We start from the raw sequence: 57,671 nt of genomic DNA on the forward strand, positions 1-57,671 counted from the left end.
ATCTATACTCACGTATCTCATTCAAAACAAAAAGAAATACTTAGTTCTTTTAATCCTGTATCAGCGATTCATTCTGAAATCGAATAAGAGAACTTTCCAAAGCCTACAGTTTAGTTCATCTAAAATTAATTTTTGTAGTTCGAATTTAGTTAATAGATTTTATGCTCAACAAAATCAAAAAACATATAAAACTTCACTTTGAATCAGCATTTATAATATATTCTGTATTTAAGAACTTCATAATTGTTTTTCTAAAATATAACTTTCAAGTATCCTTAAATATAGATGAGGAAAAACTCATACTAGCCTAAAATCAAAAAACATATTATAGTAGTTATGAAACTTACAAACGAAGAAATACAAAAAATTGAACAATTCCTAAGAGATTCATCGTACGCCAAATATCACAAACGTCTACAGATTATTTATTTTCGCTCAAAAGAAAAGAGTTATAAGGAAATCATAAATCTGCTAGATTGCAATAAAACAACTGTTTGGAGGAATTTGAAAAATATAAGGAGTTTGGTTTGGATGCTCTTCTTCAAGAGACTCGTGGCGATCGCCATCGCGAATATATGACTTATGAAGAAGAGAAAGCATTTCTAAAACGCCATATAGAAGATGCTCAGACTGGGGAATTTGTAACTATCAATCACTTATTTGAAGCCTATCAAAAAGAAATTGGTCGTACTTCCACACGTGATGGTTTCTATTATCTCCTAAAACGCCATGGTTAGCGAACGATCACTCCTAGACATGAACATCCCAAGAAGGCAGACGCTCAGACAATTGAGACGTCTAAAAATAAAATCTACATTCTATACCTTAAGTAAGCGCTTTAAAGAGGAGGGATCTTATAACAAAGTACGTTTGATGTATCAAGATGAAGCTGGTTTCGTGAGAATCAGTAAGATGAGTTCTTGTTGGGCTCCTAAAGGAATCCGACCTAGCATTCATAGTCATTATATGCGAGAATATCGCTATTGTTATGGAGCGATAAATGCTCATACAGGAGATTCCTTCTTCCTTATTGCTGGAGGATGTAATACTGAGTGGACGAATGAATTTTTACGGCAAGTATCACAAGCTTATCCAGATGACTATATTTTACTTGTAATGGATAATGCTATATGGCATAAATCAAGTACCTTAGAGATTCCAAGTAATATTGAGTTGGCTTTTATCCCACCTTATACACCAGAAATGAACCCTATTGAACAAGTCTGGAAAGAAATTCGAAAACGAGGTTTTAAAAATAAAGATTTCCAAACATTTGAAGCCGTCATTGATAAACTTCAAGAAGTTATTCAAGGACTCGAAAAAATTTAGATTCAGATAAAGTCTTTTGACAATCTAAAAAGTTCACATTTTTTTCTTATTTATGGAGTTAATGAAGCGCCAACTGAATCCTAGAACCAACATCAGATTGATGAAAAGGTACACAGCCGTAAAACTAGTTAAACCATGTTGTCTGATATCATCAAAATATAAACTAGATTCAGTAAAGAACAAATAAATTCCATAGACTTCTACGAAAATAAGAAAACTGACAAAACCAATCAGGAAAAGTCCACTGGCAATAAGAAAGAGTCTCCATAAAAGAATGAGAATTCCTCCTACTGCTAAAAAAATTACTGGGATAAGGAGTAAATCATTCATGACTTTCTCCTTTCTAGTCAATCAACTGACGATAATGGGTGGCAAGAGAGGAATCAAATTCCTCTAGCTTTTGAACTAAGTCCAAATACTCCTCTTTCTCATGTTCTTCAAAGTCCACACCTCGATGATTCTGAAGAGCGATTTCCAATTGGCTAGTGAGCTCTCGTTTAGAAAAACTGTAATCCCCCGTCACATCCTCATAATGTTCCTTTAACTCCTTGTAAGCTTGGTATTCTTCAGGTGTTTGAAATCCCTGTACTAAGGCCTCTTCTAATTGATAATAGGTATCTTCCATCATAATCGTTACCTCGTTTCTTTCTATCTTTATTTTACCGCGCTTTTCTTTTCTTGTCCGCTATTTGTATCTATTTTTTAATCTAATTCAAAAGAAAGTTGTTCTTGCTTTTCTTTTCCTTTTTCATGGAATTGTCTTAAGGCCTGGTCAATAATATCTAAATCCGTTTCTGTTTCAATCAATGGCGCGAGTACATCGTATTCGGCCTTTTTAGTTTGATAATCCTCTTCCTTTGGAAAGTTTTTCTCAATTTCTACCTTAGCAGTAGTCCATTTATCCTTTAATTCATCCAATAAGTTCTGAGTTTTCACTTGGTCCTCTTTAATGTGATCAATCGTATGCTGAAGCCTTTGAATCGTCCCCAAAGGAGAATACAAATCTAAACTGACAGAATACTGATTTTCTCCTACAATCTTAACAGAGAAGGTTTCAGGAAGAGGTTGATTGGTTGAAAGACTAAGCATTTTAATGTCAAATCCTCGATAGCTTGCCAGGGTACGAAATTCTTTGCTGTCAGCTTGATTATGACGAATAAGACGGTGTAGGGATTCCCCTGCTTCAGCTCGTTGATCAAAAGCTTGCTTACCTACCCTCATAGAAAATGCCTGGTCTTTCGATATTTCAGACTGTTGAATATCGCCTTCATACTTGCTTAATCGTTTCTCAAGAATGGGCATATTTTCTTCACAGTAAGAGATTGTATGACGATAGTGATCCTTGCTGCGTTGAAAGGCGCGTCTTTGATTTTCTAATAGAGTTAGATCATTCTCTAGTTCCATCTTATATTTGAGATAAGGATTACCTGTTGCTAGTGCCTTAAAATCAGAAGCTGTCATGGTCTGCTCATCAATGTCTTCTGCAGCACGAATCGGCTCCTTAGAAGTCATAATCTGCTTAATATAACGGAGTTTGTTCTCCTGAGTTGCCCATAGATAATTATCAAATGAACCTTTGGTAATGTAGTGGTAAATATCCACTTCCTTATTTTCATTTCCCTGTCGGATAATACGTCCATTGCGTTGTAGGCTAAGTACCCAGCGCCTTACCATATTACTACGGCAGGTTTCCAAATACTCGCCCCCGAACCGTACGTACACCTTTCAATGTATACGGCTCTCCGTTTATAAACTCAATCTAACTTGCCATGATGTAATTTCTTATGGCAATCTTTACACAGTGCTATTGTTTTCCGTTGTCTAGAAATCATCAAACGTTCCCAAAAAGTCTTTCCCTTTAAATCCTTTAGTTTTCTTACATGATGGATTTCTAGGGAACTGTCGGTCGCTTGACAATACTCACAACGGCTTGCTTTTAATCTATCAATTAAATTTGTTCGACTAAAATATTTCGCCGTATTTGGCAAATTATCATTTTCAAGGAAAGATTTCTTTTGACGTTTAAATCCTCCGTTATAGAAATAACGGGTCATTGTATCCCCTTTACGTCCAATATACTGTACACTAAATTGACCATCCTTTTTATATTTACGGATGATGTGGGATTTAGTCGTACGATATTTAGTCGCATAAGTTTTATACATGCTATATTCCATTATGTACTTAAAGCGATGAAGGATAGAGCTGTTATTAGCGATACAATAATAGTTATAAAAACCTCTTATTTCTGCATTGTAGCGTTCTAAAATCTCTAAATCATCGCAATCTTTCATGAAATAACGGGCCGTTGGTTTCCAAACTTCGTAGCCTCTATGATAAGTCATTTTCATAGCTCCGTAAGACAGTAATCTGTCTCGAATAGTTTCAATAGAAACCTCTAGGACTAATCTACCTGTATAATTTCTTACCAATCGTCCTGCCGAATCACGCTTAGCTAAATTCGATTGGCGAATATACAGATGATATCCCAGAAACTTAGCTTTATCTCTCGCATTGGTAATCAAGGTTTTCTCCACAGAGAGTTCCAATTTGAGAACCGCTTCCAAATAGTCCTTAATATCTGCTTTAATGCGATGAGCGTCCTCTTTACTGCCAATCACACCGCAGATAAAATCATCTGCGTATCGGGTATAGGTTAGACGTTTAAAACTACTATCCATAGGATCACTATGAGGAATTAACACTCTTTCCTTTTCCAATTGACGAATACGCTGGATAACTTCTTGTCGTTGATTTTCCGTTGAAACACATTCTAATGCTCTTCTTGCTTTTCCCAACGCTATCTCATTTTGGCGATATTCTGGGGTACGTTTCCGGTATTTCCCTTGGCAGAAGTTCTTCACATAATCCGTCATATATTTATCAAACTTATCCAAATAGATATTGGCTAGAATGGGACTGATTATCCCTCCTTGTGGAGTTCCTGAGTAGCTTTTGTAGAATTTCCAATCTTCCACGTATCCCGCATTGAGGAATTTACGAATCAAGCGTAAGAACCGCTCATCAGTAATTCTTTCTCGGAGAATGCGAATCATCACATCATGATTGATATTATCAAAGAATGACTTGATATCTCCTTCAATAAACCATTTTGTTCCAGTGTAGGTCTTCTGAATCTGAGTAAGTGCTGTATGGCAGCTTTTATTCGGACGAAAACCATGGGAAGAGGGTTCAAATTGTCCCTCGTAGATAGCTTCCAAAATCATTTTAATAACCTGTTGTAAGAGCTTATCATCAAATGATGGAATACCTAGTGGACGTAGCTTCCCATTCTTTTTAGGAATATAGGTTCGTCTTGATGGGTGTGGCTGATAGGATTCATCTTTCAGGGAATCAATCAATTGGTCAATTCTAGCTATACTCATACCATCAATCGTCAACTCGTCTACTCCAGGTGTCAAGTGTCCTGGGTTAGCGTAAATCGTTTGATAGGCAACTAAGTACATTTCTTTGTTATAAAGCAAACGATACAGTCGCTCAAATTGATAGTTTTTATCTTTACTGTGTTTTGTTAGATTGTTTAACACATTTTGAGGATTTCTCATGGTGTCTCACACACCTTCCTTTCCATAATGTTAATGTTATAAACTGTTCCCCTTCGCCATGTACGTGCCATTAACACGCTCGGACTACTATGGGAACTCCGTTACCTTATCAAATATTCATAAACCTTATGTTTAATAGCTTTTACAAGCGTTTTGACTTAGGTAATCTCCGTTTAGCTGGTATAGTAACATAGCTTGATAATTTCATCGGATAGGACGTTCATCTGTTTTCATTTACTATGAATACGCTATGGAATCCCTTTGCTTCACTATCTTCAACAGTGATAATGAAGTTCCATAGTATGAGGATTTTAGTTATCTTACCTCACAGTCCCGACACAGACCGTTTAGACTATCCTTCAATCAGTTTAGATTTTATCCTTATAATTATCTCAGTAACATCTGTTACATTATCATCTCCTCATTCAGTCGTGATGTGATAACTCATCAACTTATGAGTTTCCCAACGTGCTTTGTTCCCTGATGTTTGGTTTCCCTCACAGGTCAGTTGGGTGATGATAGGCATTAAGGTCACGCCTACTACTTTGCCAAGAGTAGATTTACTATACCGCCTTTACGGACGCACGCTGAATGTCACTTGGTCTCCACGGTACATCTAGGTGGTGGACTGCTTTCATTTTGCTCTGAACATTTAAACCTGTTCCTCCTTTTTCAGTTGAGGCAAGGAGAATCCGCACCTCTCCTGCATTGACCTTTCGAGACAAACTATTCTTCTTTTCATCACTATTGGCATCATGTACAAAGGCAATTTCTTTACTAGGGATTCCTCTATCAACTAATAAAGCCTTAATCTCAGAATAAACATCAAAGCCATTATCTTTTTTCTTAGGTGTGCCAATATCTGAAAAAATCATCTGAGTAGCCTTATTTTCCATTCCCTCACGATAAATTCTTTCAACATTATCCACTACCTGAAGCAGTTTATGATTGTCTGCTAGACTATAGCTAGAGTCCAATAAACGCACATCAATAGCTAGTTTTCGCGCCTCACCTGTTATCTTTAACATGTTATCCTGACTCGGATCAACTGTTCCACATTTGACCATATCTGACCTCATAACTAATTCTTCTAAATAGAGTTTCTGGTTTTCAGTTAACTCACTCTCAATAGGGATAATATGAGCTTCTGGAACAGGTAAATCCAACATATCTTGTGTTTGAATGTCGGCTGTTTCTTTATAAATTTTCATCAACTCAGGTAGATTGACAAACTTTTTAAATCGTTTCTTAGGTTGGTACTTATCCCCTGTAGGAGCTAATTCCATAGAGTTTTGAATTTCTCCAAAAGCACCTACCCAAGAGTCAAAATAATCAACTTGATAGCGTTTTAAGATATCTGGTTGAATATAGTTCATCATAGTATATAACTCACTAATAGAATTGGAAACAGGAGTTCCTGTCGCAAAGACAATATTTTTAAAATCATGTTCTTCCTGAATCTGTCGCACCTTCATTTCCATATCTACATTCTTCTTAGAAGTTGTATTAGTAATCCCTGCTACATTTCCAAGGCCAGTAATCGGACGAATATTTTTAAAGTGATGTGCTTCGTCCACAAAGAGAAAATCAATTCCTAAGTTCTCAAAATCAATAAAACTATCACAATTAAAGCGTTGGAGTTCTTCCAATTGTTTCTCTAAACCACTAATTGATTGTTCTGCTTCTTTAACGGTATACTTATTTTCAGAATGTGTTTTAATCTCTCGTAGTTCATTGAGTTTATCCTCAATATAGTTCATCTGTCTTTCCTTACTAACAGGGATTTTTTCAAATTGAGAATCCCCAATGACAATGGCATCGTAATCTCCTGTAATAATACGAGAAACAAATTGTTTTCTTCTCGCCTTCACAAAATCTTTCTTAGTAGTCACAAAGACTTTTTTAGTAGGGAAAAATTTCATGATTTCTTGGCCAAACTGAGCAGACAAACTAGAGGGCACCACATACAAGGGCTTATGAACCATCCCCAACTCCTTTAATTTAAACCCAGCACCAAGCATGGTCAAGGTCTTTCCTGAACCTACCTCATGAGCTAATAAGGCTCTTTTTTCTTCTACGATTCTTTGAATGGCATTCTCTTGATGAGGACGAAGACTGATGTTTTGTGCCAAGCCATCAATGACTAGATGGCTACCGTCATACTCTCGACTAACCGTTCGATTATAAAGACGATTATAGCTTTCTTCAATGACTTGTTGGACTTCGGGATACCGTGAGACAAAGTCTTGAAAGAGTTCTTGTAAATGCTGCTCTTTTGCTCTTAGAACAGAGGTTTTTTCCAAATCTGTGATGGTCTTTTTCTTTTCTCCTTCCGCAACAGTCATGGTAATCGTCGGTTGGTTCGAATTTAGTAAATTCTCAAAAATCTTTCTTCCTGTATCATAACGTGACCCACTGACTCCAAGACTACTATCTTTGGCACTTGGATAGCGATAAGCAAATGATGTCCTTAAATGAACCTGGCCATCGACAGGATTCACTTCAATGACTTGGTCAACATCAGGCGAAGACAATTCAAATTCACGATTGGTAAAACATTCAAAGGCAAATTTACCATAAACGGATTGAGGAATCCAACGTGACCCTATTTTAAACTCAATATCTGCCAGATGAATCCTTGGAGGGCGAACAGATTCTAACAAATCTAAAGCGTGGTTCCAATCATATTCTTGGTTGTTTTCCTCCACTAATAGTTGAACTACTTCTATCTTGTTGAGAATGTCTCCTGATAAAAACTGGTTCTTAGAAAGATATTTTCTTTCCCCTCTTAAATAGCTTTCTGGATCTATTAAAATCTGGTCACCTAACTCATCTAAAATAGCAGCTTGGCTATGTTCGGGATAAATTGATACCATATAGTCTAAATCAACCTCTCTACCATCCGATAAACTAGAGTTTAAGGCATCTAAAGCCGTTGAAACTCTTGTAATCACTCTCTCCGGCCTAACCAATGCTTTCTCAAAGGCTAAAGATTTTTTATATTTTACTTTCTGATCTTTAGAGTCAATGTATTCATCTTCTAAACTTGCTAGTAAAGAATACTTATCGTCACTATCAAATAAGTTCCTGTTAACGGAGGCATTCAAGTATCCAAATTGACTTACAAAACGGTCATAGTTACGATTGAGTTTACTAAGCAATACCTGAAAATCTGTTCTACTATAATCTTGATGGCGTTGAATTTCAATTAAGGATTGATAGGTCTCTCTCAAATCAACCATGCCCTTAATACGACTAATATCCTTATCCGATAAGGGACTTTCATAAAAGACCGTTTTTTTGAACAATCCCTTATATTTCCCTCTTTTACTCGCTTCTTCTGACTTGTAAACATCTAGTGCTTCCTCATCTGTCAAATGAAGTTGCACGAATCGGTCTATTTTATGTTCAGACAAAGAACTGTCCCATGCTTTAAAATCTCCCTTCTCATTTACATAATAACTAATTTCGTCTACTTTTGAACTTTTCCGAATGCCATGCGTATCTCGGTAATAAATTTGATTTCCCTCATATCCAAAAGAATAGAGCGCTAAGTTCTCACGAATACGACTTGGGATAGAATGATCCACTTCTTCTTGGATAAAAACAGGTTCTTTCAAAGAATTGTCAATTGGTTTAGGTAACTCCACATTCTCTAATGCTTTCATTATGTCAGTAGCTAATGTTTCTGATTCCCCCTTAACATTGAGAGTTCCTCCATTAAAATTGCGTACCTCATATTCACCCAAAACTTGTGTATTGTATTTCCCATCAAAATAAGAATTGATCCAGACACGCTTATCACTCTCAAAGGGAATAGAGCCACTAAAGACAAGCTCCTCTCCATTAAGATTCTTTGCTTGATCCTTTTGAAAAAAGAGGAGATCTGTGGTCACTCGAGTACCTGCAATCTTTTTAAAAGCCGTATCCGGCAAACGAACTCCCCCTAAAAAATGAGTGCTTGATTTAATCTCTTGTAAGACATTATCTGTCCGCTTATCCATTGTGCCAATAGATGAGATAATCGAAACTTGTCCTCCGTCTCTTACTAAATCAAGTGAGTGTTTGACAAAGTAGTCGTGAATCATATAAGGTTTATCATAGTTTTTATCTGCAATGCGAAAATTTCCAAAAGGAACATTCGTTAAGACTAAATCAAAACTATTATTCTGATAGGGAACTTCTTCAAATCCTCGCACTTCAATATGGGTATTGGGATGGAGTTGTTTTGCGATTGCGCCTGTCACACTGTCTAACTCAACCCCGTAGAGTTCTGATTTCTCTCGTATACTTCTAGGCATCGCCGCAAAGAAGTTCCCAGTTCCCATAGAAGGATCTAAAATCCTTCCTCCCTCAAAACCATCATCCAGTAATTTTTGCCAAATCTGGCGAATAATCATTGGGTCTGTATAATAGGCTGTGAGAGAACTTTGTTTCATGGTCGAATATTCTGATTTACTTACTAAGCTCCTAAGAGTTAAACGTTCTATTTCATACTTTGGATTGAGTTCATCGAAAAATTCATTGGCAAGGCCACCCCAGCCAACATACTTGGCTAATAGTTCTTGTTCTTCTGGATTCGCTTGTCGTCTCTCTTTTTCTAATCTTTTAACAAGTTCAATTGCGGCGATATTCGTTTCAATCTTTTCTCGATTTGTCTTTGGATAAAAGTCCTCTAAATCATCTGGAAAAACAAAATCTTGAACAGGGACATCCGTCTCTTCTATATTTGAAATTAAAGGTTTTGTCTCCTTATCCTTTTCTTTATCTTCTTCTAGATAGGAAAACAAATCTATTTCCTGACCTTCACTTGATGAATCAATCTCAATCTCTGATTCTTCTTTCTCAAGTTCTACATGAGACAATACTTGTTCAATCTCTTCCAAACTGTTCAAGTATAAGATAGGATTCTCTTCAAATAATTGATTGGAATCATTGAATAGCTCTAGGCGAACTAAGCCATTTAACTGTGCATTTTCAATCGAAACAAACTGAAATACTTGTCCTTTATAACTTACTTGTGAACCAATCGGATATTCCCTCAAAGCTTCTTCTACAATTTTATCGACATTAGAAAAAGAGTTCGTTTCTTCCGTTTCCTGTTCAATATCACTTGAAGGAGATAAGGATTCCGCTACTTGCTTAGATTTTTCACTTCTAGCCTTTACCTCATCAAAATGAGTAATAATCTTCAGCTTTTGTGTCAGTGGGAGTTGTTGGTAGTTGTCTTCATGATGGACAAGATTTGTAACTGTATCTAAAGTAGCCATCAATTCTGAACCCAAATAGGCTAGAACATCTCCTTCTTTTTCTTCAAAATGAATCTCAAGAACCTCTTTTTTTAGTTCTTTGGAATCAACCATTAGAAGAAACTCCTCTATATCTCTACTAATGCGGTCAGATAGATTATTCGCAACCCGATAGACATTGACTAAATTGACATCCTGTTTCTGATGAAATACAAGCTCACTTAGTTGTTCTAGTTTTTCTTTTTCAGATTGGATGTAAAATCGAGTGGAAAGGTTATAGGTTGCGACTTCTAGCACCAAGTTTTTCTCAAAATTGCTTAATTGAGATAATTTACTTAGACCTGCTTGTCCAAAATTTCTTGTGTAACTTTCTAAATCTTGGTCATTATTTTCAGAACTGGCCTCTAGGAAAGAAATAATATCTTGATGAAACGAATAGACATGAGGTATCTCTTCTATCTTGCCCTCTTCACCCAAAAAACTCTCTACCAAGTCTAGCCATTTCTCATCAAAATGTTGCGCCTGATAGCGAAGAAATAGGTCCATTTTCTCCCTATCTTTTGGAATTGTTCCACGAAACATAGCCAATAATTGCATTGCTTCCATACTAGCTCCTCCTTTCATCTATACGAAAATAGGAGAATCACATGATTCCCCTACAACTCTATCTCCATTTCCACCTCTTGAGGACTGGTTTCTAAATCACTAGACAAAAGAGAAACGGCATCTGTTCTCATGTAGTTAGTATATAAGTCTTCTAGGTCTTGTTGGTTTTCAATCCCTGTTTCAATACTAATCAGAGCCTGTATAAATTCCTTATAGTGATTCTCCATCATATCTGAAATCTTTTGTTTCATTTCCATAAATACTGAGGACGGTTCAGTTATACTTGTTTGGTCTATGTTTTTAAAATCCTTTTCTAAGGGATTGGTTCCTTCTTCTACTTCTACTAAATCTGAACGACCATCACCATCAGAATCTGCGCTAAGAGGATTGGTTCCTAGCGCCAATTCTTGAGCATCAGTCAGTCCATCTTGATCCGAATCACGTTGATAAATGGCTTCCATATACTTCCTTCTTTCCTAGTTAATCTTTTTCACTCCAATCCTACCAAATATTTCTTGAAAGAAGTATCACAACAAAAAAAGAGAACGAGCCAAAACCTCGTTCTCCTTAAAATGATAAAACGTTACTATCAAAGTAAAAAAGATGACTTACAGAACCTGTAAGCCACCTAGTCAGTCGGTTTATTCTGGTGTCCGCCACCGCTTGGCCCTTATGTCCAAGATTAATATCAGATTGAACATGAGCCGACCACTCATCTACACCATTATTCTAACGAATATGAGCTACAAACGCAAGAGAAAAACTTATTTTGGATTTATACACTATAAAAAACATACACTATCTTCAGATTGAACTTTTGTTCAAAATAAGCTATAATGAATTTAAGTAGAAACAGGAGGTAGAACAAATGGCTACAATCAGTTTAACACGTGATATAAAACTAACAAACGAAGATGCTCTAAAAATTCTTAATCATAAACCATCTAAAAAGCTACAAGCCGTCTTGAAATCTATTGAATCACAGGACGCTACCGCTCCAACGAAAAATAAACTCATTTCAAAGTATCTGTAAGATGACAATTCAAGTAACACCACTTAAGCAATATCTTGAAAATATTCAAGTGCTAGCTCCTGATAAAACTGAGAAACAAGTTCAGGATCTATTTAAAACTATCATTTTAGAAAATGTTGATTTCAACGGTAATGAAGAGATGTTGACTTATCTATCTGATAAAGCCCCCAATTTTGAAAAACAACATCGTTCTCGTAATTTTATCGTTGAAGAAACTGAAACAAATAACATCATAGGATTCTTTAGTTTATCTCTCAAAGTTGTTGATATTTCTGATTTAGAGAAATCCTTAAAAAAGAAACTCGTCCTAAAAGGGAAAAGTCCCAAAAATATTGATTATCTTCCTGTGTTACTTATCGGTCAATTCGGCAAAAACACAAAGCTAAATAAACTATCAGGACAAGAGTTATTTGAAATTGTAATTCAAAAAATTGAAGAATTTCGAGCAATTGTAGGAACTCAGATGGTATTTTTAGATAGTATCAATCATCCTAAAGTCATTCAATTTTATGAACAGTTCGGATTTGTTGCTTACAGTCAATTGATTAAAGACGATCATCAAGTAACTTATCAGCCTATGGCATTAAATATGTCACTCTATAAAAAATAAGAATCATGTCACCTAAACTGATGACATGATTCTTTTATTTCACCGTATAGGCAAAACTAATGGCACTATCTGCTTGAGAGATTTTTCTAAAGGTATAGTTAGGATTACCCCCATAGTTTGTCTCAGACACAAGGAAAGAACCATCATCATATACTTTCTCGACAAAAGCCACATGACCATAGTCTGCTGGTGTCCCATGTGTACCTCCTACAAAAGAAACAATGGCACCTGCTCTTGGTATAGAGCCCGTTTCCCCTCCAAGACTTGAAGCTGTCGCAACCCAGTCCTGACCATTTCCCATAGTATTAATGATTGAAATCTTTTCTCCATTTCTACCTTTTAGCTTTAATCCTAACTGGTTCATACGAGCCGCAACACCCCATGTACATTGTCCATAGGCATAGGCCATACCATCTCCACCACCAGGAACAGAATGATCATACAAGTCTCCACGAACCCCTTCAAGGGATTGCGGGTCACTTTTTGCCTGTCCTCCATTTGTTTGGCTGAAGCCTTTTTCAATTTGGTAATACCATTCCGTTGCTCTGGTTTGTCTTTCCAGTAGTTTGTCACCAGAATTTCCCTCCCAATAAGTGAGGAAGAGTTGGGCAAGATTGGCTGCACTGCCTGTATTTCCAAAGAAATCCTTTAACCAACTTTGATAGTAAGGACTATCCCCATGAAGCATAAAATCAAGTTGTAGGTCTAAATCATACCACTTCTTATTTTTGATATGTGCATAATTCAATAAAGCTGTATGACGTGTTGAACCATCTGCAGTATCTGTCCATTGACCTAACCCCAAACCTCTATGAAGAATATTAGGATAAGCACCACTATAAATAGCTGGACCTCCAATCGCTAACCATGCTTCATCATCCCATGAGGAATCGGTAGCGCCAACAGGAGGAGATAAATAATCCCCTTCAGCACGTTTAGGATTAATAGAAGACTCTACCGACCAATTTCCTAAAATTGCCGCAATGGCTTGAGGACTTGCCCCTTGAGATTTCAAAAACTCATAAATATGTTTTGCTCGTTCAAACTCATCCCCACCAAACTGACCAATAGCTGGTAAGATAGTAGTCTGAAGTTGAATGACTTTTGGGAAATAAAATTGCGGATTGACATACACCAATTTTTCTTTCTTGTTCTTATACTTTTGATAGGAAACTTTCAAACCTGTATCATCTGGTGTTTCACCGATAACATCACCCGTTAGAACTCTAGTCCCCTCAATCGCACGGCCATTATGAATGGAATATAAGGTTAAGCGACTCTCATTCTCTCCTTTTCCGTTAGTGAGAATAACATTATCACCGTCTAGAGATACAACACCATCCATTGGTGCGACAATCGTTTGGTGAGCCTTCGCTTCTAATAGAATGTACTCCTGAAGAGTAGGTTTTCCGTCTAAATCATAGTATCCATAACGATAAGTCATGGTTAAACTATCTTCGTTGCTTTGTCCTTCAAACGGATTGTCCAATTCCTGCATGGAAGCATAGACACCTTCTTCTTTTAGTTCCTTCATTTCCTCTTGATCGTCTTTCGAGAGTTTATACTTAGGAGTTTCATAAAGGTCTTGCATGGATTTCAAATCTTCCCCATCGTTTAAATCATGCCACAAAGTAGATAGATAATCCTTGTAAGTTTCTGAACTAAATAAGTGAACTGGTTTGTGTAACTCATAGTCATGGAATTTAAAATTCATATACCCCATCACATCATCAACTTTTGTGTAATAGGTAATGCCTTTGTCATTTGTACGAGTATGTTCTGCGTCTTCCCAAGTTAGGTGGGTATAAGCTTTTGTTAATTCAAATTCATCTTGTTGAATCAAACTAGCAGATGAAAAACCTAAAAAGAAGCTCATCATAAGTAAAAGAAGAAAGACTATTCCTCCAACTATCCATGTTGCAGGATTTCCAGCCGCAAATGTAAAGAAGGAAAAGGCTGCTTTTAGTTTTTGATAGATATTTCGGACACTTGTAAGACCTTGTTTCTTTAATTTTCGATACCGATTTTTAAAGGAGCTTGGATTATCTTTTGCTAGTTTCCATCCTTTTCCATCCTTAAAATGATGGTATCGCTCTTTTGTGTTGGTCAGTCTTTTCTTGGTAAAACGACCTGTTACTTGTCCTGTTTTGACACTAGCTTTCCCAATGTTATAAGAAAGCCGACTGTAGCGTTTCCCTTTTCTAATGGTCTCTTGAAGTGTGCGATAGCCTTCTAAATCTTCATTTTCTGAAGCTAACTCTCCACCTTCACGTCCAAGGACATAAAGGAAAGTTTTGGCTTTCCTACTAACCTTTTTGGATTTATAGGCTTGTTTAGTAGATTTTAAATTTTCTTTGGCGGCCTTGACTTCTTTCTTAGCTTTTAATTCTTCTAAACTCTTCCCTTGAAAGAAAAAATTAGATTTTTGTTTCGATTCCTGACCGTAGAGAAATTTTTGATTGGTTTTTCTTTCTTTACGACTCTCTTTTCTTTCTTCTTTTGCTTCTACCTTGGCTTCTCTAAATTGCTTCTTGGCTATTTTCAATCGTTTCCTAGCATGAGGCAATCGTCTGTCTCTTAATTCTTTGCGATTCAAAAGAGATGGAGGACTATTTTGAAGGATGTGATTGTAATCTTCATTTGCTTGTTTTACTCTAGCCTTTGATGCTTCTCTCATCTCCTCTAGCTTTTCTTTTATCTCTTTTTTCCATGCTTTTTCATCCAGTACAGCGGAATCTTTTTTCTGTTTCCTTACCTCCTTCTTTCCTTTTTTCAAGAATTTCTTCTCATCTTTTAGACTTCTTCTAAATTCCTTTCGGGCACGTATGATTTCTCTTTTATCCTTCATTTACCTTCCCCTTAATTAGAAGCCATTTTATCAGGATCCGTACTCATGATATCAAACAATTGAGTACCTTGAGGAATCTTATTTTTAAAGGGAACGACAACTGAACCAGCTTTTATTAGTCCAGCCCCTTTTTCTGGATTGACTAGGTATTTTTCGAGTTCTTTTGACAAGCCTAAGAGTTGAACCAATTCTTCTCTATCATTTTTTGCTTGCTTGAGGAGAATCATAAATTCACTATTTGCAATAATCCGTCTACCATTTGGATCTAACAATAAGGTTTCGACGTTTTGGGTTATCCCAGTCGGACTAGCTCCATATTTTCTGACACGACTCCACAATTTAAAGAAGAAATCACTGGCATATTTATCTAATAAGAGAAGCTGCATCTCATCGAAATAAATCCAGGTCTTCTTCCCTAATTTTTGATTCCGAACGACACGATTCCATATCTGATCAAAAACAACCATAAGGGAAATTTGTTTCAGCTCATCTCCTAACTTTTTAACATTATAGATTAAGAAATTGGATCCTGTTTGAATATTGGTCTTATGAGAAAAAATATCAAGAGAACCTTCAACATACAGTTCCATATCAAGTGCCAAATTCTGCGCTTCTTCTTCTGGCTGTTGACTCAAGACAAAAACCCATTCTTCCAAAGAAGGCTCTTTAAATGACTGATAGGTGAGTCTCGTAACTCGGTCAATAATCGATTTTTCTCTTCCATCCATTTTTCTATCCAATAACTTGCCGATAAAGGATAAAAGAAATTCTGATTTTACCTTTACAGGATCTTCATCCATATTTTCTTCAGACAAGTCAAGAACATTGAGATAGGTTTGGGAATCAGGCGCAATATCAATCATTTCTCCACCAAAAGCCCGTCCAATAACACTGTACTCTGCTTCTGGATCCACGATGATAATTTCAGTATTTTCACCAGATTCCTTGATTTTGGTCGTGATAATCTCATGCTTGGTTGCCATCCCTTTCCCAGCTCCAGATGTCCCTAAAATCAGACCAGACGGTGTATTTAATAAGCTGCGGTCAATGGTAATAATATTGCTTGAGATTTGATTGATACCGTAATATTTCCCACTACGGTCTTGTAAATCTACTGAAGTCCAAGGAGAGTTCACTGCTATATTGGATGTTAATAAACTCCGTGATACGCCCTCTAAAAAATCACAACCAAATGGCAGCAAACTATTAAAGGCTGCTTCTTGCATATATGGAAGTTTATCAATCATTAGGTCATTTGAGCCGGCCACTTGTTGAATCGTGTCTAGAGCTTGTTTAAGTTCTTCTTCATCCTGACCAAAAACACCAATCAAAAAGACTGTTTGAAATAGTTTATCTCCTGTCTCTGTCATGGTTTTTAAGAGTTCTTCAGCTTCATCGATATTGCTTTCTAATACATGACCTACTTTTTCCAAATAGATACCTGTACGAGCTAGTTTTTGTTGTTCCCCAATCTTTTGGGATTCCATCAAGGTCTTCTTTGTTCGTAGTTTCTTCATAGCATCTGCCTTGGTCGAACTTTGAGCATGAAGGCTCACTATCAATTCCAAATCTCCTTGCATGAGGTCTCGGATAAACTGATCTCCTAATTCCATACCGTAATCTCTGACATAGACAATCTGCAATAAGCGGTCATTGATTTGTAGGTAATTCTTGTTTTTAAAATCCAAGAGATTAGGTGCTATGAAGTGACGAGTTGTCTGACCAGATCTCGTTAAATCACGGTAAGAAAAAGGAAGATGGTGTTCTCCTCTAAGCATATCCGCCAACAAGTTGACACGGTCTTCTCCAGCCAAGGATTCAAAACGTGCATCAATTTCTGAGAAACCACTCTTGAAATATTCTCCTATTTGGGACAAGGAACGATAGGCTTGTTTGGGATTAGAATCCTTTCTACCAAAGCTAATCAGTTTCACAGCTGAAAAGTTATTTTCACCACTGTCTAAATTTTGATTCATCATCCGATTCAATTCTTTACGATAGCTATCATACCCATCTTCTTTTTCTTCATACAAAACACTTTGTCTGAATTTTTCTAGATTCAATCTTTTATTAAAGATGGTCAATTGGAAGTTGGTTTGGTCATCTAAAGAGTTAATCAAATCAGAATACTTCTCAATGATTGCGCCCTTATCTTCTAAACCAACTGTTTGGTAATTGACATCACCAAGTAAATAGCTTTGTGAGAAATAATCTTCTTTCACCTGCATCAGACCATTTTGATAAAGGGCTTGATAGGAAAGGGTATTAGCCGTTGATGGTAACACTTCCTCTTTTTTCCCTTTAACTTCTTTCTGATTAGTCATTGAAGTTTTTTGTTTCTTTAATGTATTTGATTTTCTTTTCATGTTCAGATCCTCTCTTTCCTGTAATTGTGCGTAGGGGAACCGTTAATTCAAAATGAAGACGGTATTTCAAATAATGTTCAAAATATAAATCATTGGGTTTATAGACTCCAAAAAGCATGAGGGGAATGGTAAAAGCAAACACAAAACCGTAAACAAACCAATCTCCAAATTGCCAGAAAAAGAGATTCAAACCCAAAACAATAATTGTGACAATAAAGGCTGGTAAAACAAAGATGATTTGTCTTGTGGTGAAGCCTAACCAAGCCCTGTGTTGGTATTTTGAGATGTCTTTAAAGACACGTGTATTCATGACTTTCCTTTCTAAAAAGGCTAAGAAGCAATCACTTCCTAGCCTTTATCTAATTACATACCTAAAATTGAGCGAGCCGTACGTTGAGAACCAACGAGGGCAATAATCAGTAAGATAGCTTGTATCAAGCTACCAAACATAATCGCAAGTGATTGCAAGACTCCTGCACCATTTGAAACAGCTATTTTCCCAGCAGATTCAAATAAAGGAACAAGAGAAACAATCAGAAAAATAAGAACCCCTTGTACCGCATAGACCATAATATTTTTTAAATAGCCTATACCAATAGACTTCCATTCATCACTTAAAAATGTTGGAATCGTAAGAGGGGCAAATGGGATCATAAGGTAGAGTTGAATAAATCGAATAGATACCAAAAGATTAACCATGGCTGCACTTACTATCCGAACAAGCCAAATGAGGAGGGCGAAAAAGCCCACAATCATCCGGCCAATAAATCCTGAACCTTTTAATCCAGAGATGGTATCATACTTTGCCCCACCGTGAGCCACAATCGAGGCCACTTGTTCAATGGCGTGACTCGCAATCCCGATGATGGCTTCTACAATGACGGTAGTGTTGGTAATTACAACTGCGACCATAATATAACTAATCAACATCGGCGCTAATGCTTCAAAGGTCATCGCTCCTCCTGAGTTAGCAATTTTCTTTGCCATCTTCGAAAATTCTAAGATGAGAACAACTGATAAAATCGCAACTCCGAGAGGCTGCATGACACTTTTAGTAATACTAGACATATAAGTCCAAACTGTTGGATTGTAGCTAGATAGGGATTTAATCAGATCTACCGTAGATTGTAAATCTACATTAAATCCTTCAAATAAATTTTCAGCTGATATTTTTTCAGATGCAAGGTAAACAAAAGGTGAGACTAAACTAAGATTCATGTCATTGTTTATCCTCCTAAATTGAAATCTGGGTTACAAAGGCTCCAGCAGCCCCGACCATAACACCACCGACAATTTCCAGAATGGCATTCCGAACACCTGGTCCACCATCTTTAATATTGGTTGCAAGGTTGACAATCCCCACAACAACGAGAAAGGCACCAACCGCAATCAATCCCTTCTGTAACAAAGACATAGCTTGTGCAAACATAGCACTTGCGTCTACTCCATAAACAAAACCTTTAAAATGCGTAATCATCTATTTCCTCTTTTCTATTTTTATTTTAAACTAGATTCAAAAGTTAAATCACGAATTCTAAGGCCTTCAAGATGATTTTCTTGTCTTTGATTCAAAGGATTGATTTGATAGTTCCACCACCGTTCATCGCTTTCTTGATTGGCTAGGTACTTCCAGTTTGGATGCTTAGTGGAATTGTACTTTTTGCTTTTAAAGACTGGCATATTGGCAATTCGAACCAGGCATTCATGCCGTTTCATATTTCCGACTTCATCAGGTGTCATTAAATCACGAGCAATCTTTTGATGAGAAAGGGATCCTGAACCTGTCTGGCCAAAGGAACGACTAGTATTTCGAACATCAATGGTTTGTTTACCGAGTAACCCACTCATAAATTTAAAGGTATCTTCATCATTACCACCTAAGTAGACTAAGCTATCACAGTTCCCAAGAATGGTTTTCCAAGCTTCTTTTTCTTTATAGAGTCCTTGAAGTTGGGCAATATTTTGTAGAATAGGAACGAGACTCATATTACGAGAGCGGACTGTTGAGGTTTGTTCAGCAAAATCTGGAATTTCTCCGATATTTGCGAACTCATCTAAATAAACTCTCACATGAAGAGGTAATTGTCCCTTAAAATCAATATCTGCTTGTCTTGTTAGGGTTTGAAATACGGTTGAAAAAAAGAGGGCTGAAAGAAAGCGAAAGGTACTGTCGTTATCTGGGATAACTAGGTAAACCATTGATTTTTCCTTGCCCCATGTCTTCATATCAAGGGTATCTCTTTTGGTCAAATCCATGACACTTTGAATATTGAAGAGAGCAAATTTAGCAGTGGTTACAGCTATAACAGAATCCAGAGTCTTATCCTTATAATTTTGAAAATCTGCCCAATTTCGCATAGTAAAATTTTCAGTTCCATACTTTTTAGCATAATTTTCAAATAGAATTTCTAAGACACTTTTTTCTTGGTTTTCACTCTTGGATAAGTGTTTAATGAGTTTTGAGATTTCAGCAAAACTTGGATAACGCCCTCGTTTTTTTCGCTCTTCCACTTCTTTTTTTTGACGTTTCAACAAGTTTTGGTATTCTGTTTGACTCAAACGACTTTCTTCTATGAGCTGTTCTCTTGTTTTGGGTGGGTTATAGAAATCGACCAAGTAGGAGGCTAAAGCTCGTACCAAAGTCATAGAAGCTTCATCCCAAAATGGATCACTACGGGAGCCAGAGCCTTTGGTGTTATTAAAATAAACCGTCAGCATACGATTCAAATCATTTTCTGTCTCTATATAGCGAAAAGGATTGAAGCCATCTGAGTTCTTCATATTGACTAAATCTAACACCTTTACTTGGTAGCCATGTTCTAAAAAGAGTTTGCCTGTTTTCTCGGCCAAGTGATCTTTAGGATCCACTACAATATTAGAACTATTCATCTGAATCAGATTGGGTTTCACAAAGCGAAATGTCTTCCCACTTCCTGAACCTCCGATCACCGCAATATTCTTATTTCTATCATATTGGGGTGGTTTTTTATCTAATAATGTCAGACGAACATCTTGTGCTAAGATCGTATCATGAGAAAATTCTTTACTGTAAAAGAGCTTCTTTTCTTTTAGAGTTCCAAAACGGGCGCTCCCGTATTCTACCCCTTCTCGGTATTGTTTTTTGCCAGTCTCTAAATAGAGATAAACTAGTAACATCATCACAAAACCTAGTAGAAAAAAAGCACTTGATTTTCCAGTAAAGGAAACATTCCATGGCGACTGAATAACTTCATCTTGACCTTCCATCAGGAGATGAGTCCATTTATCTAAGCTATTTCCAGTATAGGAATCATACAAAAGCGTCAAACGATGAAAAAGATAGCCTAGTAAGATACCTAACAGTGAAAATAGTAGGAATTTCTTTCCACTGTACATCATCTCACCATCTCTTTCTGTTTGACGGCACCTTCTTGTCTAAAGGTAATTTGGGATTTAGCCTCATCAATTGCATCGTCTAATGACTTATCCATGGTAAAATCAGCTAATTTCTCCGGATCATTAACAATTTTTTCTAACAGATGGTCTAAATGATTGTCTAGAATCGAACGGTCTTTCGTGTAGAAATGTAGAGAATCCCCTTGCCAAGCGATGGCTAAAGGAATCTCTTCTTTTTCTAAAAAAGCTTTAAATTTCTCTATATCAATTGGTTTGTCTAAAAAATCTTTTTTCAGATTAATTGTATCAATCGAATAAGGAGATTGTAGCAATTCTTCTAATTTCTGTACCCCTATCTTATAGGCGGAATCCTGTGCTAAAGCCTGACGTCTAGACCATTCTAGAATCTTTAAGAGACTTCTTACAGTAAATAACAGACTACGCTCTGCATATTGAACCGCCATTCGTTCCTGTTGTTCAGAGGACATCTGATGCCTCCTTCTTCACAAATAGCAGCTTTCCTTCTTTATAGCGATAAGCTATCAATTTCTGATGTTGCTTAATCGACTTGACAACCTGCAGTAGATCTCTCGAATAAGGTTCTCGAAGAGTAACTTCTACTGCTTTCCCATCAAAAATACCTACACGTTTAAATTCAATGTAGTCTTTTTTGAGATGTCCTAAGCCCATACCAAAAGGAAAGTGATGAATCAATTGGATGGTACAACCACCTTTATTTCCCATTTGTTTCAAATCATACAAGTTTACTACCTTCATGATTAACTCCTTTATCTAGTTTGTCGCATCGTTTCAGTCTGGTAACGATAAACTCCGTGTCTGTTAGAAAATTCTCACACACGTCTTGTGCCAGTTGCCCTTCACAGGGGAATACTCTCAGTCCCTACTTACACAGGCACGCTAATCAAGACGGAGTGGATTTAATTTTCAAAGAACAGGTAGCTTTATTATAGATAAGAGTAGTTGAAATTTTTATCACATTTCTTATTTTTTCTGTCGAGCTAAATTCATACTAAACAAAGATTTTGAAATAAAAGACTAACATTGTTAAATAACGTTAGCATTTCATTTCCCTAAAACAAGCTAATTTGGTCTAAAAAAGCAGCAAACTATAAACTAGTAGGTTCCACACCAAATGTAGACCCATACTGCCCCATAAGTCCGATTTATAGCGCACCATCCCTATAAACACTCCCAATGAAACATATAAACACCAAGCTAGAATGGTTCCTGGATGATGAGCTAAGGCAAATAAAACACTTGTCAAAGCAACTCGAATCTCTAATTTTCTGACCAAGTTCCATAAAATTTCTCTATACAGAAATTCTTCAACCATACTCGCATTGATTAAAAACAATAAAAATGAAAACCAAGGAACTTGATGTTGAAGGCCAATTAAGTTTGCTTGATTCGTGCTTCCTTGAGCATGAATCAGACTAAAACATAGACTTATAATTAGTAGGCTAACGAATCCAATACCAAGCCATTTTATCCTAGATTTCATATTGACCTTGACCACTTGTTTTCGTTGGCCATATATCCATAAAAAAGAAATGAGTGATGCACCATAGAGAATCTGTAGTATAGTTAACTCACCGATACAAAGCAATTTCAGTAAGTATAGAGATACCAATAGGACATTTACTTGTTGGAATATATAAACTGGAATTATTCTTTTCATAGTTACCTCCGAAATAAATCTTCATAATCTAAATCTAATACCTGCACAATCCTTTCTACCCATGGACTTTGAGGCATTCGTTGTTCCATCTTGTAGTGACGAATCTTTTGATACAAACGATTCAATTCACTTGGATAGTGAAACTCTCCCGCAAACATTTTTCTGGTTAACTCAATCCAGCTGATATTTCTTTCAGCCAAAATAATGGACAAGTTCTCCCAAAATCGTTCTGCCATATTGATTCTCCTTTAACTTGATAAATAATGTGTTTGTGCCATGTAAATCAATTGTTTCGTATCTCTTGGCAATAAAGCTCTAGCCTCCTCCAGATTCAGATTTGGATAAACTCGCTTATTTGAAACCGCAAGAGGAAGTCTGATGGTTAGTTCAGGATTTTTTAATATCATTTCGATGAAATCTGTTAATTTTAGGTTATCTCGATTCTTAAAACGTAATAAATTTGGAGATAAAAACTCGAAACAATCTGAAGAATAGCTCATCATCTCAATTAATTTGTCCTTTGTCATTTCAGAAACTGAATGACAAGATACCTCGATGCCGTATTTTTGAAAGAAGTCTAAAAGAAGTTGATTTCTTTGGCTATTTTTACTTAGATAGAGATCAATCATGAGAAACCTCCCAAAGATTCGGTTCCATTTGATATTCTGAGACGATTAAGGAATCTAATAAATTTGCGAAGTTAATCGGTTTCTTGTCTTCATCATAAGCTTTTACAGTTACTTGGGTTGTAAGTATTCCCTCTTTTCCCTCGGCTCGATAGCCTTGCCCATATAAAACAAAAACAAGATTCTGATGATCATCTACAAAGGCATCAGCTCCGTTCTTTATATCCTGACTTTCCAGGAATTCCATAACGTTTTGAAGATAGGATTCATAAAATAGTGGGTAATTATGTTTTTTATGGTAATCATCTAAAAATGTCACCTCAAACTCACATGGATAATTAGGCAGTAAAAATATTTGTTCATCCAGCTGTTTGATTTCTGCATCATGTAATTCTGTTTCTAATTCATCACAATCTAGTATTGATTCTTTATTTAATGCTTTCATCTTTTTTCTCTATTTCTTTTAATTTTTTTGCGATTGCGGCAATCACAGGAACGGTTACACTATTACCAGCTTGTTTATAGAGCTGACTATTACTAGAGACTTTTCTAGCAGCTTCAAAAGCCCAATCAGGAAATCCCTGTAGGCGAAAACACTCTTTAGGAGTGATTCGTCGTATTCTCAAACGGTAAAATTGTCCATCTATTAAGACACCAGCTACATGATAAACTTGTTTATCTTCTCCTTCATAACTAGCAACTACTACTCCCATTTGCCCACTAGTTGTTAACGTATTCGCTATACCTTTTCCAACTCTACCACGACGATACTGAGAACTTGGTCTTTCTAAATTGATTGAATCCCCAATCTCTGCTTGAGCATATCCTTTTTTCGTTGCTTCCCGTACTTTTAGAAATTGGATTGGTTCTGGAATTAGTATTTTGGGGATTTTATCTCCTCCTTGCATTGTAGTCAGTGTTGGAGATAAGCCCTCACTTCCATAGACGCGACCAGTTTCCTTAAAGCTAGTTGGTAAATCTCCAACAACGACAATACCATGGCGATCCTGAGTATTTAAAGTAAACATTGGCTCTTGATTATCCTTGAAACGTCTACCATTTTGTCTTTTTTCTAATCTGTCTGTTGTCATACAAGGAATCGCAACTTTAAATCCTTCTCCTTTTCCACGAACTAAGGTTGGCGCAAGACCTTCTGAATAATAGACTTTACCACTCATTCCACTTCTTGATGGATTCAAATTTCCTAGTACTTTCAAAGTCTCAGAGTTAGTTGCTTGACCTTCTCGTCTGAAAGGAAATAAGAGTCTGGTACCTCTCTTTCTAGAATGTCCGATAATAAACACCCTCTCTCTGTTTTGGGGAACGCCAAAATCCTTACTGTTAAGCACCTGCCACTCAACATCAAACCCCAATTCATCAAGCGTGGTAAGGATTGTGGTGAACGTCCGTCCCTTATCGTGATTGAGTAGGCCTTTAACATTTTCAAGAAAAAGAAAACGTGGTTGGATTTGTTTGGCCACCCGACAAATTTCAAAGAACAAAGTGCCTCTAGTATCTTCAAATCCCAATCGTCTTCCTGCGATTGAAAATGCTTGACAAGGGAATCCCCCACAGATGACATCGACTTTCCCTCTAAGTTTTTTAAATTCGTCATCTGAAACATCTCGTATGTCATGAAATTCTATTTCTCCTTCTGTTTGAAAAATGGACTTATAAGATTTCCTAGCAAATTTATCAATCTCACAAAATCCAATACACTCGTGTCCGACACTTTCCATTCCTAGTCGAAAACCACCGATACCTGAAAATAAATCAATAAATTTCATTTCTTTATCCCCCCTTCCTGATCGACTATCAATGTCCAAAGAGTCACACCACTTGAAATGAAAATGAGCATAACTAATATCCACTCGATTGGCGACATTTTAACCACCTCCTTTTCTAACACGGTTATTCCAAACGGAATATAGGCCATTAAACACAAATTCAGCAAGTACTTCCGCTCGTCTAACAAAGTGAACATTATCTAGAGCATATTGATAGATTCTCTCAAAATCAGTCATAGCTATATCACTGGCTGTTTCAGAAAAACCCTCACGTCTAAATTGATCTTGTACCAATCCCCAAATATAATCTCGATCATATTTTGTGACCTTTTCTACTTTTCTTCTCAAGATAGGTTGAGTATTCCTTTCTTCCTCATCCTCAATAAATAAAGATTCAGTCTCACTAACTTCAGTCTCACTAGTGGCTGAATGTGAGACGGGGGCCGTTTCATTTTCAACCTGCCCTAGTCTTTTTTTAACACTAGGCCTGTTTGAATTAGCTACTGGGGTAGAAGACAACTCCCCTAAATAAATCTTATTAGCTAGTCTTCCTTTCTCACTTGAAGACTGTTGAACTTCATCAATTAAGTCATATTCTTTAAGAGTTTTTTTGATTGATAGTAGTTTTGACTTCGAACAACCTAACAGCCTCATCAGTTTAGAATTAGAAAATACTAAATAAACCGCCCCTTCTTCATCTATCCAACCACGACTAAGAGATAATTCTAAACGATCTTTTAAAATTGAATAAGCCACCTTTACTTCTAATTTCATATCCATATATTTCTCATCCTCAAAAAGAATTTTAGGTAATTTATAATACCGTTCTGAAGTTTGGTATTGATTTGCGGTAATTCGTTTCATAGCGCTCCTCCAAGTTCTTTGAGTATTAAATCTCCACTTGATTCCAATCGAACCAAGCCACTTTTTTCTAATTCAGCCATAAGAGAGATGGCTTCAACAATATCAATTCCCATTTCACGTACTAAAAATGAAATGACAATATAGCGTGATGATTGTAATTCTTTTGTCATTTTCCCTCCTGAAAATAAAAAAAGGAGAACAATATTCAATTGTTCTCCACGATAAATTTGCTAAAAAGAAAAACCCTGCCAAATTAATTTTTGGTAGGGTTTTTGGTAGGAAACTAAATTAATTTATCAGTTTCTAAAATATGTTCACGATTCTAAAAGGCTGATACTATAGTATTCCGAATTCTAATTGGTATATGCCTCTTATTTAAGAGTAACTGAAGCTCCAGCTTCTTCCAATTTAGCTTTGATTTCTTCAGCTTCTGCAGTTGCAACGCCTTCTTTAACAAGTGCTGGTGCACCGTCAACAAGTTCTTTAGCTTCTTTAAGTCCAAGACCTGTGATTTCACGTACAACTTTGATAACGCCAACTTTTTTGTCGCCTGCAGATGTCAATTCAACGTCGAATGAATCTTTAGCAGCACCAGCGTCAGCAGCACCAGCTGCAGCAACAGCTACAGGAGCAGCTGCAGTTACACCAAATTCTTCTTCGATAGCTTTTACAAGGTCGTTCAATTCAAGGATTGAAGCTTCTTTAATTTCAGCAATAATGTTTTCAATGTTCAATGCCATTGTTATTTCCTCCAAATATGTTTTAAATTTATAATATATTTTCGTAGCTAGGCTACGCTGCGTAGCTTAAGATTAAGCTGCGTCTTCTTTGTTGTCTGCAACCGCTTTGACTGCAAGAGCAACATTGCGCACTGGCGCTTGAAGTACAGAAAGGAGCATAGAAAGAAGTCCTTCGCGGTTTGGAAGAGTTGCAAGAGCAAGAATCTCTTCTTTAGATGCGACAGCGCCTTCGATTGCACCACCTTTGATTTCAAGTGCTTCAGCGTTTTTAGAAAAGTCGTTCAAGATTTTCGCTGGTGCGATAACATCTTCGTTAGAAAATGCTACTGCAGATGGTCCAACAAATACAGATGCAAGATCTTCAAGACCAGCTTTTTCAGCTGCACGACGCAAGATTGAGTTTTTAATCACTTTATACTCAACTTCGCTTCCACGAAGCTCACGACGAAGAACTGTATCTTGCTCAACTGTCAAACCACGAGCGTCTACAACGACGATAGATGCAGCAGCTTTCATTTTTTCAGCTACTACGTCAACTAGTTCCGCTTTTTTAGCAATAATTGCTTCACTCATTAGTGTGTTCACCTCCGTTATTATTTTGCTTGGGGAATTTTTCCAAAAGAAAAACGCGCCCAAACCTAGACACGAAAGTACAATACGCTTCTTTTTACATGATACGTTTTGTCCTCGGTAGGATATTTATGAGTCGAGCTCCCCTACTGTCTTAGGCAGTTTTTTCAAACCGTATATAAGTATAGCATAGTCAAAAAAAGAATGCAAGATTTTTGCAAACTTTTTTTAAAATTTTTTCGTGATTTTTCTTTTAAAGTTCTACTGTCAGAACTTGACCTTGCTTAACTACTGGTTCTCCGGCAATATAGACATCATCTACATCACTGGACTTGACAGCATAGACTAGGTGAGAGAGCATATTTTCTTGGGGTTGAAGATGGATTTTCCCTTGTGGTTGAATAACGAGAAAATCTGCTTGCTTGCCGACTTCTAGACTTCCTATCTGATTTTCCATTCCAAGGACCTTAGCCCCTTCGATTGTCAGTGCCTTGAGAGCTGTTTCGATAGGAAATTGGCTGGCATCTCCGCTATTCATTTTCTGAAGGAGAGCTGCAGTCCGTCCTTCCTCAAACATATCTAGATTGTTATTGGAAGCAACCGAATCTGTCGCAATTCCTACTGCCACTCCTGCTTTTTGGAGTTGGATGATTGGAGCGATTCCTGAGGCCAGTTTAAGGTTACTGATAGGATTATGGGCGATAGCCACTTGAGAAGTTGCCAAACGTTCAATTTCTCGCTCGTTTAATTCTACCCCATGAGCAAAGACAGAAGGATGATCTAAGTAACCCAGTTCTTCTAGAAAAGCGAGGGGACGTTTGCCGTATCGTTTCAGGATAATTCCTGACTCCTCCTTGGTCTCCGCCACGTGGATATGGAGAGGAATATTCAACTCTTTTGCCATATCTAAGCTTTCTGCCAGCAAGTCTATACTACAACTGTAGGGAGAATGTGGAGCTACCATCACCTTGAAATTTGGATTTTTATATTCTAAGATTTTCTCTATGATGAATCGAGTTCTGCTTATAGTTTCATCAGTTGTCTCTGTCTCCGAAGAAAAGAGGGTAGGTGAGAAATAACAACGCATCTTGGAATCTTTCACTGCCTGATAAATCCGTTCAATATCCACACCATTGGGATTATACATATCATTAAAGGTTGTTGTTCCTGACTGGAGCATCTCTGTCAGAGCTTCTTTAACCGCCTTAGTAGTCATGTCGGGAGTAAACTCAGCTTCTGCTGGCCAGATATAGTCATTGAGCCATTCATGAAGATTACTATCATCTCGGACTCCTCTCAATCCTGTCATAGCAGAGTGTGTGTGGCAATTAACCAAACCAGGCATAATCCAGGCTCCCTGATAGTCTATAATCTGCTCAGCTTGCTCTAAAATCTCTGACTTCTCTTGACCAACATAGACGATTTGAGAATCCTTAACTGCTAAGATTCCAGCCAAATAAACATGGAAATCTTGGTCACAAGTCACGATATTTACATGCTGAAAGACTTTCATTCTAGGCTCCTTTTCTATAAGACAATTTACAGTGAATAATTTTTCTAGCTATTGTAACAAAAAAGTCACCCGAAGGCAACTTTTTTCGTTCATAAGATTTTAAAATAGAAAGGCTTATTCAGAGCTAAAAGCGGCAGCTTGCTGCATTTGGTAATACTTGCCTTTTCTAGCCATGAGGTCCTGATGATTGCCATGCTCCACAATATCGCCATCCACTAAGACTAGAATCATATCCGCATCCTGAATGGTTGACAAGCGGTGAGCAATGATAAAGCTTGTGCGCCCCTTCATGAGTTTAGCAAATGCATCCTGAACTAGCACTTCTGTCCGTGTATCGATGGAGGAAGTCGCCTCGTCTAAGATGAGAATCTTTGGAATAGCCAGAAAGACTCGGGCAATGGTCAAGAGCTGGGCTTGACCGACAGAGAGAGATTCTCCTGCATTTTCCAACTTGGTATCGTAACCCTGCGGCAACTGTTGGATGAAAAAGTCTGCATTGGCTGCTTTGGCAGCAGCAATCACTTGCTCCCGACTAGCATCAGGATTACAAAAGGCAATATTGTCATGGATGGTTCCTTGCTTGAGCCAGGTTTCTTGGAGCACCATACCAAACTGTTGTCTCAATGATGCCCGGGTATAGTCATAAATGGATTTCCCATCCAGCAAGATATCTCCCGAGTTAATGGGATAAAAACGCATGAGGAGATTGATAAGAGTTGATTTTCCGGCACCTGTCGGACCAACAATAGCTACCTTGCTACCAGCTGGAATATCAATAGATAAATCCTTAATCAAAATCTTTTCAGGATGGTAGCCAAAAGAGACATGTTTAAAGGAAATAGCTCCCTTAACTTGGTCACTGGTCAACTCTTCCTTACCACTTTCAGCCACCTCAGGACTATCTAAGACTCCATAAACACGCTCCGCGCAAGCGAGAGCACTTTGCAACTCGGCTAGAACTGAAGAAATATCGTTAAAAGGCTTGGTGTATTGCTGAACATAGTTCAAAAAAGTCACTAAGCGTCCAATGGTCAAGGTGGACCCCATCATGATACGATAAGCTCCTACTCCAGCTAGAAGGGCATAAATAAGCGCATTTACAAAGCGAGTCGAAGGATTAACCGTTGAAGAGTAAAAGATAGCTGACTGCGAATAACCTGCATAGTTGTCATTAGCCTCACGCAGTCTTTGGATAAAATCTTCTTGAGCATTGAAGGACTGGATAATTGTCTGTTGGCTAAGCGATTCTTCAATCAACTGAGTCTGAATTCCCCGCGTCTCTGTTTGCTTTTGGAAGAGATGATAGGAGCGTTTGGCAATAAAGCGTGAAATTACCATAGACAGTGGCGTCAACAGCAAGACCAAGAGGGTCATGAGGAGATGAATTTGAAGCATGGCTAGAATACTAACCAAAATCATTAAGACGCCAATAAAAAATTGGTTAAAAATCATGGTCAAGCCAGCTGCCAACTGTTCGATATCTGTGGTCACACGACTGACCATCTCTCCACTTCCTTGCTGATCAACAAAAGCAATCGGTAACCGATGGAGCTTATGGATGATTTGATCTCGCAAGTCTCTGGTATAAGAGAAGATTAGGCGATTATAGAGAAGAGGATTGGCCCACTGCACAAGGGTATTTCCTATGACAACCAAGATCATTTGGAGAAAAATCTGCCAAAAAACTGGTGAAGAACCAGCCACCAGGACTTGGTCAATGACCTGCCCAATCAAGATAGGAAGATAAATTGATAATCCAACTTGGGCAATAGTTCCTAGAAAGGCTAGGAAAAGAAGGAAGGGATTGCTTGCTAAATCTTTTGCCAAACGTTTGAGCGTCTGGTTTGCAGTTTGTCGTCTCATGCTAGTCCTCCTTCCCATGTTGGGATGCATTGATTTCGCGATAGACTTGACTGGATTTCATCAAGTCCTCGTGCTTGCCGATAGCTAGGAGCTCACCTTTTTCCAAGAGGAGAATCTGGTCTGCCATACGAAGTGTTGAGGTTCGTTGAGAAATCAAGATTAAGCTCGTGTTTGGTAAATTTTCTCGGATAGCTTTCAAGAGTTTGGACTCCGTAATGGTATCCAACGCCGAGGTCGCATCATCTAGGATGAGAAATGGAGCCTGGCGCAAGACTGCTCGAGCAATCGACAGCCTTTGTTTTTGTCCGCCTGAGAAATTTCGACCTCCTGCCTCAACTAGGGCATCCAAGAGTCCTTCCTTTTCACTGACAAAATCCTTGGCTTGAGCAATTTCCAATGCCTGCCAGAGTTCTTGGTCAGTTACTTCTTGATCTAAACCTAAAGTCAAGTTGGAACGAATGGTTCCTTTAAAGAGTTCGACTTTTTGGGGCACATAGGCAATCCAAGACCGCCACTGCTCAAGATTACGAGGACTAGATCCATCTCGATAAGGGTAAATGCACCCCTTGTCTGCTGGATAAAGTCCAAGGATGAGTTGTACTAAGCTTGATTTACCAGAACCTGTTCCCCCAATGATACCAAGGATTTGCCCTTGCTGCATATCAAAGGAAATATCTCTCAGAGAAGGCTGGGCCGCATCAGGATAGGTAAAGGTCAGTTCTTGAACTTGTAAAATCTGATCACTGGTAGCTTGCTTTTGTTCTAATTCTGAATGAATATCTTCTGGAGCCTCAGCAAAGACTTCCTCGATTCGCTTGGCTGAGATATATGACTGGTTGAGGGAATTTATCAGCATGGCTAGCTTGACCAATTCCACCAAAATCTGCAAGAGATAGTTGATAAGGGCAATGAGGGCCCCTTGACTGAGCAATCCTCCTTGGATAGAAATATAGCCTTGCCAGATGATAACAAGGAGGGTTCCATTAACAATCAGATAGGTCAGAGGTGTTAATAAACTAGACCAGAAACCCGTCTTTTCTTGTAAACTAGCATAAACTTGGTTAAGGGTTTGAAAAATCTGTAACTCTCGTTTTTCTTGACCAAAAGCACGAATCACTCTCATCCCTTGTAATTGCTGGCGTGTTTCCTGAACTAGTTGGTCCGTTTTCTTTCTGAGACTGCTGTAGAGAGGATTGACCAACCGAGAAAGACCTACAATGACGATGGTCAAAATGACAACCATGATCAAGAACCAGAGAGTCAGCTCAGCTGAGATGCGATAGGCCATAAAGATAGCGCCAAAGACAATAATAGGTGCTCGCAAAAAGAGACGCAGGAATTGATTAATACCAGTCTGAATCTGGTAGGTATCCGAAGTCAAGCGAGTGACCAAGCTAGAAGTGGTCAAACGATCTCTGCTGTCCTTGGGCAAGGAAAGAATATGGCGATAGAGGTCACCTGTCAATTCTTTGGCAAATCCAACCGCTGCCTTGGCTGAGTAAAATTGAGCTACCAAGGCCACTACAACGCCAATCACTGCAAAGATAAGGAGCTGGCCAATCTGCATCCATAGATGACCTTGATTTCTTTGGGGCAAGGATTGGTCAACAATCCCAGCAATCACCATAGGAACTAAGAGCTCAAACACAGCTTCTAGTAGCTTGAACAAGGGTGCTAAAATTGATTCCTTGATGTAGGGTTTAAAGTAAGATAATAGGTGTTTCATAAATCCCTTCTATTCGTATTCTGGAAATAAAGAAAGTGGGAAGCGCCCACCATCTCTGTTTTATTTGTTTAAGTAAGGCAGTAGATAGCCATATCCTGCTTCTTCCATCTCATCCTTAGCCACAAAGCGCAAGGAAGCAGAATTGATACAGTAACGGAGGCCACCAAACTCACGAGGTCCATCTGTGAAAACATGACCCAAATGAGCATTCCCCGACCGAGAACGAACCTCGATTCGCTCCATTCCATGACTCAGGTCCTTGTAATAGTGAATCAACTCTTTTGAAATCGGATGGCTAAAACTTGGCCAACCACAACCTGAGGCAAACTTATCCTTGGCAAAAAAGAGTGGCTCACCCGTCGTAATATCTACATAAATCCCTTCTTCAAAGGTTTGGTCATAGGCATTGGTAAATGGAGCCTCTGTAGCAGCTTCTTGGGTAACACGATAGGACTCTTCAGTTAAGCTTTCCTTTAACACCTCTTGACTAGGCTTTTCATAGTTAGAGGCATCAATCAATGGCTTATCAGCATCGGTCACATCAATATGACAGTAACCTGAAGGATTCTTCTTAAGATAGTCTTCAGCCAGAATATAGTGGCGAAGTTTCTCCACCTCTACTGCAATCTTTCGACCCAGCATGCGTTCCTGCTCCTGCACCACTGTATAGATAGCTGGCAAGTCTGCATCATCTTGGTAATAAATCCCAGTTCGATATTGGCGACCACGGTCATTCCCTTGTTGATTGATGGATAAAGGGTCGATGACACGGAAATAATAAAGCAAAATTTCTCTGAGTGACACTGCATTTTCATCATAAATCACTTGAACCGTTTCTGCATGGTCTGTTTCCTTGAGCAGCTGGTAATTGGTCGTTTCGACTTGTCCATTAGCGTAGCCAACACTGGTTGCTAGCACTCCAGAAATGCGTGAAAAATATTCCTCTAGGCCCCAAAAACAACCACCTGCTAGATAAATTTCTGCCATCTTTATTTCTCCTTTATCAAGTTTTTAACTAATACTCTTCGAAAATCTCTTCAAACCACGTCAGCTTACATCTGCAACCTCAAAGCAGTGCTTTGAGCAACCTGCGGCTAGCTTCCTAGTTTGCTCTTTGATTTTCATTGAGTATAAACTTCTTTTCAAAAAAAGGATAGGAAGCTCTCTGGTCGAGAGTTTCCCCATCCCATCTTCTATTCTTTATTTTGCTTCTACACGGACACCTTGGGTATCAACTTTCAAGTCATGAAGTTTTCCTTTGAAAGGTTGCTTTTCCAATTCTGCCTTAATCGTTGGCATCTTGTCATGAGAAGCCAAGACCATAACTGTCGGCCCAGCACCAGAGAGGTAGGTTGCATAGGCACCATTTTCTTTGGCCACTTGCTTAATCGTCGCAAATTCTCTCACCAAGTCCTGACGATAGCGCTCGTGGAAGAGATCTCCCTCGATTGCTTGCCCAGCGGTCACCATGTCTCCTGCCAATAAGGCCGCAACCGCCACATTGGCGATAGAACTAGCTGCAACAGCTTCCTTATAGGACAATTTCTTAGGCAAGACACCACGGCTGTCTCGAGTACGCAATTCATAGTTGGGAATGTAGGCTAGGAAATCACACTCTGGGAAGTCTGCTACGATAGCAGAAACTTGCCCATCAACGGAGCTGGCAATAACGAGATTACCATAAATGGCCGGAGCTACATTGTCAGGGTGTCCTTCAATCTTAGTCGCCAACTGCAATTTTTCATGATCAGACAGGTTGAGCTGACCCAGTTGGTTGGCTAGTTCAATCCCAGCTACAATAACCGAGCTGGAAGAACCCAAACCACGCGCCAAGGGAACATCACTAGTCATTTTCAAACGTCTTGGTTGTAAATCTGGTACAATTTGCAAGGCAATTTTTAGTAAGAGATTACGCTCGTCATGAGGAATCCATTTGCCGATCTGGTGTTCAATCAGCCATTCATCCCGTTCTTCACAGACCTCGATTTGAAGATATTTGGTTACAGCTACACCGACCGAGTCAAAACCTGGCCCGATATTGGCACTGGTTGCAGGTACAATAATCTTCATCTTATTCTCCTAGCACCTTGAAGGTATTCAATAGGTCGAATTCTGAAACCTTCTTCAATTCAGCTGAGACATTTTCAAGCTGCGCTTTATTAATCTTATGTGTGATAATCACTACACGCGCCTTGTCACCATCTTTGCCATCTTGGAGGATTTGCTTGAAGGAAATATCTTGAGCGTTAAAAATCTCAGCCAATTTCAAGACCTGACCTTTTGAGTCTGGAGCCAAGATTGAGAAGTAGTAATTTGCTTTGACATCTTCTGGATTTGCCAAGACCAAGTCACGGCTGTATTCGTTGAAGTCTTTGCCAATGGTACCATCATTCAAACGACGAACGATACGGACAATATCCGCCACCACACTTGTTGCAGTTGGTTTTTGACCAGCACCTGGTCCGTAGTACATAGACTCACCAATACCGATAGATTCTACAAAGACAGCGTTCATTACCCCATTTACACTGGCAAGTGGGTGTGCTTTAGGTAGGAAGGTTGGAGTCACTTCTGCAGCAATTCCTGAAGGAGTTTCCTCGATAGAACCAACCAATTTCACTACATAGCCAAGATCTTGAGCTACAGCTACGTCTTCTGGTGTGATGTTGCGGATTCCCTTGTGGGCTACATCATCAAAGGCAACCTTCATGCCAAAGGCAAATTGGCTCAAAATGACCATCTTGTAGGCTGCATCAATACCATCTACGTCATTCGTAGGATCGCTTTCTGCAAATCCTAGTCTTTGTGCTTCCGCAAGAGCATCATCGTAAGACCAGCCTTCTTCCACCATCTTGGTCATCATGAAATTGGAAGTTCCGTTGACTACTCCAAGCACGCGCGTGATTTTATCAGAAGCCAAGGAATTTGCTAGAGTACGAAGAATTGGAATCCCACCAGCTACTGCTGCTTCGTAGTAAAGTGCTACATTATGCTCTTTAGCGATTTCTAACAATTCTGCACCATGGACAGCCAAAAGGTCCTTGTTAGCAGTCACAACGTGTTTCCCAGCTTCCAAGGCACGAGTGATAAAGGTTTTAGCTGGTTCGATACGCCCCATCAATTCCACTACGATCGTAATGTCTTGATCTGACAAAATGTCATCCACATTGGTTACAAAGTTAAAGTCATTCCCTGCTGCAAGCAAGCGATTCTTTTCATCTTCATCCTTGACCAATACCTTGGCAACTTCAATCTCTGAATGTGCTGATTGATTGATTTTTTCTCCATTTTCCTTTAGGAGGAAAGGCACACCACTTGCAACGGTACCAAATCCTAGTAAAGCAATTTTAACTGTCATGTTTGTCTCCTCGAAATTTTCTAATATAGCCATTATAACAGAATTTTATGAAAATTCCTATTATAGTAAATCACTATTTCAATCTAGAAAAGAAAAAACGAATCAAACGATTCGCTCTTCTTAAAATCTAGAAAAAGCTTTCCAGAAATGATTATCCAATCTTTTGCAGATTAAGTACTGCATCGTGATTCATCAAGACTTGGCCATACTCCTGCAAGACTGAGCGACTGATGTCACTATCGTCCGCAAACTCGCGCATACGGGCCAAAAGCCAAGCTGGATATGGACTTGGATGATTTTCAATATCCACTAAAATGGTCAAATAATAGCGCTCATTCATCTTGTAGAGTTCAGAAGTTTCCATCTCAAAAGTCACTGTCTTGGCAAAAGCTACCAAGTCGGCCAACTTAGCAAAAGAAAGGATGTAGTAGATGTAAGGTTCTTTCTTGCTCTCAGCTTCTTGTTCAGCCTGTTCCTGCTCTTCTTCCTTGGCTTCGACTTGCTCAAGAGATTGAATCGCTTCGATATCATCCTTAGTTTTATCCGCGATGCTTTTTTCCAAGGTTTTGATAAATTCATCTGGCGACATTTGAGCCAATTCTTCCATGTCTGGCAAATCCGATAAGTCTTCAAAATCTAGATTTTGGTCAATCTTTGATTTGGTTACAAAGACATCTACCTTATCAGGTTTTGGAGTCACACGGAAGCTCAACATACCTGTATCTAAAAAGCTATCAGGCATCTCTAACTCATCCAAGATAGCATAAAAGAACTCTTCTGTTTTTTCTTGAGGAACGAGAAAGTCAGCAATCTCCATTCCTCGATCCATCAAATCCTCTAAAGACATCGTGATTTTCAAAGTTGTATCACTAATTTGTTTCATTTTCATTGCTAGTAACCTCATACTTTCAGTTCTATCTATTATACTAGATTTTTACGATTTTATCAAAAGAATGGAGCGAGAATGTGATATAATACTAGAGACCATTTTACAATACAAGAAAGAAAGTACAATGAAAAATATAAAAGTTAATGCACTGGCTAGCTTACTAGTCAATGTTCTCAATATCGTTTTTCCGCTGATAACCAATCCTTATCTGACTCGGATTCTCAGCAAATCCAATTACGGCTATTTCAATACCGCAAATACCTGGGCTAGCTTTGTCATTCCTTTAGCCGCATTTGGAATCTATAACTATGGAATTCGAGCTATCAGTAAGGTTAAGGACGACAAAGATAAGATTAATTATGTCTTTTCCAAGTTATTCTATATATCTGTAATTACTTCTGTCCTTACAACAAGTATCTACTTTTTGTTTATTTACCTAGATAATAGTATTGAAAATTTAAAAGAACTCTACTACATACTTGGTGTCCAGGCTCTCTTCCAATTCCTTTATATCGAGTGGATGAATGAAGCTTATGAAAATTATGCATTCATCTTATATAAAACATTGGTTATTCGTATTGCCATGTTGGTCGCTATCTTCACCTTTGTAAAAACTCCAAATGATATCGTACCTTATGCAATCATCATGAGTGCAACGACAATTCTCAACTATCTACTCAGTTTTCTCTGGATCAAGAGAGAAGTTTCCTTTGTTAAGATTGGTCTTGTCGAATTAGTCAAAGCATCTAAACCACTCTTGACCATGTTGCTTCTAGCTAATGCCAATATGCTCTACACCTTACTTGATAGAATGTTTATTACCAAAGGACCTGATGAAAACTACATTTCTTATTACACCATTGCTTCTAGCATCGTTATGTTGATTGCCAGTGTCCTGAGCGGAGCTATCAACGTTAGTATTCCACGTCTCGGCTACTATCTCGGTAAGAAAGACTACGAATCTTATAAAAATCTTCTAAACCAAGGAGCCGCCCTCTTTTATTTCCTTATCATTCCAACCAGTATTGGGATTATGGTATTAGGAAACTATGCTGCAGTCATCTACTCTTCTGAAAAATACCTTGAAGCTGGTATTGTGAACTAGTGTCTTCGCTTTTCGGACTATCATTTGGGCCATTGAGTTAATCCTTGGTAAACAAATTATCTTCATCAACGACCACAAAAATCGTTTAACAGCCTTTTACTTTATTGGTGGCGGTGCCAATATCCTACTCAACAGTCTCTTGTATTTCAATAATATTTTTGCACCAGAGTATTACATTGCTACTACTATTATTGCAGAAACCGTAGTTGTTCTACTAGAAATTTACTTTATCAAGAAACATCATCTACTTGACTTAAAAGAAATCTTTACTACTTTAACACGCTATACTATTGTATCGCTCGGATTCATTCCCATCTATTTCACATTTAAATTCCTTTTCCAAATCAACTCTTATACAGTCAACCTCAATATGATCCTCATGGTTCTCTCGACTATTGCAACTTGTGGAATCTACTATCTCTTGATACTTTTTAACACAAAAGATAAAACATTCCACTATGCACTCAATCTTGTACTTACTAATATAAAAAGGTCTCTATAATATTCGTAGTGGGTAAATCCCCTATAGATATTATGGAGCCTATTTTGTTATAGAAAAAAAGTCCCATATGACCTATAATGAAAAGCGACTAAACAACTCATTAGAAAGATTCATATGGAACAATTACATTTTATCACAAAACTACTCGATATTAAAGACCCTAATATCCAGATTCTAGACATCATCAATAAGGATACACTCAAGGAAATCATCGCTAAACTGGATTACAATGCCCCATCTTGTCCTGATTGTGGACATCAAATGAAGAAATATGACTTTCAAAAACCGTCGAAAATTCCTTACCTCGAAACGACTGGTATGCCTACTAGAATCCTCCTGAAAAAGCGTCGATTCAAGTGCTATCATTGCTCGAAAATGATGGTCGCCGAAACCTCTCTCGTCAAGAAGAATCATCAAATTCCTCGTATCATCAACCAAAAGATTGCGCAAAAGCTGATTGAAAAGACTTCTATGACCGATATTTCACGCCAGCTTTCCATTTCAACTTCAACTGTCATTCGAAAGCTCAGTGACTTCCATTTTAAACATGATTTTTCTCAACTTCCCGAGATTATGTCTTGGGATGAGTATGCCTTCACTAAGGGAAAAATGAGCTTTATTGCGCAAGATTCTGATAACCTCAATATCATCACTGTCCTTGAATGCAGAACACAGGCTATCATCCGAAATCACTTTCTGCGCTACGATAGAGCTGTTCGTTGTCAGGTGAAAATCATTACTATGGATATGTTTAGTCCCTACTATAACTTGGCTAAACAGCTGCTTCGCTTTAGAATTTCTAGACTCAGGCTAAAACAGTCCACTGGACTGTTTTACTCCAACATCTCAGCCGTACTATGAGTCGTTTGCGTGTTCAAATCATGAATCAGTTCGATAGAAAATCCCATAAATACAAGGCCATCAAGCGCTACTGGAAGCTCATCCAACAGGATCGTCGTAAACTAAGCCATAAACAATTTTATCACCCTACTTTTCGTATGCACTTGACGAATAAAGAAATTCTAGATAAGCTTTTGAGCCATTCAGAATACTTGAGACACCACTCCAATGTCTATCAGCTCTTACTCTTCCACTTTCAGAACAAGGAGCCAGACAAATTTTTCGGACTTATCGAGGACAATCTAAAGCAGCTTCACCCTATTTTTCAGACTATCTTTAAAACCTTTCTTAAGGACAAAGAGAAAATAGTCAACGCTCTTCAACTACCTTATTCTAACGCCAAATTAGAAGCAACCAATAATCTCATCAAACTTATCAAGCGAAATGCCTTTGGTTTTCGGAACTTTGAAAACTTCAAAAAACGGATTTTTATCTCTATGAACATCAAAAATGAAAGGACGAAATGTGTCCTTTCTAGATCTTAGCTTTTCTTCTACCCACTACAGTTGTAAAACTAAAAGGACTTAGTCCTGTGCAATACAGAACTAAATCCTTTCAATAATTATTTTTCCAACTTTTTGGGGTAGTACACAACGTTCTCTCTTAAACTTAAATCGTAACAGAATCTTTATCCTTGAGCATATAGCGTTTTAAACGAGTTAAGCTAGCTAACCAGTACAATAGACCTCCAAAAATTGCAGTGAAGCCACTACCAGTTGTGAGCAGGAACATAGGACTCTGGATGTGCTTTGTTATAGGGTTGTAAACAAATAGTACTGCAACTAACAAAGAAATGATTACACAAGATAATCCTACCATATTAAAGCCATTTGTAAACTCATAGGCGTCATGTCCTTCAACGAAATAGGCTGAACGCAAATCGAGTTTTCGTTTTCTTAAGATAAAGTAGTCGACAACGATCATACCAATAATGGGGCCTTGAATATAGGCAGCCAGCGAGATGAAGGAACCGAAGTATTCATCCACTCCTCCCCAGATGGTGAGTAGGCTCACGTAAACCATGGCAATCCAAACCATTAGTTTATAGCTTACTTTGGGCATCCCGCTTTTTACAATCATACAGTTCACATAAGATCCTGTACCTTGGGTTCCAATATTGGCAAAGGCTACTAGTAGTAAACTTAAAAGGGCAAAGGCTGGGGTACTTAGAGTTGATAGCATGGTTGTTGGATCACTTTCATAAACACCTGTTTTGACAAACATGGCTAGAGCCATGACTCCACCTGTCGCAGCAAAGAATGGCGCAACAACCCCATATGACAAGGCTGTAGCCCAATAGCCACTGCGTTCTGATTTTGCCAAACGTGGTAAAACCAATGCCTGTGTAGACCAAGAAAAGGCTACGGCCACATTTCCTTCCCCTGACATCATAAAACGTTCAATCGGTGTCAAATTTTCTTGGATGGCAGGTTGGACATTCATAATATCCCTAATCGGAACCGCAACAAAACAGATTCCAACGATAATTAGCCCAACAAATAACAAGGCAACCACCAGAAAGCGATTAGTACCTTTAATCACCTCTGGGCCCCCAAGAGCAATCAGCGTTCCAAGGAAAACACAGAGGGTACCTAGAATCGGTGCCCATACTCCCTTGTCTAAACCAAGCCCAAAATTATTTGCTAAATGAATCATGGAGCTGGCAAAAAGATTGGCGGTAACGGCGTACCAACCAAAATTTGCCAGACTAATCACGGTTGATAAAACGGCCACCCCTTTTTTACCTAGAACGGCTCTCAACCAAATCCATAAATCAATTCCATATTTAACTGCAAACAAGATTGGGAGACATTCAATAAAGACCCAGATAATGTTAAAACTAAAAATATTAATCAACATTTGATTAAAGGTCAAATATTGAGCCACATAGGCTCCTTGGGTATAACACCAGGTTGCGATGGCAAAACCACTTGTCGATAGGAAGAGATCCCAGAAAGAATACTGACGATCCTTGTTGGTCATGGGAACAATACCCGTTATCGTCTCCTGTTGAATGAAGTCATTCATCTTGGACATTTTATTGAATACCTCCTGTCATGGCTAGGATAATCAGAATAAGGTTAATTAGAACTAAGACGATGACTATAGTAAAATCACTTTTTAGAAATGGCTGGGCAAACACATAGTTTGGTGATTCCATTTCTTCTAGCCTTCTTTTCGTTTCATTTGCTATTAATTCTTCAATTTCTGATGTCGGTTTCATCTTAATTATCCTCTAAGTATAAATCTAATGCAAGTTTTCCATACTGCTTGGTATAACGATACCAGATATAAAGAAATTCACCTACTGGTTTTCCAACGCTTTCTTGGAACAGGGCCCACAAGAACCAATAATATGAAGTCACTGATACATAGGCAAAATAGTGACGTTTGGTTTTCTTGTCTGGAACTTCTTGTAGATAGATTTCAAGTACCTTTTCAGCTTCTTCCACTGTATAATTTGAACATCCAATAAAGGTCCCTAAATCTCCCGCTGGATCTCCTATACCAGAATATTCCCAATCAATCAAGCTCATTTCGCCATCTTCGTTCAACAAGAAATTTGGGCTATAAGAATCTCCATGGCAGAGAACCTTTTTCGCTTGATCTTCTTGTAAAAGCTTCTCGAGAACTGAGACATTCTTATCCAACTCTTCAAGCCCATCAAATTCAAAACGATTGCTGGCTTTTAATTTTTGTCTAAAATCATCAATTCCCTCAAATTGATCAAAAGAATGATCCGTTTTTTCTCCAGATTGGTGCAAGCGTCTCAAGAGCTCCATTGCTTTTGCTACATCATCCCAATTATCATAATCTAGTTGCTTGGCGTTAGGAATAAATTCTGAAATTTTCCAGCCCTCATCCTTGTTCATAGCAACAAAAGTACGGTCAATCTTCAATTTTGTAGCAATTTCCATGGAAGCTGCCTCGCTAGCACGATCGATATAATTCTCCGTTCCTCTACCTGGATGACGGTAAACATATTTCTTTCCTAGGCAGTCAAATGAAAACGAAGTGTTGGTTAAACCGTCTTTTAGGGGTTTAATATTGACAATATCTGAAGCTATACATCCTAATGTCTTACAGATGTTATCAATGATTTCCGAATTAGTATTCACCAAATAGTGTTCATCAAACTGACGCAACTCATCTAGTGAATCAAACTCCTTAACAATGTCTGCTGAATAATGCCGAGCTTCCAAAGGAAGTTCTTTGACGTGACGACTATAATAATCTTCCCAGAGCTGTTCGCGATACGGCTCATGTTTAAATTCAGTTTCCAAAATATCTACGAATTTTTCACTAAATGCACGATCAAAATAAACGTGCCCCACCATAGCCCAAGTATTCGTCCCACCGATTTGAATATCGATAATCGTGTGATTGGAATCTTCCTTAGAGCAGTATTCGTCTGTGTCTCCTTCTGCAAATATAGTCGAATAATAACCTCTGTAAATGTATCGTTCAAACGGATTTTCTACAAAATAATTATCCGAAGAGCAGATATAAGTGTTGGAAAGTTGATCTCTGACTAGCATGAGAGAAGAACAGTTATTGTATTTGTAGTAATCATTATTCACAACGATTTTAACGCCAAACTTTTCTTCCAGATAGAACATTTTTTCTTGTAGATAACCTACAATAACGGTTATATCTTCTATTCCTGCTTCTTGCAGTTGTCTGATTTGCCTCTCTATCAAGCGTTCCCCCTTGACTTGAAGCAATCCTTTGGGAATTTCATAAGACAAAGGAGCAAAACGACTACTCATTCCAGCAGCCATTATAATAGCATTTTCTACTCGATAGGGTTCTAAAACGTTCTTGCCTAGTTCATTTAAGTGATGTTCCTCATCAATCCACTTCTCTTCTTTAAGTTTTCCAACCAATGCATTGACTGTTCCTAAAGATAAATCTAGCTGTTCAGCCAATTGTCTCTGCGTAAAGTTTTCGTCTTTGTGAATCAACAAAAAACGTAAAAGTTTAAATTGTTTTTCTGATAGCATATCCTTAACCTCTTTCGTTCAATATTTCTATCCATTCGATTATACAATGAACATTTGTTTTTGTCAAGTTAGATTCTATATTAAGAAAATAGGGAACTATAATATTTGCAGTGGGTAAATTCCCTATAGATATTATGAAGCCTATTTGTTGTAGAAAAAGTTCCGTAATATCTAGAATGAAAAATGACCAAACCATCATTAGAAAGAATCGTATGGAACAATTAAATTAACAGGGATACCCACAAGGAAATCATCGCTAAACTGGATAATGATGCTCTATCTCGTCCTAATTGCGCTAGCCAAATTAAGAAATATGAGTTTCAAAAATTGTCTAAAATTCCTTACCTTGAAACAATTGGTATCCCCAATAGAACCCCTTCTTAGAAAAGCTGTTTCAAGTGCTATCATTGCTCGAAAATGACCCTCTCCAAAACTTCTCTCATCAATAAAAATTGCGCAAAAGCTGATTGAAAAGACTTCTATGACCGATATTGCTCATCAGCTGGCTATTTCAACTTCAACTGTCATTCGTAAGCTCAATGATTTCCACTTTAAGCATGATTTTTCTCGTCTTCCTGAGATTATGTCCTGGGACGAGTATGCCTTTACTAAGGGAAAGATGAGTTTCATTGCACAAGATTTTGATAATCTCAACATCATCACTGTTCTTGAAGGCAGAACACAGGCTATCATCCGAAATCACTTTCTGCGCTACGAGCGAGCTGTTCGTTGTCAGGTGAAAATCATTACGATGGATATGTTTAGCCCTTACTACGATATTGCCAGTAAACTTTTTCCTAACGCTAAAATCGTTCTCGACCGCTTTCACATTGTCCAACATCTCAGCCGTGCTATGAGTCGTGTACGTGTCCAAATCATGAATCAATTTGAGCGAAAATCCCATGAATACAAGGCCATCAAACGCTACTGGAAACTCATTCAACAAGATAGTCATAAACTGAGTGATAAACGATTTTATCGCCCTACTTTTCGTATGCATCTAACCAACAAAGAGATTCTAGATAAGCTTTTGAGCTATTCAGAAGACTTGAGACACCACTACAATGTCTATCAGCTCTTGCTTTTTCACTTTCAGAATAAGAAGCAAGACAAATTTTTCGGACTTATCGAGGACAATCTAAAGAAAGTTCATCCTCTTCGTCAAACTGTCTTTAAAATCTTTCTAAAGAACAAAGAGAAAATCGTCAATGCCCTTCAATTACCCTATTCCAACGCCAAATTAGAAGCGACCAATAATCTCATCAAGCTTATCAAACGAAATGCATTTGGTTTTCGGAACTTTGAAAACTTCAAAAAACGGATTTTTATCGCTCTCAACAATCGAGTAGGAGATAATTTCTAGCCCCTCTCACACCACCGTACGTGCCGTTCGGCATACGGCGGTTCAACTAACTTTTAACGCATGTCGTTCAAGGTAATAATCCAAACACGAAACCAGTCCACGTTTTTTAAGGACTGGTTTTGATATAGCACGTTTAAGTACCGACTTCTGAGCTACTAATTGATAGTGGTCGCCCCAGCCAGATACCTTATCTGCTATCCATTTAGGAACCCCTAACTTAAGCAATCCCCATAATCGTCTAGATTTCTTCTTCCATTGCTTCCAGATAATCACTCGTAGGCGAGTACGTAAGCGCTCATCTATGCTGGTGACTATACTTTTCATATTTCCCAATGAGAAATAGTTTATCCATCCTCGAATGGACAAATTCAGTTGCTCAATACGTCTTGTTAAGTCTATACTCCATTTCCTCTGTGTTAGTTTCTTCAATTTAAGCTTGAATCTCCGAACACTATCTTGATGGGAACGACTTTTCCAACCAGATGATGATTTCCAGAACCCAAAACCTAGATATTTCAACTCTCTTGGTCTAGTAATCTTAGTCTTGGTCATGTTTACTTTCAAACCTAGCCGTTTCTCAATAAAACGACTGACTGAATACATCACACGCTTAGCGGAGGCCTCGCTTCCGACCGTAATCACACAATCATCTGCGTAGCGCACAAATCGAAGTCCCCTCTTTTCTAATTCCTTGTCCAATTCATTAAGCATGATATTGGATAAGAGAGGAGATAAATTTCCTCCCTGTGGTGTCCCAACTAGCGTTTTATGACGCTGACCGTTAATGATAACACCCGAATGAAGATACTTACGAATCAAGGATTCCGTATCTCCGTCTTCGATAATATTATGTACTAAGGACATCAATCTATCTTGAGGAACCGTATCGAAAAATTTCTCTAGGTCTATATCCACTATCCACTCATAGCCGTCATTTAAGTACTCTAAGAGCTTCATGATGGATTTTTCACATGACCTATTTGGTCTGAAGCCATAACTCGTATCTGAGAAATGGGGGGTCACAAATGGGGCTAATGACTTGGACAATGACCTGTTGAATCATTCTATCCATAACTGTTGGAATTCCTAGTTGACGGATGCCTCCGTTTGGTTTGGGAATCTCAACTCTAAGAACTGGTTGAGGCTTATATTTTCTCTGTTTTATCAGTTCCTTAGTCAGGCGCCAGTTGTGTCTGAGATAGTCATCCATCTCTTCGATAGTAATTCCATCAATCCCAGCTGAGCCCTTATTGGATTTTACTTGATTATAGGCTTCAAGCATATTTTCGCGTGATAAAATCTTATCTAGCAATTTTGACATGTGCGTATTCCTTTCTTGTTTTGATGCCTGAGGGACATTTTATATTGGTGAACCTTCACCCAGTCAATACGTGACAGAGTCCAGTTCTATAAAACTGCTCGTTTTACAGACACAAGTGAAGTAGGATTACTTCGATTAGTTGGTCACCCCTTCGCTCCACTTCCATTACAGAAGCTTCCTCACTACTATGGGCTCGGCTGACTTCTCATAATTCGTTGTTACTACGCTTTCAGCGCTCATGAGACCTCACGGGATAAGTCGTACATCTTTCCTCGTTTATACAAGATACGAGGACGTTAAAAGGTTACAGTGAAAATAGGAAATCTGACGCAGAGTCTTTAGACTCTAGGAAGATTTATCTTTTTCACACAAACCTTAGTCCGAATTCAATTACTCTCGTGATTTACGCATATAGATTACGACTACCTTTTTGTACTTTAGAGTTTTAAGCCCCCTTATCCACTATATACGCCTTACTATCACGTTCCTGTTCGTAGAGCCACGATTTCGCTATCCCTTCCTCTGATGATTCTTATTTCTAGCGTCAGACTTAAAACGGTCTATCCCCAGACCGTTTTAATCCGCTACCTCACGATAGTCAGGCTTGGGAATCGCTATTGGGTTCACCAGTAGCGGGTGCCCACGGAGGACTTACACCTCAGATGCACGACATGCCCGTCGTACTTAAAAAAGAAAGGACAAAATGTGTCCTTTCTCGATCTTAGCTTTTCTTAAACTCACTACAGTTTACAAAGAGTTGACATATGTACATAATCTAACTGATAATTTCAACTTCCTTATAACTACACAAGCGATGAAATACTTCGCTTAAACTACTTCGATATTGATTATAGACTACTTTTCGTCTATATAAGATGTGATACTTACAGCGCCACTTTGTGTACGATAAACTATGAGACTTTTGTACCATATTTTTTCACTTTTCGATTTACAGAAACAACTTTATTGTATCGCATTTGAAGTTTTTAGGCTATAACCTTCGACGCGCACCTAACGGAGCGAGAAGGATCAATAGTCACATAATTAAAACAAAGTACCCTTAGCTTTCTAAAAGAATAGTATAACTCCCTGACTTAGATTTTACATTAATAAAGTGGATGCGGATAATTTGGCAGCCATATTTAAAGGACATACAAGAAAACTAAATAATATTAAATTTCTTATCATTATGTTCTTCATGTATATCACACTTTCCTTTACCATCTCTACAGACCACAATTTGCAATATTTTCTGCTGATGTATAAAAAATTGGTCTTAGTAAACTAGAACTCCTTTTTGTGTCCAAGCTTGTATAAGAATATCAATGTCCTAATCTCCTCAATAGACACTCACAAGATTTGTTCTCTCATAAAACAGAATTACTTCTCCACCTTGCGAAAAGCTTTTATACTATGACTATACCACTCTTGCATTTCCTTTGATGGTGGTGTCATATAATCCCCATACATCTGGGTTAAAAAGACATCATAATTTTTAGGAATTGGTAACATTCTTCCCTCAAACTCTGTTAAGATTAACTCTTTGAAAGTATTTATTTGGAAAACACCCTTCATTCCCTCTTTATCAACTCCAACCATTCCCTCATATTTCGGCTGTTCTACAACACTATTCTTAACTAACTTATCTATTTTCTTATAGAAGTATCTCGGATTGACAAATCTGAGAGCGTACCAGCTACATAATCTAAGAAAATCTTTTAGTTTGCTGTCACCGTGAACTGCGCGTGATTTTTTGATATAAGCCAGTTGACGAAGAGCCACATACTTATAGCTCTTGTCGACAATGCTCAAATCTGTAAAGCGATCAATTGGGAAGACATCGATAAAGAGACTGGTGTCATGGCGCTTGTACTTAACATGGTCTTCGATAACAGTAGAAGTGTCCAAAATCGATGCGAAATTATGGAAGTACCAAGAAGAGGTATCGTAGGAAAGAACCTTGTAGCGAGGGTGATTTTCTTCCTCAATAATCTTCAATAAGCGCTCATAATCTTCACGATAAAGGGAAATATCAATATCATCGTCCCAGGGAATCATACCTTTGTGGCGGATAGCTCCAAGCATGGTTCCATAACTTAGAAAATAAGGAATATCATGTTTCTTACAAGTCTCATCAATATAGTCTAGCAGGGCTAGTTGAATTTCTTTAATTTCTTCTTTTTCTAAATACTGCATCCTAATCCTCCAATTTATAAGCGTGAAATTCATGACTGTAGAAGCGTTTTTCTTCTGGTGGTAGGGTCATATAATCTCCATAAAATTGTGTCAAAATAGTATCAAATTTTTCAGGTGCTGGAAGGCTTAAATTCTCAAATGGGAGATTGATTGTTTTATCAAAGGTACCACTTGGGAAGACTTCCTTTTCCTTAGATTTAGAAGGGATAAAAGCCATATACTGCCCATTATCACGACTATATTTTTGAATTTCTTTCTCGATTTTATTTGCAAAATAACGAGGAGAAACAGGTCGAAGGAGCAACCAAAAGGCTGTTCGTATCCAATCTTTTAAAAGGCTATCTTTATAGACAATATTTTTATGTTTGCTGAAAGACAGAAGTTTGAAGCTTTCCAGCTTATAACAAATATCAATGACCTTAGGATCATCAAAGCGATCCATAGGGAAAATATCGATAAAAACACCAGACTCATAGGTTTTTGTATTCCGAGTATCAATAATTTTAGTTGTACTGTCTGTTATTTTGATAAAGTTGTTAAAGTAGTTCTTATCTGTTTCTAAGGATAAAAGTTTGTATTTACTTTTTTCCTTTTGAAAAATGTTCATAAATCGTTGGTAGTCTTCTCGAGGCATGGACAGATCAATATCGTCGTCCCAAGGAATAAAGCCCTGATGTCGAACTGCCCCAATCAGAGTACCGTAGTTAATAATATAGTTGATATTGTGCTTTTTACAGAGAGTATCAATATAATCCAAAATTTCTAATTCAATCTGTTTGGCATCTTCAATGGTTAGTTGTTTCATTCTAAACTCCTATGATCTTTTGAATTTATTTTTTAAGGCTAGGACATGGTTTAAAAATTCATAGAAAATGCTATCTTTGGTGAAGACAAGTAGAGCAATATAAGAGATGGCTGATAGCCAGACAATCAAACCAGTATTAATCAAAAATGGCAAATTAATGACCATATCCACAGGATACAAGAAATTAATCAGGAAATAAATTCCTACAAAGGAAAGTGAAAAGAGCGAGTATCGAACAGTATAGCTAAAGATATGTCCTAAGTGGATGAGCTGTTTTCTATGGATGAAAATGATATAGAAAACAAGCAGAGAGGCCTCTGATAGCATAGTTGTCAGTAAGTAGTATTCAGGAGCCACGATATGGTTGAAAAAGAGGAGACTATTTAAGCCCAAATTGAGCAATCCTGCAAAGACTGTGTAGACTGTGATTCGTTTTTCATAGCCATTTGTAAAGAGAATTTGGGAACCAAGAATGGTATCCAGTGCCAGGATGTTCGTACGAAAAGCGAAGAGAGAGGTTAAGATACCGCCTCCGATATATTTTTCACTACCATAAAGCAGGATAGCATTTGGTCCTAAAACCATGAGTCCGAAACTGAGTGGAATGATAAAGAAGTTAAAGATTCGACTTCCTCTGTTAACCAGAGAAACATAGGCTTCTTTGTCTCCTTTACCCAAATAGTAACTGAGACGAGGCACACTCACTCCGATAGCTCCTGTTACAACCCCAGCTATAACGGTCACAATTCGTTGAGCCATGGTATAGTAACTAACGTTGACATCAATCCCTGTTTTAACGAGGAAGAGACGATCCAAAAAAGTGAAGAGCATATTGGCATTTGCAAAGACTAACATGGCTGTTAGAGGGAGAAAGAGCGGTTTAAAATCACTTATGTGAATCTTAACAAGCTTAATGTCTCTTTTAATCCAAAAATAACTAATCAGATAGTTAATCAGTGTCGATAAACTCATCACAAGTGTATAGACAACAATATCGTGTTCATTTTTGACAAACAGGAAAATAGAGACCAGCATCAAGATACGGATGAAGGCAGTCTTGTAAAAGAGAAAACTGTAATTTTCCAGAGCTTCATTGACCCACTCGATTGAAAAAATCTGGGCAATGAGCTGAATCCCCATAACAAGGTAGACTTTTTTGACGATTGGATTATCAGTAAAGAAGAGAGGATAAGCTAGGATATAGACAGCAGTAGTCAAAATTGTACAAGCTATGCACAAATAAAAAAGACTAGAGAAGGTTCTATTCAGATCTTTTTTGTTATCCTTGACATTACTGATGGCCCGTAAACCGTAGTTATAGACCCCATAAGTCGCAAAGGGCAAGAAAAATGACAAAATAGTGTCAACTGAGTTGAAGTAACCATAGTCAGTTCGGTCCAAGAGACGCGCGACGTAGGTACCAGTTAAGATGGGAAAAATAATATTCAAGACACGAATTCCCATGTAAGATAGAGCATTTAATTTTATACTTTTCATTCAATTTACCTCGTTTTTCATTATATCATAAAGTTAGTTAAAATAACTCTTTTATTTTCAACAACTAGTCTTTAATTATTTTAAAAAATTTTTAGGAACTCAAATCCTCAAAAATTTAAGATTAAAAACTAACTTTTTGAGGATTTCAAATAAAATTTATTGAACTTTAACCAAGGACAAATATATCGTTAAAAAAGCAAAAACTCCAATTGGGATTGAAAATACAAAAATTATTAAGTCTTAATTATTTAGTTACAGTACGATAATTATAATAAGATTGAAAGTTTATGATTTATATCTTTCATAGAAGTCTTTTCAATTAACTTTTAAGTAATCTTTGAATTGAGAATCTAACGGATTTGTTGATATTCTTTACTAGAGGACTATCCGTGACTACCATCTTCTAACAAGACAACAAAATAGACTCCATAATATCTATCACTACAAATATTATGGAGCCTCAAAATCGACTCTTCGCCAACTTTAAAGACACAATGTATCAGGATGCTTATAATTTAAAGGTTGCTACACCGAGGATAGAACGATTTAAGTTTCGAAGAATTTGAAGACTTTGTTCAAATTTCTTATAACGAGTCACTCCGTATTCTTCAACAAGAAGGACTGTATCTCTTTCTAAAAGAGATGGTACATCTTGTAAATCTACAAAATGCATTCCTTTCAAAGTCTCTTGATTTTGTTTTAATTTATCTAGAATAGCTTTATTTGAGCTAACAATAGTCAATTCTTGTCCAGCATTTTTGTATGATAGAATATCTGCTAGATTAGCAATTGTTGTAATCTCTGTTACAAAATCAATTTGATACTGAGAAAAATCACCTGCTCTATTGATTGTTGGATTAAAGAGATAAATCAATACATTTCCCATCACAAGCAAAATCACACAGACTACTCCAATAACAGCTAAACGAAGAATCAAATTCTTGACGTTTAATCCAAGCGCTGTCTCACCATTTGCATTCAATTCTTTAGAATTGATGGTTTCCAATTTTTCAATTTTTACATTTGCATAAGTGTGTTTAAATTTCTCAATCAATCCATCAATTTTTCGCTCCAACAAGTCATTAGCATCTTTACTTGGTGTCAAAATTTTCACACCAACCCCTGCATCGTCAATCATATAATAGACGGTCAATTTTTTCCACCAATAGTCGCTTGTAGAATTTTTCAAGGCTGACTCTGTCGTATCCAATTCACTGGCAATTTTTTTCAACTCACTCGGTTCTACATCATTGAAAAGATAAGCTCCATTTAAATTCCCTTCAATTAATTTCCCATAGAAATCACTATACCCACCAATTTGATGATTCAAAATCGTTTTGGCTGAATCTTCCGGAGGTGTAATTTTATAGCTGATATAAGTTGAATAACTTGTTGTGTCTTTGACAGTATTTTTATTCTTAACTGCTTTAATTGTAAATGGTACAGCAATGATAGCAAATAAAGCGATAAGAGCTAGAATATTTGCTTTTCGTTTTTTGTATAGATTTGCAAACAAATCAGCTACTGAATAATGTTCAAACATGATTTTTTTCTCCTTTGTTTAGTAGATACTGGTTTTCCTTTGTAAGCATTTTCGCTACGAATATAATCACAAGAACAATTCCCCAGAATTGCATTGTAAATAAATTGAAGAAACTTTCTGAAAAGCTACTTCTTGGCATAAAGAATAGATTATTCAAGATGAGTAGGGACAAGGCAAATAGGATTGTTCTAGAGCGATAGGCTACTTGCAACATGGCTATGAATAACATACCTAGCAAGAGACTAAGTAGAAAGACTCCTATCATACCATAGTCTGTATACAACTCCATGATATAACTACTTCCGATACCATGTCCTTTCAAATATTCCTTGTTCAAAACAAGATAGGATAGATTGTGGGCATAACTATTACTATCAATTGCTAGCTCCACACTATTGGTTGTATGCTCAAAGGCTTTTCCTCCGAAAATTGACCCCAAACTCCCCCTTGCAAAATAATCAAGGACAGGACCAAAAGTAAAATTACGGAAATCTCGGTAAGGGAGGCTACTGTTAAATAGAAAACCTCGAGCCAAGACACCAAAACTAGTCCCTTGTTTATAGATAAAGTCAAGTAAGATATCCCAGAAACCTGTATGGGAAACTTGGACATTATCCCGTACATAATTGAGTACTCCCATCGCTAACATGAGAATAGGAGATCCTACAAAAATCGCTAACTTTTCTTTAAATCCAATCCATTTTCCTTTTTCGGTTTGCTCCCGCATAAAGTAATAAACAAAAGCAAATAAAATACTTAAAATAAAAGGATTTCGCGTCCCAATTGCCAAATGAATAGTATTAGCTGCAATAAAGGAGACAAGCACTGCTGTGGCCTGCCATTTCTTTGGTTTGGTTGCCAGATACATACACATTGCGTAGACCGTAAAGGTAGACAAAATGTAGGTAAAATAAGGCAGTTTACTTTCAAAATTTGCATAGTAGGCATAGTAGGAAGTCTGCAAGCGATACAGGAGTCGTTCAAATAATCTAATGAAATAGAAAGGATAGGTTAGAAGAAAAACTCCTAGTGATACAAAGCGTAACCGCTTGATATAAAGCTCTTTTAGAGAATTTCCTATATTTGGTACTTTTATTTTCTTCCTAGCTATGAAGTAACGAGCCAGGACGCCTCCTATGGTCAAGCCCAGAATCGAAACCATGACAACTATAAAGGCAAAACGATAGGCTATGGGATGATAGGTATCCAAAGCGCCATCTCTAAAATAATCAATGGTCGGCCTTGATACCAGAAATACAAAAATAGTTAAAAAGAAAATAAAATGGATTAAGTAATACTTGATATCATTCCAACAAGCAATTAAGCTACTAACCAACAAGAACAATAAAGTAGAAAGTAAGCTAACATTATTATTATTAAACAGATACACAATTCCACTTACTAGCGTCAAGGCATAACTGACTATGGTCAAACTAAATAATAATCGTTTTCCATCAATCACTTGCTCACCCCCGTTCTAATGTAATTTTTTAGATTTTTCAATATTTTTCAGTAATAAGAATCGGTATAAGGAAATATTTATGAATAGAGCCAAAGCACTAATTCTTCTCCCCTTACGGAAAATTGGATTCCTAGCAATAGTAAAGGCATGGCCTTTTAAAAAACGATGAATCTGAGAATAGGCTTCAAATTGTTTATACTGATCATCTAGTAACATCTTATCTAGAATAAAGAAATGGGCATAGGCCAATCTGAAAAAAGCAACCTCTTTCAAGTCAGGATAGTTTTTCACAACTTCATTGTAAAACTTTTGATAGATATCAATATAGGCTAAATCCTTCTCTGCATAGGGTTTAGTCGTAATACTATCCCCTCTATGGAAATAGTAATAATAGGGTTTGGTATTAACAACGTACTTCTTAGCCAACTTGACTAAATCAAAATGATAATAAGCATCTTCATAAATCAATCCCTTTGGAAAGGATAGGGCAGTTGCAATCTCTCTCTTGATTAGCTTATTGCAGATTGTTCCAGGTATTTTTTCACCTATGAGGTATTCCTTTAGAAATGTTTGAGAATCACAGACAAAATACTCATCCTGATTGGCTGATTGTGGGCTTTCATCATTAGCATAGACATTCATGACACCACAGCTCGAAACATCCGCATCTTCTTGAACTAATTGCTCATATAAGCTCTGAATCATTTCTGGATGGATATAATCATCTGAATCAATAAAAATCAGATAATCTCCGTGAGCCTGCTTCATTCCATCGTTTCGTGCTTGCGACAAACCTTCATTCTTTTTATGAAGTACTGACACCCTATCATCTTGTTCAGCGATTGAATCACATAAGCGACCACTTTCATCCGTTGCTCCATCATCAACAAGAATGATTTCCAGATTCTGATAGGTCTGCTTCTGAATGGAAGCTATCGATTTTTCTAGGTACTGCGCCACATTATAGACTGGCACAATGACACTAATTAATGCAGTTTCCATGCTACTCCTCTAATAGTTTTTCTACTTGTTCGATTTGTTTGGCAATTGTAAATTGTTGAATGAATTGGCTAGCCTCATTGACATCGAAGTTTGAGGCAGAGGTCATGTAGTTCGTAATTGCCTGAGCTGCCTCTTGATTGCTCTCAATGATTTGTCCAAATCTTCCTTCTTGTGATAGTTCCTCAGCCCCTCCAACATCCGTAGAGACAAAAGGGATTCCAAGGCTCAAGGCTTCCACATACACTCCAGGAAAACCTTCTTGTTTAGACATAGACAAGAGAACTTTCATCCGAGACAAATACTGGTATGGATTTTTTTGATAACCAAGGAAATGTACATAGTCCTCAAGCCCATACTCTTTGACGCGTTTTTTCAGTTCCTCTTCCATATCCCCAGCCCCGATAAAATAGAGATGATAGTTTTTTCCCTCTTGGTGTAATAATCGTATCACTTCCACTACACGGTCAGAACCCTTATTTTCCTCAATCCGTCCGATAGTACAGATACTTTGAGGCGCAATCTCGATATCGATCCTCTCTTGAGATTTTTCTAGAATACTCTGAAAATCATAACCATTGTAGACTGTCCGTAATTTCGAAGCATAATCTGGATAAACTTCCTTGATAGAATGACTGGTCTTTTTTGAAATTCCTACAATGGTATCCGCAGCATCCAACTGGCGTCTATGTGATTCTCTTTTGGAGGTATCCTTAAGAAATTCTTCGATACTTCCATGAATCCAAGAGATTTTCTTGACTTCTTTTCTTTTAGAGAACAAAAGCGGAGGATTCATAATGGTAAAAGAAACTTCAACATCATAGTCATCTTTTACAAGCAAGCGACGTGTCAATCTTGGAAAATAAATTCTCATTCTCCACAAAAGAGCTCGAATCCATCTGGCTTGGCGATAATCCTGAAGGGATTTTAAAATGCCTACATGCTTGGGAACAGATTCGTATCCCTTATCAAAATGTTCCATTTCAAGAATATCAATATCATACTTTTCTGGATCTAGATTTGAAACAATTGTCGACAGAATCTTCTCTGCGCCACCCCCGAGAGAAAAAGACCACATAAAAAATAAGATTTTTTTCTTAGCCACCATATTCTCCCTTGTATTCTGTATAAGACTTATCCATATCAGCGATGACAGCATCATGATGCGGTAGCTGCTTGTCTACTGGCGGAGGAGTCATATAATCCCCAAAAGCAGTACTGAGATAGGCATCATAGCCAACTGGAATAGGCATCTCTGTTCCTTCAAATGGCAAGAAAAGATTGTCTTCAAAAGATGTGATTGGGTACTTGTTTCTCATGTAGCCAGGACCTGAGCATAATTCTGTGATGCCATCGCTCTCAACCAGACTATACTTGGTCATTTCTTTCTCAGCTTTTTTCCAAATGCGATAACGGAGAGATTTTGGAGTCACACCCAGTAAAATACGACTTCCCCATTTCATAAGTGCGCCATGCTTTTCTGGAATAGTCTGTGCACAAAAGAGTGAATAAATCAAGGCCCAGCGAACCTGTTTCTTCCGCTCAGCTGGATTTTTCGGATAATAATCCAAAGGCAAGACATCCAAGGCTAATCCATGTGGCAAATCCAAATCCTGCTGGTAAGGTTTGATACAGGTGGTTTCCTTGTCACGGATGGTAATAAAAAGATTGCGGTCTACAAAATCCTTGTTACTCTTTGACAAGAAATAACGTTCATCTGCATAACGAGGCCATAATTCTGCTAATTTCTCATAATCTTTACGAGGCATAAAAAAGTCTAGGTCGTCATCCCAAGGAATAAAACCCTTGTTTCGAAGGGTACCAATAGCACCTCCTCCACAGAGATAACAAAGTAAATCATGTTCCTTGCAAAAGGCAACAAAATATTCAGCCATCTCCAGACTACGGGCCTGAATTGCTTTTAAATCAGTCATATTATTCATTATTCTTTCTATCGTATCGTTTCATTATACCACAAATAGGGGGTAAAAATCTATTGCAGGCTGTAAAAAATCAAAGCCTGACTGCTAGATAAATAGCTATCAAACTTTGATTTTTCTGTCTTATCTTATCTCAAGCCCATCTGAGATAATTTATTCTGATATTTGTTTTGATCGACAAGCAAGCCCAAGCCTCCATAAACATCATAGGCATCTACCCAGTCACCCAGTTCTGGAATCGTCAATTTTTCAATACCATTTTGAGCTCCGTCTAGGAAAGACAAGCCATTTGTTAACAGGAAGGTATAAGGAACATTCGTTGAGGTCATTGCGAATACCTTGCCAAGTGCCTCTGAGCCCGTAAAGAGCTTGGTTGGATCTTTGATTTGCTGAAGAACTGCTGTCAGTACTTGTTGCTGTCTTTTGGTACGGCCGTAATCCGCCTCATCATCATCACGGAAACGAGCATAATTGAGCAAGGTCGAGCCATTCATCTGCTGTTTTCCGACTTTGATGGTTTGGGTTGGAGACTCAGTCTCAGTAGCGTGTAAATCATCTCCGACTGTAGCTTCTGTTAGTTGGCGCCCATTCAATGTTGAAAATTGAGCATCAATTGTCACCCCATCAGGGAAAAGTGTGTCAATCGCTGTAGCAAAGGCCTGAAAATCGACCAAGGCATAGTATTTAATGTCCAAGTCAAAATTATCTTTCAAGACTTGACGAACCATTTCTGCCCCTTTTTGCCCCTCTTGTTCTCCTAACTCATAGGCTACGTTTAACTTGTTATCTGTCTGTTTTCTACCGTTAATCACTTGACTGTAACCGTCTATATAAACCAAATTGTCACGCATGAAGCTGACCAGCTTAATTTTCTTATCTGAGCCGCCAACATTTAATACCATAATAGAGTCCGTCCGCGTCTCAGCACTATTTTGACCGATTCGGCCATCTGTACCCATGATCAAAATATTAACTCCATCTCTTGTGTCTTGACCGTTAAAGACTTCTACTTGAGCTGCTCGGGCATTGGTAGTTTGATCTGGATTAGCATTGGTATAACCTTTTAAGAACATAAAAATCATACCCAATGCTAGACAAGCTAAGATAGCCAGTAATCCTGCAAAAATGCGCCCCCAACGTAGCTTCCGCTTTTTAGTTTTTTTCTTTGGAAGAGAATTGATTTTCTGATATCTCTCAGAACGACTACGGCTATTATAAGAAGGAATCGAAGTGTTAGCACTTGTCTTTCTATAATCCTCTGTCAATTCCTGACTTTCTGAGGGAGCGTCACTACTTGCCCTATTTAATTTGTCTTGCAAGTAAGCAAACTCTTTTTTTTCTCGCTCATTGAGGTAATGAATATTCTTAAAGAGATAGTCATAACGTAACTGCTCGTGGTGGCTTAAGGGATTTTCTT

The 57,671-nt window shown here is 37.8% G+C and carries 43 protein-coding genes, 9 pseudogenes and 1 other annotated feature (1 of these 53 running past the window's edge); of the genes and pseudogenes, 8 read left to right on the forward strand and 44 right to left on the reverse strand.

The window, feature by feature from the left end; genetic code table 11:
• Positions 1-87 (forward strand): annotated as a pseudogene (locus tag N8M09_RS11215) (tyrosine-type recombinase/integrase); the annotation flags it as partial.
• 249 nt (positions 88-336) lie between these two features.
• A pseudogene (locus tag N8M09_RS01970) lies at positions 337-1,329 on the forward strand (IS630 family transposase).
• Between the two features lie 33 nt (positions 1,330-1,362).
• Here the strand turns inward: N8M09_RS01970 and N8M09_RS01975 are convergent.
• The 6 genes and pseudogenes from N8M09_RS01975 to N8M09_RS02000 all read right to left on the reverse strand — a co-directional run bounded on the left by N8M09_RS01975 (position 1,363) and on the right by N8M09_RS02000 (position 11,211).
• A complete protein-coding gene (locus tag N8M09_RS01975) occupies positions 1,363-1,659 on the reverse strand; it encodes a DUF5966 family protein (protein ID WP_261063039.1) in 297 nt (98 codons plus the stop codon).
• Positions 1,660-1,672: 13 nt separating this feature from the next.
• Positions 1,673-1,957 (reverse strand): DUF5962 family protein, encoded by a 285-nt coding sequence (locus N8M09_RS01980; RefSeq protein ID WP_261063041.1) that lies wholly within the window; start codon positions 1,955-1,957, stop codon positions 1,673-1,675.
• 74 nt (positions 1,958-2,031) lie between these two features.
• Positions 2,032-2,976, reverse strand: a pseudogene (locus N8M09_RS01985) (DEAD/DEAH box helicase family protein); the annotation flags it as partial.
• 107 nt (positions 2,977-3,083) lie between these two features.
• Positions 3,084-4,895 (reverse strand): group II intron reverse transcriptase/maturase, encoded by a 1,812-nt coding sequence (ltrA, locus tag N8M09_RS01990; protein ID WP_261063053.1) that lies wholly within the window; start codon positions 4,893-4,895, stop codon positions 3,084-3,086.
• Positions 4,896-5,461: 566 nt separating this feature from the next.
• Positions 5,462-10,750, reverse strand: a pseudogene (locus N8M09_RS01995) (SNF2-related protein); the annotation flags it as partial.
• 50 nt (positions 10,751-10,800) lie between these two features.
• A complete protein-coding gene (locus N8M09_RS02000; protein WP_261063058.1) occupies positions 10,801-11,211 on the reverse strand; it encodes a thrombospondin type 3 repeat-containing protein in 411 nt (136 codons plus the stop codon).
• A gap of 142 nt (positions 11,212-11,353) precedes the next feature.
• On the opposite strand from N8M09_RS02000, the gene N8M09_RS02005 reads away from it, so the two are divergent.
• Genes N8M09_RS02005 through N8M09_RS02015 form a run of 3 tightly spaced genes read left to right on the forward strand, consistent with a single transcriptional unit; the run spans position 11,354 to position 12,393 of the window.
• Positions 11,354-11,563, forward strand: coding sequence for a hypothetical protein (locus N8M09_RS02005; RefSeq protein WP_261063064.1), 210 nt, complete (start codon positions 11,354-11,356; stop codon positions 11,561-11,563).
• Between the two features lie 55 nt (positions 11,564-11,618).
• Entirely contained in the window at positions 11,619-11,783 is a 165-nt protein-coding gene (locus N8M09_RS02010) for a hypothetical protein (RefSeq protein WP_000201399.1), read from the forward strand.
• A gap of 1 nt (position 11,784) precedes the next feature.
• Positions 11,785-12,393 (forward strand): hypothetical protein, encoded by a 609-nt coding sequence (locus N8M09_RS02015; RefSeq protein WP_004263904.1) that lies wholly within the window; start codon positions 11,785-11,787, stop codon positions 12,391-12,393.
• Between the two features lie 34 nt (positions 12,394-12,427).
• Here the strand turns inward: N8M09_RS02015 and N8M09_RS02020 are convergent, their stop codons facing one another.
• The 24 genes from N8M09_RS02020 to mecA form a co-directional block, all read right to left on the reverse strand.
• A complete protein-coding gene (locus N8M09_RS02020; protein ID WP_261063081.1) occupies positions 12,428-15,241 on the reverse strand; it encodes a phage tail tip lysozyme in 2,814 nt (937 codons plus the stop codon).
• Positions 15,242-15,252: 11 nt separating this feature from the next.
• A complete protein-coding gene (locus N8M09_RS02025; protein WP_419991726.1) occupies positions 15,253-17,565 on the reverse strand; it encodes a VirB4-like conjugal transfer ATPase, CD1110 family in 2,313 nt (770 codons plus the stop codon).
• Positions 17,558-17,917, reverse strand: a complete 360-nt coding sequence (locus N8M09_RS02030; protein WP_261063085.1) for a PrgI family protein — start codon at positions 17,915-17,917, stop codon at positions 17,558-17,560. The genes N8M09_RS02025 and N8M09_RS02030 overlap by 8 nt, the downstream gene beginning before the upstream one ends.
• 53 nt (positions 17,918-17,970) lie before the next feature.
• Positions 17,971-18,825, reverse strand: coding sequence for a VirB6/TrbL-like conjugal transfer protein, CD1112 family (locus tag N8M09_RS02035; RefSeq protein ID WP_001054256.1), 855 nt, complete (start codon positions 18,823-18,825; stop codon positions 17,971-17,973).
• A 16-nt stretch (positions 18,826-18,841) separates the two neighbouring features.
• Complete coding sequence (locus N8M09_RS02040) at positions 18,842-19,084, reverse strand: hypothetical protein (protein ID WP_000627865.1); 243 nt, start codon at positions 19,082-19,084, stop codon at positions 18,842-18,844.
• A gap of 20 nt (positions 19,085-19,104) precedes the next feature.
• Positions 19,105-20,982, reverse strand: a complete 1,878-nt coding sequence (locus N8M09_RS02045) for a VirD4-like conjugal transfer protein, CD1115 family (protein ID WP_261063602.1) — start codon at positions 20,980-20,982, stop codon at positions 19,105-19,107.
• The gene (locus N8M09_RS02050; RefSeq protein WP_261063087.1) at positions 20,982-21,470 is read right to left on the reverse strand and encodes a hypothetical protein; all 489 of its coding nucleotides are present in this window, start codon (positions 21,468-21,470) and stop codon (positions 20,982-20,984) included. The genes N8M09_RS02045 and N8M09_RS02050 overlap by 1 nt, the downstream gene beginning before the upstream one ends.
• A complete protein-coding gene (locus N8M09_RS02055; protein WP_003042486.1) occupies positions 21,460-21,759 on the reverse strand; it encodes a hypothetical protein in 300 nt (99 codons plus the stop codon). Before N8M09_RS02055 ends, N8M09_RS02050 begins: the two co-directional genes overlap by 11 nt.
• A 334-nt stretch (positions 21,760-22,093) precedes the next feature.
• Positions 22,094-22,681 (reverse strand): CPBP family intramembrane glutamic endopeptidase, encoded by a 588-nt coding sequence (locus N8M09_RS02060; protein WP_261063103.1) that lies wholly within the window; start codon positions 22,679-22,681, stop codon positions 22,094-22,096.
• A 2-nt stretch (positions 22,682-22,683) separates the two neighbouring features.
• Positions 22,684-22,917 (reverse strand): hypothetical protein, encoded by a 234-nt coding sequence (locus tag N8M09_RS02065; RefSeq protein ID WP_000840776.1) that lies wholly within the window; start codon positions 22,915-22,917, stop codon positions 22,684-22,686.
• A gap of 12 nt (positions 22,918-22,929) precedes the next feature.
• Positions 22,930-23,310, reverse strand: coding sequence for a thioredoxin domain-containing protein (locus N8M09_RS02070; protein WP_101776863.1), 381 nt, complete (start codon positions 23,308-23,310; stop codon positions 22,930-22,932).
• Entirely contained in the window at positions 23,303-23,752 is a 450-nt protein-coding gene (locus tag N8M09_RS02075; protein WP_261063104.1) for a hypothetical protein, read from the reverse strand. Before N8M09_RS02075 ends, N8M09_RS02070 begins: the two co-directional genes overlap by 8 nt.
• Entirely contained in the window at positions 23,736-25,094 is a 1,359-nt protein-coding gene (dcm, locus tag N8M09_RS02080; protein WP_261063111.1) for a DNA (cytosine-5-)-methyltransferase, read from the reverse strand. The genes N8M09_RS02075 and dcm overlap by 17 nt, the downstream gene beginning before the upstream one ends.
• Before the next feature lie 99 nt (positions 25,095-25,193).
• Positions 25,194-25,958, reverse strand: a complete 765-nt coding sequence (locus N8M09_RS02085; protein ID WP_261063118.1) for a replication initiator protein A — start codon at positions 25,956-25,958, stop codon at positions 25,194-25,196.
• Positions 25,955-26,128, reverse strand: a complete 174-nt coding sequence (locus N8M09_RS02090; RefSeq protein ID WP_000159607.1) for a hypothetical protein — start codon at positions 26,126-26,128, stop codon at positions 25,955-25,957. The genes N8M09_RS02085 and N8M09_RS02090 overlap by 4 nt, the downstream gene beginning before the upstream one ends.
• A gap of 201 nt (positions 26,129-26,329) precedes the next feature.
• Positions 26,330-26,698 (reverse strand): 50S ribosomal protein L7/L12, encoded by a 369-nt coding sequence (gene rplL, locus N8M09_RS02095; RefSeq protein ID WP_001196965.1) that lies wholly within the window; start codon positions 26,696-26,698, stop codon positions 26,330-26,332.
• 72 nt (positions 26,699-26,770) lie between these two features.
• Positions 26,771-27,271, reverse strand: coding sequence for a 50S ribosomal protein L10 (rplJ, locus tag N8M09_RS02100; RefSeq protein ID WP_001287277.1), 501 nt, complete (start codon positions 27,269-27,271; stop codon positions 26,771-26,773).
• 38 nt (positions 27,272-27,309) lie between these two features.
• Positions 27,310-27,445: a sequence feature (ribosomal protein L10 leader region), on the reverse strand.
• A 76-nt stretch (positions 27,446-27,521) separates the two neighbouring features.
• Positions 27,522-28,781: a TRZ/ATZ family protein gene (locus tag N8M09_RS02105; protein WP_261063130.1), complete on the reverse strand. Its 1,260-nt coding sequence runs from the start codon at positions 28,779-28,781 to the stop codon at positions 27,522-27,524.
• 114 nt (positions 28,782-28,895) lie between these two features.
• The gene (locus tag N8M09_RS02110) at positions 28,896-30,644 is read right to left on the reverse strand and encodes an ABC transporter ATP-binding protein (RefSeq protein ID WP_261063134.1); all 1,749 of its coding nucleotides are present in this window, start codon (positions 30,642-30,644) and stop codon (positions 28,896-28,898) included.
• 1 nt (position 30,645) lies between these two features.
• Entirely contained in the window at positions 30,646-32,370 is a 1,725-nt protein-coding gene (locus N8M09_RS02115) for an ABC transporter ATP-binding protein (protein WP_261063146.1), read from the reverse strand.
• Positions 32,371-32,430: 60 nt separating this feature from the next.
• Complete coding sequence (msrB, locus tag N8M09_RS02120; protein WP_261063153.1) at positions 32,431-33,357, reverse strand: peptide-methionine (R)-S-oxide reductase MsrB; 927 nt, start codon at positions 33,355-33,357, stop codon at positions 32,431-32,433.
• A 213-nt stretch (positions 33,358-33,570) separates the two neighbouring features.
• Positions 33,571-34,440, reverse strand: coding sequence for a homoserine kinase (gene thrB, locus N8M09_RS02125; RefSeq protein WP_024057159.1), 870 nt, complete (start codon positions 34,438-34,440; stop codon positions 33,571-33,573).
• A 1-nt stretch (position 34,441) separates the two neighbouring features.
• Complete coding sequence (locus N8M09_RS02130; RefSeq protein ID WP_261063164.1) at positions 34,442-35,728, reverse strand: homoserine dehydrogenase; 1,287 nt, start codon at positions 35,726-35,728, stop codon at positions 34,442-34,444.
• Positions 35,729-35,879: 151 nt separating this feature from the next.
• Positions 35,880-36,617, reverse strand: a complete 738-nt coding sequence (gene mecA / locus N8M09_RS02135; RefSeq protein WP_050313829.1) for an adaptor protein MecA — start codon at positions 36,615-36,617, stop codon at positions 35,880-35,882.
• Between the two features lie 124 nt (positions 36,618-36,741).
• Here mecA and N8M09_RS02140 point away from each other — a divergent pair.
• Positions 36,742-38,224: pseudogene (locus N8M09_RS02140) on the forward strand (oligosaccharide flippase family protein).
• A 114-nt stretch (positions 38,225-38,338) separates the two neighbouring features.
• Positions 38,339-39,609: pseudogene (locus N8M09_RS02145) on the forward strand (ISL3 family transposase).
• A 124-nt stretch (positions 39,610-39,733) separates the two neighbouring features.
• Here the strand turns inward: N8M09_RS02145 and N8M09_RS02150 are convergent.
• Genes N8M09_RS02150 through N8M09_RS02160 form a run of 3 tightly spaced genes read right to left on the reverse strand, consistent with a single transcriptional unit; the run spans position 39,734 to position 43,128 of the window.
• The gene (locus N8M09_RS02150) at positions 39,734-41,161 is read right to left on the reverse strand and encodes a cytosine permease (protein WP_101782728.1); all 1,428 of its coding nucleotides are present in this window, start codon (positions 41,159-41,161) and stop codon (positions 39,734-39,736) included.
• Position 41,162: 1 nt separating this feature from the next.
• The gene (locus N8M09_RS02155) at positions 41,163-41,348 is read right to left on the reverse strand and encodes a hypothetical protein (RefSeq protein WP_060805305.1); all 186 of its coding nucleotides are present in this window, start codon (positions 41,346-41,348) and stop codon (positions 41,163-41,165) included.
• Position 41,349: 1 nt separating this feature from the next.
• Positions 41,350-43,128: a phosphotransferase gene (locus N8M09_RS02160; protein ID WP_101784645.1), complete on the reverse strand. Its 1,779-nt coding sequence runs from the start codon at positions 43,126-43,128 to the stop codon at positions 41,350-41,352.
• A gap of 225 nt (positions 43,129-43,353) precedes the next feature.
• Between N8M09_RS02160 and N8M09_RS02165 the strand changes: the two are divergent.
• Positions 43,354-44,491 (forward strand): annotated as a pseudogene (locus N8M09_RS02165) (ISL3 family transposase); the annotation flags it as partial.
• 42 nt (positions 44,492-44,533) lie between these two features.
• Here N8M09_RS02165 and ltrA (N8M09_RS02170) read toward each other — a convergent pair.
• The 11 genes and pseudogenes from ltrA (N8M09_RS02170) to N8M09_RS02220 all read right to left on the reverse strand — a co-directional run.
• Positions 44,534-45,812 (reverse strand): annotated as a pseudogene (ltrA, locus tag N8M09_RS02170) (group II intron reverse transcriptase/maturase).
• Between the two features lie 781 nt (positions 45,813-46,593).
• Positions 46,594-46,743: pseudogene (locus N8M09_RS02175) on the reverse strand (IS200/IS605 family transposase); the annotation flags it as partial.
• 449 nt (positions 46,744-47,192) lie between these two features.
• Positions 47,193-48,008, reverse strand: a complete 816-nt coding sequence (locus N8M09_RS02180; RefSeq protein WP_101782725.1) for a LicD family protein — start codon at positions 48,006-48,008, stop codon at positions 47,193-47,195.
• Position 48,009: 1 nt separating this feature from the next.
• Complete coding sequence (locus tag N8M09_RS02185) at positions 48,010-48,813, reverse strand: LicD family protein (RefSeq protein ID WP_101782724.1); 804 nt, start codon at positions 48,811-48,813, stop codon at positions 48,010-48,012.
• Between the two features lie 9 nt (positions 48,814-48,822).
• Positions 48,823-50,310: a type IV teichoic acid flippase TacF gene (tacF, locus tag N8M09_RS02190; RefSeq protein ID WP_101782723.1), complete on the reverse strand. Its 1,488-nt coding sequence runs from the start codon at positions 50,308-50,310 to the stop codon at positions 48,823-48,825.
• Positions 50,311-50,818: 508 nt separating this feature from the next.
• A complete protein-coding gene (tarQ, locus tag N8M09_RS02195) occupies positions 50,819-51,853 on the reverse strand; it encodes a teichoic acid biosynthesis protein TarQ (protein ID WP_261063167.1) in 1,035 nt (344 codons plus the stop codon).
• Positions 51,846-53,315, reverse strand: a complete 1,470-nt coding sequence (locus N8M09_RS02200; protein WP_261063177.1) for an O-antigen polysaccharide polymerase Wzy family protein — start codon at positions 53,313-53,315, stop codon at positions 51,846-51,848. The genes tarQ and N8M09_RS02200 overlap by 8 nt, the downstream gene beginning before the upstream one ends.
• A gap of 15 nt (positions 53,316-53,330) precedes the next feature.
• Entirely contained in the window at positions 53,331-54,317 is a 987-nt protein-coding gene (locus N8M09_RS02205; RefSeq protein WP_261063188.1) for a glycosyltransferase family 2 protein, read from the reverse strand.
• Position 54,318: 1 nt separating this feature from the next.
• Positions 54,319-55,422 (reverse strand): glycosyltransferase, encoded by a 1,104-nt coding sequence (locus N8M09_RS02210; RefSeq protein WP_261063195.1) that lies wholly within the window; start codon positions 55,420-55,422, stop codon positions 54,319-54,321.
• Complete coding sequence (locus N8M09_RS02215) at positions 55,412-56,257, reverse strand: LicD family protein (RefSeq protein ID WP_261063209.1); 846 nt, start codon at positions 56,255-56,257, stop codon at positions 55,412-55,414. The genes N8M09_RS02210 and N8M09_RS02215 overlap by 11 nt, the downstream gene beginning before the upstream one ends.
• A gap of 125 nt (positions 56,258-56,382) precedes the next feature.
• Positions 56,383-57,671: the 3' portion of an LCP family protein gene (locus N8M09_RS02220; protein WP_261063219.1), read on the reverse strand. Its footprint extends 7 nt past the window's final position; only the last 1,289 of its 1,296 coding nucleotides appear in the window; the start codon falls outside the window, past its right edge; its stop codon occupies positions 56,383-56,385.

The organism is Streptococcus mitis, assembly GCF_946190375.1.
GTDB lineage: Bacteria > Bacillota > Bacilli > Lactobacillales > Streptococcaceae > Streptococcus > Streptococcus mitis_CJ.

Bases quoted from the DNA above. Each gene is read 5' to 3' on its own strand.
- N8M09_RS01975 (WP_261063039.1), bottom strand. From the start codon at position 1,659: ATGAATGATTTACTCCTTATCCCAGTAATTTTTTTAGCAGTAGGAGGA.
- N8M09_RS01980 (WP_261063041.1), bottom strand. From the start codon at position 1,957: ATGATGGAAGATACCTATTATCAATTAGAAGAGGCCTTAGTACAGGGA.
- ltrA (WP_261063053.1), bottom strand. From the start codon at position 4,895: ATGAGAAATCCTCAAAATGTGTTAAACAATCTAACAAAACACAGTAAA.
- N8M09_RS02000 (WP_261063058.1), bottom strand. From the start codon at position 11,211: ATGGAAGCCATTTATCAACGTGATTCGGATCAAGATGGACTGACTGAT.
- N8M09_RS02005 (WP_261063064.1), top strand. From the start codon at position 11,354: ATGACTTACAGAACCTGTAAGCCACCTAGTCAGTCGGTTTATTCTGGT.
- N8M09_RS02010 (WP_000201399.1), top strand. From the start codon at position 11,619: ATGGCTACAATCAGTTTAACACGTGATATAAAACTAACAAACGAAGAT.
- N8M09_RS02015 (WP_004263904.1), top strand. From the start codon at position 11,785: ATGACAATTCAAGTAACACCACTTAAGCAATATCTTGAAAATATTCAA.
- N8M09_RS02020 (WP_261063081.1), bottom strand. From the start codon at position 15,241: ATGAAGGATAAAAGAGAAATCATACGTGCCCGAAAGGAATTTAGAAGA.
- N8M09_RS02025 (WP_419991726.1), bottom strand. From the start codon at position 17,565: ATGACTAATCAGAAAGAAGTTAAAGGGAAAAAAGAGGAAGTGTTACCA.
- N8M09_RS02030 (WP_261063085.1), bottom strand. From the start codon at position 17,917: ATGAATACACGTGTCTTTAAAGACATCTCAAAATACCAACACAGGGCT.
- N8M09_RS02035 (WP_001054256.1), bottom strand. From the start codon at position 18,825: ATGAATCTTAGTTTAGTCTCACCTTTTGTTTACCTTGCATCTGAAAAA.
- N8M09_RS02040 (WP_000627865.1), bottom strand. From the start codon at position 19,084: ATGATTACGCATTTTAAAGGTTTTGTTTATGGAGTAGACGCAAGTGCT.
- N8M09_RS02045 (WP_261063602.1), bottom strand. From the start codon at position 20,982: ATGTACAGTGGAAAGAAATTCCTACTATTTTCACTGTTAGGTATCTTA.
- N8M09_RS02050 (WP_261063087.1), bottom strand. From the start codon at position 21,470: ATGTCCTCTGAACAACAGGAACGAATGGCGGTTCAATATGCAGAGCGT.
- N8M09_RS02055 (WP_003042486.1), bottom strand. From the start codon at position 21,759: ATGAAGGTAGTAAACTTGTATGATTTGAAACAAATGGGAAATAAAGGT.
- N8M09_RS02060 (WP_261063103.1), bottom strand. From the start codon at position 22,681: ATGAAAAGAATAATTCCAGTTTATATATTCCAACAAGTAAATGTCCTA.
- N8M09_RS02065 (WP_000840776.1), bottom strand. From the start codon at position 22,917: ATGGCAGAACGATTTTGGGAGAACTTGTCCATTATTTTGGCTGAAAGA.
- N8M09_RS02070 (WP_101776863.1), bottom strand. From the start codon at position 23,310: ATGATTGATCTCTATCTAAGTAAAAATAGCCAAAGAAATCAACTTCTT.
- N8M09_RS02075 (WP_261063104.1), bottom strand. From the start codon at position 23,752: ATGAAAGCATTAAATAAAGAATCAATACTAGATTGTGATGAATTAGAA.
- dcm (WP_261063111.1), bottom strand. From the start codon at position 25,094: ATGAAATTTATTGATTTATTTTCAGGTATCGGTGGTTTTCGACTAGGA.
- N8M09_RS02085 (WP_261063118.1), bottom strand. From the start codon at position 25,958: ATGAAACGAATTACCGCAAATCAATACCAAACTTCAGAACGGTATTAT.
- N8M09_RS02090 (WP_000159607.1), bottom strand. From the start codon at position 26,128: ATGACAAAAGAATTACAATCATCACGCTATATTGTCATTTCATTTTTA.
- rplL (WP_001196965.1), bottom strand. From the start codon at position 26,698: ATGGCATTGAACATTGAAAACATTATTGCTGAAATTAAAGAAGCTTCA.
- rplJ (WP_001287277.1), bottom strand. From the start codon at position 27,271: ATGAGTGAAGCAATTATTGCTAAAAAAGCGGAACTAGTTGACGTAGTA.
- N8M09_RS02105 (WP_261063130.1), bottom strand. From the start codon at position 28,781: ATGAAAGTCTTTCAGCATGTAAATATCGTGACTTGTGACCAAGATTTC.
- N8M09_RS02110 (WP_261063134.1), bottom strand. From the start codon at position 30,644: ATGAGACGACAAACTGCAAACCAGACGCTCAAACGTTTGGCAAAAGAT.
- N8M09_RS02115 (WP_261063146.1), bottom strand. From the start codon at position 32,370: ATGAAACACCTATTATCTTACTTTAAACCCTACATCAAGGAATCAATT.
- msrB (WP_261063153.1), bottom strand. From the start codon at position 33,357: ATGGCAGAAATTTATCTAGCAGGTGGTTGTTTTTGGGGCCTAGAGGAA.
- thrB (WP_024057159.1), bottom strand. From the start codon at position 34,440: ATGAAGATTATTGTACCTGCAACCAGTGCCAATATCGGGCCAGGTTTT.
- N8M09_RS02130 (WP_261063164.1), bottom strand. From the start codon at position 35,728: ATGACAGTTAAAATTGCTTTACTAGGATTTGGTACCGTTGCAAGTGGT.
- mecA (WP_050313829.1), bottom strand. From the start codon at position 36,617: ATGAAAATGAAACAAATTAGTGATACAACTTTGAAAATCACGATGTCT.
- N8M09_RS02150 (WP_101782728.1), bottom strand. From the start codon at position 41,161: ATGTCCAAGATGAATGACTTCATTCAACAGGAGACGATAACGGGTATT.
- N8M09_RS02155 (WP_060805305.1), bottom strand. From the start codon at position 41,348: ATGAAACCGACATCAGAAATTGAAGAATTAATAGCAAATGAAACGAAA.
- N8M09_RS02160 (WP_101784645.1), bottom strand. From the start codon at position 43,128: ATGCTATCAGAAAAACAATTTAAACTTTTACGTTTTTTGTTGATTCAC.
- N8M09_RS02180 (WP_101782725.1), bottom strand. From the start codon at position 48,008: ATGCAGTATTTAGAAAAAGAAGAAATTAAAGAAATTCAACTAGCCCTG.
- N8M09_RS02185 (WP_101782724.1), bottom strand. From the start codon at position 48,813: ATGAAACAACTAACCATTGAAGATGCCAAACAGATTGAATTAGAAATT.
- tacF (WP_101782723.1), bottom strand. From the start codon at position 50,310: ATGAAAAGTATAAAATTAAATGCTCTATCTTACATGGGAATTCGTGTC.
- tarQ (WP_261063167.1), bottom strand. From the start codon at position 51,853: ATGTTTGAACATTATTCAGTAGCTGATTTGTTTGCAAATCTATACAAA.
- N8M09_RS02205 (WP_261063188.1), bottom strand. From the start codon at position 54,317: ATGGAAACTGCATTAATTAGTGTCATTGTGCCAGTCTATAATGTGGCG.
- N8M09_RS02210 (WP_261063195.1), bottom strand. From the start codon at position 55,422: ATGGTGGCTAAGAAAAAAATCTTATTTTTTATGTGGTCTTTTTCTCTC.
- N8M09_RS02215 (WP_261063209.1), bottom strand. From the start codon at position 56,257: ATGAATAATATGACTGATTTAAAAGCAATTCAGGCCCGTAGTCTGGAG.